The 57,671-nt window shown below is 36.3% G+C and carries 36 protein-coding genes, 1 tRNA gene and 1 riboswitch; of the genes, 15 read left to right on the forward strand and 22 right to left on the reverse strand.

Features of this window, described 5'->3' with window-relative positions; genetic code table 11:
- Nucleotides 1-160: 160 nt before the first annotated feature.
- A complete protein-coding gene (locus FP432_RS05670; protein WP_265488352.1) occupies nt 161-1,573 on the forward strand; it encodes a C39 family peptidase in 1,413 nt (470 codons plus the stop codon).
- A gap of 370 nt (nt 1,574-1,943) precedes the next feature.
- Nucleotides 1,944-2,831, forward strand: coding sequence for an SEC10/PgrA surface exclusion domain-containing protein (locus FP432_RS05675; protein ID WP_265488353.1), 888 nt, complete (start codon nt 1,944-1,946; stop codon nt 2,829-2,831).
- A gap of 83 nt (nt 2,832-2,914) precedes the next feature.
- Here the strand turns inward: FP432_RS05675 and FP432_RS05680 are convergent, their stop codons facing one another.
- Nucleotides 2,915-3,856, reverse strand: a complete 942-nt coding sequence (locus FP432_RS05680) for a helix-turn-helix domain-containing protein (RefSeq protein WP_265488354.1) — start codon at nt 3,854-3,856, stop codon at nt 2,915-2,917.
- A 151-nt stretch (nt 3,857-4,007) separates the two neighbouring features.
- Nucleotides 4,008-4,096, forward strand: a riboswitch (TPP riboswitch).
- A 60-nt stretch (nt 4,097-4,156) separates the two neighbouring features.
- On the opposite strand from FP432_RS05680, the gene FP432_RS05685 reads away from it, so the two are divergent.
- From FP432_RS05685 to FP432_RS05695, 3 genes are read left to right on the forward strand one after another with little or no spacing between them, the layout of a single operon-like run.
- On the forward strand, nt 4,157-4,714 hold the full coding sequence (locus FP432_RS05685) for an ECF transporter S component (protein WP_265488355.1): 558 nt from the start codon (nt 4,157-4,159) through the stop codon (nt 4,712-4,714).
- A complete protein-coding gene (locus FP432_RS05690) occupies nt 4,695-6,068 on the forward strand; it encodes an ATP-binding cassette domain-containing protein (protein ID WP_265488356.1) in 1,374 nt (457 codons plus the stop codon). Before FP432_RS05685 ends, FP432_RS05690 begins: the two co-directional genes overlap by 20 nt.
- Nucleotides 6,058-6,708 carry an energy-coupling factor transporter transmembrane component T family protein gene (locus tag FP432_RS05695; protein WP_265488357.1) on the forward strand — a complete coding sequence of 217 codons (651 nt, stop codon included), beginning with the start codon at nt 6,058-6,060 and terminating at the stop codon, nt 6,706-6,708. The genes FP432_RS05690 and FP432_RS05695 overlap by 11 nt, the downstream gene beginning before the upstream one ends.
- Nucleotides 6,709-6,719: 11 nt before the next feature.
- Here FP432_RS05695 and rlmH read toward each other — a convergent pair whose 3' ends face one another.
- From rlmH to yycF, 7 genes are all read right to left on the reverse strand, one after another.
- The gene (gene rlmH / locus FP432_RS05700; RefSeq protein ID WP_265488358.1) at nt 6,720-7,199 is read right to left on the reverse strand and encodes a 23S rRNA (pseudouridine(1915)-N(3))-methyltransferase RlmH; all 480 of its coding nucleotides are present in this window, start codon (nt 7,197-7,199) and stop codon (nt 6,720-6,722) included.
- 528 nt (nt 7,200-7,727) lie between these two features.
- A complete protein-coding gene (locus FP432_RS05705) occupies nt 7,728-8,960 on the reverse strand; it encodes a S1C family serine protease (RefSeq protein WP_265488359.1) in 1,233 nt (410 codons plus the stop codon).
- Between the two features lie 77 nt (nt 8,961-9,037).
- The gene (locus tag FP432_RS05710; protein WP_265488360.1) at nt 9,038-9,835 is read right to left on the reverse strand and encodes an MBL fold metallo-hydrolase; all 798 of its coding nucleotides are present in this window, start codon (nt 9,833-9,835) and stop codon (nt 9,038-9,040) included.
- 13 nt (nt 9,836-9,848) lie between these two features.
- A complete protein-coding gene (locus FP432_RS05715) occupies nt 9,849-10,679 on the reverse strand; it encodes a two-component system regulatory protein YycI (protein ID WP_265488361.1) in 831 nt (276 codons plus the stop codon).
- Nucleotides 10,669-12,006: a two-component system activity regulator YycH gene (gene yycH / locus FP432_RS05720; RefSeq protein WP_265488362.1), complete on the reverse strand. Its 1,338-nt coding sequence runs from the start codon at nt 12,004-12,006 to the stop codon at nt 10,669-10,671. The genes FP432_RS05715 and yycH overlap by 11 nt, the downstream gene beginning before the upstream one ends.
- A complete protein-coding gene (walK, locus tag FP432_RS05725; protein WP_265488363.1) occupies nt 11,996-13,855 on the reverse strand; it encodes a cell wall metabolism sensor histidine kinase WalK in 1,860 nt (619 codons plus the stop codon). The genes yycH and walK overlap by 11 nt, the downstream gene beginning before the upstream one ends.
- Nucleotides 13,856-13,898: 43 nt before the next feature.
- Nucleotides 13,899-14,606: a response regulator YycF gene (gene yycF / locus FP432_RS05730; RefSeq protein WP_265488364.1), complete on the reverse strand. Its 708-nt coding sequence runs from the start codon at nt 14,604-14,606 to the stop codon at nt 13,899-13,901.
- A gap of 140 nt (nt 14,607-14,746) precedes the next feature.
- Here yycF and FP432_RS05735 point away from each other — a divergent pair.
- The 7 genes from FP432_RS05735 to FP432_RS05765 all read left to right on the forward strand — a co-directional run bounded on the left by FP432_RS05735 (nt 14,747) and on the right by FP432_RS05765 (nt 20,010).
- Nucleotides 14,747-14,819: transfer RNA gene (locus FP432_RS05735), tRNA-Lys, on the forward strand.
- 67 nt (nt 14,820-14,886) lie between these two features.
- On the forward strand, nt 14,887-15,651 hold the full coding sequence (locus tag FP432_RS05740) for a lysophospholipid acyltransferase family protein (protein ID WP_265488365.1): 765 nt from the start codon (nt 14,887-14,889) through the stop codon (nt 15,649-15,651).
- Between the two features lie 5 nt (nt 15,652-15,656).
- Nucleotides 15,657-16,493 (forward strand): glycosyltransferase, encoded by an 837-nt coding sequence (locus FP432_RS05745; RefSeq protein WP_265488366.1) that lies wholly within the window; start codon nt 15,657-15,659, stop codon nt 16,491-16,493.
- Nucleotides 16,494-16,676: 183 nt separating this feature from the next.
- Nucleotides 16,677-17,696, forward strand: a complete 1,020-nt coding sequence (locus tag FP432_RS05750; RefSeq protein ID WP_265488367.1) for an Abi family protein — start codon at nt 16,677-16,679, stop codon at nt 17,694-17,696.
- A gap of 131 nt (nt 17,697-17,827) precedes the next feature.
- Nucleotides 17,828-18,793 carry a glycosyltransferase family 8 protein gene (locus FP432_RS05755; RefSeq protein WP_265488368.1) on the forward strand — a complete coding sequence of 322 codons (966 nt, stop codon included), beginning with the start codon at nt 17,828-17,830 and terminating at the stop codon, nt 18,791-18,793.
- On the forward strand, nt 18,790-19,653 hold the full coding sequence (locus tag FP432_RS05760; protein ID WP_265488369.1) for a lysophospholipid acyltransferase family protein: 864 nt from the start codon (nt 18,790-18,792) through the stop codon (nt 19,651-19,653). Before FP432_RS05755 ends, FP432_RS05760 begins: the two co-directional genes overlap by 4 nt.
- 21 nt (nt 19,654-19,674) lie before the next feature.
- Nucleotides 19,675-20,010, forward strand: a complete 336-nt coding sequence (locus FP432_RS05765; protein WP_265488370.1) for a hypothetical protein — start codon at nt 19,675-19,677, stop codon at nt 20,008-20,010.
- Between the two features lie 120 nt (nt 20,011-20,130).
- On the opposite strand, the gene FP432_RS05770 is transcribed toward FP432_RS05765, so the two are convergent.
- Nucleotides 20,131-20,694: a PepSY domain-containing protein gene (locus FP432_RS05770; RefSeq protein WP_265488371.1), complete on the reverse strand. Its 564-nt coding sequence runs from the start codon at nt 20,692-20,694 to the stop codon at nt 20,131-20,133.
- A 138-nt stretch (nt 20,695-20,832) separates the two neighbouring features.
- Here FP432_RS05770 and FP432_RS05775 point away from each other — a divergent pair, with 138 nt between their 5' ends.
- Complete coding sequence (locus FP432_RS05775) at nt 20,833-21,165, forward strand: hypothetical protein (RefSeq protein WP_265488372.1); 333 nt, start codon at nt 20,833-20,835, stop codon at nt 21,163-21,165.
- A 324-nt stretch (nt 21,166-21,489) separates the two neighbouring features.
- On the opposite strand, the gene FP432_RS05780 is transcribed toward FP432_RS05775, so the two are convergent.
- From FP432_RS05780 to FP432_RS05840, 13 genes are all read right to left on the reverse strand, one after another.
- Nucleotides 21,490-22,404: a prolyl aminopeptidase gene (locus FP432_RS05780; RefSeq protein WP_265488373.1), complete on the reverse strand. Its 915-nt coding sequence runs from the start codon at nt 22,402-22,404 to the stop codon at nt 21,490-21,492.
- 29 nt (nt 22,405-22,433) lie between these two features.
- Nucleotides 22,434-23,147 (reverse strand): bifunctional demethylmenaquinone methyltransferase/2-methoxy-6-polyprenyl-1,4-benzoquinol methylase UbiE, encoded by a 714-nt coding sequence (gene ubiE / locus FP432_RS05785; protein WP_265488374.1) that lies wholly within the window; start codon nt 23,145-23,147, stop codon nt 22,434-22,436.
- A 229-nt stretch (nt 23,148-23,376) separates the two neighbouring features.
- Entirely contained in the window at nt 23,377-24,738 is a 1,362-nt protein-coding gene (brnQ, locus tag FP432_RS05790; protein ID WP_265488375.1) for a branched-chain amino acid transport system II carrier protein, read from the reverse strand.
- 146 nt (nt 24,739-24,884) lie between these two features.
- Nucleotides 24,885-27,872 (reverse strand): YSIRK-type signal peptide-containing protein, encoded by a 2,988-nt coding sequence (locus tag FP432_RS05795; RefSeq protein ID WP_265488376.1) that lies wholly within the window; start codon nt 27,870-27,872, stop codon nt 24,885-24,887.
- Nucleotides 27,873-28,355: 483 nt separating this feature from the next.
- Nucleotides 28,356-30,113, reverse strand: coding sequence for a YSIRK-type signal peptide-containing protein (locus FP432_RS05800; protein WP_265488377.1), 1,758 nt, complete (start codon nt 30,111-30,113; stop codon nt 28,356-28,358).
- 341 nt (nt 30,114-30,454) lie between these two features.
- Entirely contained in the window at nt 30,455-32,323 is a 1,869-nt protein-coding gene (locus tag FP432_RS05805; RefSeq protein ID WP_265488378.1) for a Rib/alpha-like domain-containing protein, read from the reverse strand.
- Entirely contained in the window at nt 32,304-42,731 is a 10,428-nt protein-coding gene (locus tag FP432_RS05810; RefSeq protein ID WP_265488379.1) for a mucin-binding protein, read from the reverse strand. Before FP432_RS05810 ends, FP432_RS05805 begins: the two co-directional genes overlap by 20 nt.
- A 187-nt stretch (nt 42,732-42,918) precedes the next feature.
- On the reverse strand, nt 42,919-45,558 hold the full coding sequence (locus FP432_RS05815; protein ID WP_265488381.1) for a Rib/alpha-like domain-containing protein: 2,640 nt from the start codon (nt 45,556-45,558) through the stop codon (nt 42,919-42,921).
- Nucleotides 45,559-45,924: 366 nt separating this feature from the next.
- Nucleotides 45,925-52,026, reverse strand: a complete 6,102-nt coding sequence (locus FP432_RS05820; RefSeq protein WP_265488382.1) for a Rib/alpha-like domain-containing protein — start codon at nt 52,024-52,026, stop codon at nt 45,925-45,927.
- A 1,105-nt stretch (nt 52,027-53,131) separates the two neighbouring features.
- Nucleotides 53,132-53,236: a type I toxin-antitoxin system Fst family toxin gene (locus FP432_RS05825; RefSeq protein ID WP_265488383.1), complete on the reverse strand. Its 105-nt coding sequence runs from the start codon at nt 53,234-53,236 to the stop codon at nt 53,132-53,134.
- A gap of 278 nt (nt 53,237-53,514) precedes the next feature.
- Complete coding sequence (locus FP432_RS05830; protein ID WP_265488384.1) at nt 53,515-53,607, reverse strand: type I toxin-antitoxin system Fst family toxin; 93 nt, start codon at nt 53,605-53,607, stop codon at nt 53,515-53,517.
- 391 nt (nt 53,608-53,998) lie between these two features.
- A complete protein-coding gene (locus tag FP432_RS05835) occupies nt 53,999-54,085 on the reverse strand; it encodes a type I toxin-antitoxin system Fst family toxin (protein ID WP_265489612.1) in 87 nt (28 codons plus the stop codon).
- Nucleotides 54,086-54,134: 49 nt separating this feature from the next.
- The gene (locus tag FP432_RS05840; RefSeq protein ID WP_265488385.1) at nt 54,135-55,580 is read right to left on the reverse strand and encodes an amino acid permease; all 1,446 of its coding nucleotides are present in this window, start codon (nt 55,578-55,580) and stop codon (nt 54,135-54,137) included.
- A gap of 221 nt (nt 55,581-55,801) precedes the next feature.
- Between FP432_RS05840 and FP432_RS05845 the strand changes: the two genes are divergently transcribed.
- Together FP432_RS05845 and FP432_RS05850 are read left to right on the forward strand one after the other, a co-directional pair.
- Nucleotides 55,802-56,809, forward strand: coding sequence for a D-2-hydroxyacid dehydrogenase (locus FP432_RS05845; RefSeq protein ID WP_265488386.1), 1,008 nt, complete (start codon nt 55,802-55,804; stop codon nt 56,807-56,809).
- Nucleotides 56,810-57,154: 345 nt separating this feature from the next.
- Nucleotides 57,155-57,292: a hypothetical protein gene (locus FP432_RS05850; protein ID WP_265488387.1), complete on the forward strand. Its 138-nt coding sequence runs from the start codon at nt 57,155-57,157 to the stop codon at nt 57,290-57,292.
- Nucleotides 57,293-57,671: the final 379 nt, after the last annotated feature.

Genomic DNA, 57,671 nt, shown 5'->3' on the forward strand with positions numbered 1-57,671 from the left:
ATACCCGTTTTAAAGCATAATTTGTATATCAATTAAGAAGTTTTATTTACTTAGCTAGTTACTTCTCAATCCTACTTTAGTTATTATTTTAAAATTATCTTTAATTTTTATAAATTTATGATATAGTTGCTTTTGAAATATATTTTTAGAGGAGAAAACAATGAAAACAAGATCTGCAATGTTAATGTCAGCCTTGTTTGCAGCTGGTGTTTTGGGCGTAAGTTCAGGCAATGCTCATGCTGATACAATTGATAATTCAACAGCTCAATCAACCACTGCAACCACTACTGCAAACCAAAATAGTAGTAATACAAGCACAGTTAATAGTACTTCAGCTACTAATCAAACCGCTCAAGCTACTACAAATACTCAACCATCTACTAATACTAGTAATTCTGCCAATACTGCTAATCAAAATAAAGCAGTAGCAACAGTCAATACTACTGTTCCCGCAGTAAAACAAGAATTTACCGGTAAAATTAATTATGCACCTGGTTACGGTGTTAACCTTTGGAAACTTAATGAAGACAAATCTGTAAGTTGGATTGCTCCCCGCCGTTTAAGCAGTGGCTCAACTTGGAAGGTATACGGTTATACTGATGTCAATAATGATCGCCTCTATAATTTAGGTGGCAATCAATGGGTTTTCAGCAAGTACATAGTTAATGTAAATTCAAAACCTACCCCATCTAATACTAATAATAGTAATATGACCCCACTAGCAAAGAATTCTTTTGTTGTGGTAGCTTATACACCTCATTATGGTATTGCTGTTTGGGCTCAAAATGGAAATAGCCTCAAGTTAGCCGGCAAGACTTTACCAAATGGGTCAGCTTGGAATGCTTTTGGCAAAAAGAATTTTAACAATAAAACTTTTTACAACCTTGGCGGTAACCAATGGGTAGATAGTTCATATGTAATTGAAGGAACTGCTACTAGTAGATATGCTGTATTGAAAAATAATGCTAGTTCACAAGAATTTTATACTAGCCAATATAATCCAGTCTTTGCTCCATGGGGTTGTGCTTCATCAGCATTATCAATGCTGATGAAATATGATGGTAACTGGAAGAATGTTCCAGGTACTACTGAAGCACAAAAATTAAAATATATGCAAGATCACTTACCTCAAAACAACCATGGTGGTCAAATCGGTAATCCTTACACTGGTGCTGGTTTTAAGAGTGTCATCAACTCCAAAGCTTTAGCCGATTATGCTCACGCTTTAGGTGACGCAAAGATTAAAGACATTTCAGGTGCTAACTTAAACACTATTGCCAAACTAATCGAAGCTGGTCACCCAGTTCTTTACTATGGCTGGTCATCTTATGATGGTGGTGGTAATAAAGCAAGAAATCACTGTAAAGTAATCTTCGGTTATAACCCTGCTAATAATACTTTCTTAGTTCACGACCCACTTTACCAATACAAACACTTCTACAAAGGTGGCGGGGGACAACGTGAAGGTGTCTACAATGGCTATGACCTTGGTCCTATTTCATGGGTAAGCTATAGTTCATTAAGTCGTGAATTTGCTTACCGTAATGGTAACAACGCTTTAACCATTCAATAATTTAATAATTAATAATAAAAAAACGCATCAACGATTGATGCGTTTTTTTGTATCTATTTTTGCCTAAAAGCCCTGTAAAATCAGTATCTTATTTTATAACACTTGTAATTCCATTCCTTTTTTATATATTTTGGATTTTTTGAAAATTTTTTTGAAATTATTTATTTCTCACTTTTTAAAATAACACCTATTACCTAATGAGTAATCTCTTTGCCTTCAAAAATAACAGGTGTAATTGTTATTTATAACATATTGTTATTTAACACTATACACGCCTAGACATGCTCTAAAAACCTGGTACTATAAGGATGTTGAGAGAAAAAGAGAAAAACATGTTACTAACTATTTTAGAAAGTTGAGAAGAATATCTATGAAGAACGTTAAATTGTTATCTAAAATTTCTATTGCCGCTTTATTAACTGTTGGTGGAGTTACTACTATTAACCAAGTAAATAATTCTGTTAAGACTGAAACTGTTCACGCTGCTACTACTGAACAAACCAGAATTACTTTACCAGCTGGTTACACTGCAAGAAGAATTTTAAACGTAAACAACAACCGCATTTCTAGCGCTGACAAGAGAGCTTTAGTTCAAGCTTCTCAACAAGGTATGAAGCAAAACAACTTCTACGACAACAATGCTAAAGATAAAACTACTATGGTTAACACTACTAACATGACTTGGAGTCAAAAAGTTGAAATTAACCGTTACGCTTTAAGCTTAATTAACTCAGCTCGTAGCCAAATGGGTAAGAAGGCTTGGGTTCTTAACACTTCAGCTATGGCATTTGCCGATAGAGTTGCTAAAGAATACACTAACAACGGTAAGAGCGATTGGGATGCTGATCACTACGTTGCTGGTATTACTCGTGCAGCTGTTGCTTCTGGTTTAAAGAATGCTGGTCAAGTTTACGAAGATGAATCAGGTCTTCCAATTACTTCACAATTTAACGGTTCTGTTCGTAGCATGTACGCCTTAAAGGAACAAATTTACTTTAACGTTAAACAAATGTTATTCGGTGGTTTCTATGGTTCAATGACCAACTTCAATGATGCTTCACATTACACTGAATGGGAACACGCTGGTGACTTATTAGGTCTTAGAAGTTTAAAGGGTGCTGATGCTCCTACTAAGTACTTTGGTCTTAGTTTCTCAGGCTTAAAGAACAACAAGTCAAGAATTTCTGTTCACTTCATGGGTGTTGCAGACAGATACATTGCCAACCGCCGTGTATTTAACACTAAGGCAAACATCTAATTGTTTTTCCTAAATATACATGTCTTTATCGATTAAATAATAAGCATATAAAAACCGAGATATTAATATCTCGGTTTTTTATTTTAAAAATTATGAAAATCATTATCTTTGATAAGCTTTTTTCTCATTTCCGTTGGTGTCATTCCAAAATAATTATTGAATTTCTTATAAAAGAAGGATTTACTGGAGTATCCTAGGTGTTTAATTATTTCTTTTAGCGAGATATCAGGATCACTCAAAAGAGTTATTGCCTCTTTCATCCGACGTTCATCCACCTGCTCCATAAAACTTTGTCCCGTTTTTTCTTTTACTAGGCTTGAAAAGTAATTTTTATTAAAACCAAAGTAATTTGCGGCATCTTCTAGGCTAATATCAGCAAAATTAGTATCAATATACTGAGTGAGCACTTCCGGGTTAAAACCACCCGTTTTAGCCGTTGGTAAAGTAACAAAGAATTGTTCACGAAAGGAAAAGAAGACAAGCAAGCGTAAGTAAGCTAAATCTATTGGCGTAACATACATTCTTCCCTGAATATATTCTTCAATCGCTCGGTTAAGTACTTGATTACTTAACATGATATTATTATTCTCTAATTTGATAAAACCATTATCCTTATACTTCTCTGTAAAAGATTTTTTTACCGCTTCTTCTTCAGTAGTAGGATGACCCATTTCACTGAATATTCGATCCCATGAAAAGTAAGAAGATGTTTTAAGTTTTACAAAAATAGTTTCTTCAGTCTTAATTTTTACTTGATAAGTCATTTGTGGTTTAAATAAGATCATATTACCACTATGAAGCTTAAACCTATGTTTCAAAGTTTGAATCTCAACTTCTCCTGTTAAGCAAAATAATAAAGTTGGAGTAGAAGTTACATATTCTTTCCAATCTAAATGACGCTTTTCTACAAAAAGCTTATACCAAATAAAATTACTATTCTTTGAATCAATTTTAATTTCTGATTTTTTACTATTATCCTTCTTTAATGTAGTATCTAGATAATGACCAATTGAGAATGTGGTCATTAGTATTCCGGCCTCCCTTCCCTTTTAATTTACTCTGACTATAAATTAAGGTATTATAATAACAGTACACGCGTACTTATTGTACTTTAAAAAATTACAAATTAAGGGTAAGTCTAACTTTTCCTGAAATTAAACTACTAACATCTGAATAAAAAACATTTTGGGGTGCCATTGTGCTGAGATTATACCCATTGAACCTGTTTGATTAATATCAACGTAGGAAAAATGATTTAATTTTTGACTAACAAAAGTCCACCTCTTTAGGGGTGGACTTTTTCTTTACTCATAGATTGGAGTATTATGAGCAAAATTCATCTAAACGATATCGTCTTAATTACTTTAATTGCAATAATTTTTGGTTTTATTTACATTGCAAGTGATACACTTTATAACATTTTAACCTTACTCTTAACTCCTCTGGGCTATGGACCATTAGCAAATGACCTAACAATTGGAATTTGGTGTATGGGTGGTCCACTTGCAAGTTTCTTAATAAAAAAACCTGGAGCAGCCTTTTTAGGCGAATTTCTTAGTTCCTGTGTTGAGACTTTTATTATGGCAGAATGGGGAATTGCTAATTTAATTTCTGGTTTTATGCAAGGTTTGGGTAATGAATTAGGTTTTATCCTTACTGGTTATCGCCTCTATAACACTTTTACCCTTTTTTTATCAGCAACAACAACGACTATCGTTACCTACTTATATGATTTTTTTAAAAATGGTTACAATTATTTTTCTACCTTCAATATTTGCCTTTATTTTCTAGTTCGTTGGTGTTCAATGCTCATTTTTAGTTGCTTTTTTGTTAAATTAATCATTAATCTTTTGGAGAAAGCTCATGTCATCAATCAAAATTAAAAACTTAAGTTTTGGTTTTAAACCTAATTCTTTACTATTCAATAATCTTTCTCTTACTATTCCTCTATCCACCTTTTCGTTACTCGGAGGACCTAGTGGAAGCGGAAAATCTACTTTTTTAAAATTACTCGCAAAACTCTATCCAACTTTTGGTGGTCAGATCTATCAAGGTGAAATTACCAATCAACCTGCTAAATGGAGTATGATCTTTCAAAACCCTGATGAGCAATTCACTATGACCACACCAGCCCAAGAATTTACTTTTACTTTAGAGAATCTTAAGCTCACAAAAGCCCAAGCACAAAAGCGGATTAAGCAAGCAGTGCAGCAAACTAAAATTCAGCATCTGCTTGAGCGCCCTTTTACTGTTTTATCTGGCGGCGAAAAGCAGCGAGTTGCCTTTGCCATCGCCATGGCAATGCAGCCAAAATTACTTCTTTTAGATGAACCCTTTGCAAGTTGCGATCCTAGCAATCGGGTCTTCTTGCTTAAGCAATTAGCCCTTTTAAAAGAAACTGATACAACTATCATAATTAGTGATCATGATTTTTCTCACTATGACCACTTAGTAGACCAAATTTATTGGTGTGATAATCACCAAATAAACCTTTTGCCTTCCAAAAGTATTCCTACAAGCAATTCCAAAGCAATTAATTATCTTGTACCTAGTAAATCTACTCCTATTTTGGAGTTACAGAATTTTTCTATGAGTAATCAAAAACAAACCTTAATTAAGCAAGAGAATTTAACCCTATATTCTGGTGCCACTCTTTTAACTGGAGCAAATGGGAGTGGTAAAACTTCATTCTTTAAGTCACTTACAAAAATGCATCCCTACCAAGGTCAAATATTTCTACATGGAACAGATATTCAAAGGATTAAAAACAGCCAATACTTCCAACAAGTTGGGCATATCTTTCAAAATCCAAATGATCAATTCTTAATGGTCACAGTAAGAGAAGAATTACAATTCAGTTTATCGCACTGTAATAACCCTACTTTAAAAAATGCGACTATTGATGAGTTACTAGCTTTAATTAACTTAAATAATCATGATCAACAAGTAATCTATTCTTTATCAGGTGGTCAAAAAAAGAAATTACAGCTTTTAATCATGTTATTAGCTAACCCTACCTTCTTATTATTAGATGAACCCTTTGCGGGCCTTGATCAAAAAAGTAAAAGCCTGCTAATCCATTTACTGAAAACCTACTTTTTAGGACAAAAGGATTCTAACAAAGGATTAATCTTAATCAGTCACCAAATAGATAATTTAGCTAACTTGTTTAATTATCATTTGACGCTCAAAGCCGGTAAACTCACTTATCTAACGGAGGCTATTAATGAATCCTAGCTTAAAACTAATTTTAATTCTAATAATTTCTCTTGAAATTTCATTTAAACCTACACTTTGGGCTAATTTAATTTTGATTGTCGGAGCATTAATTTTTCTTCTCCTTCATCACTTATCCTTGAAAGAATTCTTGCTTATTCTTTTCTTTCCTTTATTAGGAGCAATCGCCATCTTTTCAGCCCTTTACTTCTTTGCGCCCGATCACAATCTTTTCTATGCTTGGACTTTATTTACAAGACTCTATGTATTTGTATTTTTAGGGGCATGCTTAACGCTTACCACCAGTCCTAGTCAATTATCCCGATCACTTGAACAAAATCTCCATTTGCCCAGTAAATTTGCCTATGGAACCTTAGCTGCTTTTAACGTTATCCCAAAAATGAAAGAAGAAGTTACTAAGATACATTATGCGGCACAAATGCGTGGCACAAATTTATCATTTTGGTCTCCACGCTTGTATTTTAAAGCTATCCTCGTAGCTTTGGCTTGGGCACAAGGATTAAGTCAAGGGATGCTCGCTCATGGCTATCGCGAAAACCAGTCTCGAAGCAACCTCCAACCAATTTTAATAACAAAAAAAGATTGGTTATTTTTTCTGGGTATCTTAATCCTCGTTCAACCAATCATTTTTTTCTTCTAAGTTAGCTCTAATTATTTATGATAGGGACTACCATTATTAATCATAAAAGCACGATAAATTTGTTCGCTCAAGACTAACCGCATTAATTGATGCGGCATTGTAAACTTACCAAAACTAATCAAGTCATCAGCACGCTTATTGACTGCATCACTCGTACCTAAACTGCCTCCAATTACGAACGTAATATCTGAATGACCGTAAGTGGCCAAGTCTTGAATTTCTTTGGCAAATTCTTCACTTGTACGTTCTTTTCCCTTAATTGCAGTGACATAGACGTATTCTTTATCTTTTATTTTACTTAGAATCCTTTCACCCTCGATTTGTTTAACCTGTTCCATTTCAGCCGGACTAAGCTTTTCGGGGGCTTTTTCGTCAGAAACTTGCACGATTTTCATCTTCGCATACCGATCCATCCGTTTAAGATATTCAGCAATACCATCCTTAAAGTATTTTTCTTTTAGTTTACCAACACATACAATCTTAATATTCATAGGGACTCCTTTTTTCTCAGCTTATCTATTTTATCCTCATATTGACATTCCGTCCACACCTTTTATCCCCAGACTGTGGATTTCTAAAATCTATATTTTGTGTTTATCCTGCCTTACCTACCATAAATTGTATGTTTAAAATTCAAAAATAAAAAATTTAAGATTTATTTATAAGTTTTATTCCACATTTTTCTTCATCTAAAAATTTTTACAAACAATATCCTTTAAACCCAGCTATATCACTGTGAACACCTGTTTATTAGAATGTAATTAAGTTAGTTATTTACACACAATTCACAGGTTATCCACAAATAAAAAGACTATTTTGGCACTTTTATACACAATCCACAGAGTTTTCCACATTTACCCACAACTTGACAATATCTCATTTCTTATTATTATCTATAAAACACGAATATTATGGTATTATATTTTTTTATAGTACGTAAAAAGCCACAGCTTTGCACTTGTATTAGACAAAACTATGGCTTTTACCCTTAAAATTAAAAACATTAATGCAATTTCGCTTTAGCTAAGTTTTACACTTATTTCTTTAGTGCCACCATTGCGAACAACTTCTAAATTAACCGTATCGCCAACCTTATGACTGTATAAAATAGTATGTAATTCGGCAACATCACTGACACTCTTCCCATCAACTTTGGTAATAATATCTTTGGCTTTGAGACCTGCTCTTGCAGCGTTACTATTCTTGGTTACAGAATCTACATAGATACCAGATTTTATACTATCTGGTAATTTTAATTGGCGCCGACCATAATCAGTCAGTTCACTAACAGCTGCCACCTTAATGCCCAAAGTAGGACGTTCTACTTTTCCGTTCTTTACTATCTCATTAATAATTGAAACAACTTCATCACTTGGAATCGCAAAACCCATTCCTTCAACTGCTGTTCCATCAGTTGATTGTGCTAACTTCATCGAATTTATTCCAATTACTTGTCCCGCCATATTTACTAAAGGACCACCTGAGTTACCCGGGTTAATAGCTGCATCAGTCTGAATGACCGTTGCTTGACTGGTAGCATTACCATCAGAATCAGTCATATCAACTGTTCGATTATTAGCTGAAATAATACCTTGAGTTACACTTGTCGCATATTCACTGCCTAATGGTGAACCGACCGCAATTACTTCTTCACCTGGTTGTAAATTCTTAGAAGAGCCAAATTGAGCTGTTTGAGTAACATATTTGCTATCGATTGTTAGCACTGCCAAATCAGTTGCTGCATCCGAACCAACTTTCTTAGCAGTAACCTTTTTACCATCACTCAAAATTACTTGTAAGGCATCACTACCCTCAACTACATGATTATTAGTTACGATATAGCCTTTCCCGTCAGACTTCATATAAATTACTCCAGAACCTTCACTATAAGTTTCTAAACTAGAAGATTTTGAAGAACTAGAGCTATTTCCTCGATCAAAGAGTCCGAAAACATCACTACTGTTTGAGGAGCCTTTTTTTTGCAAATTTTCAACTGAAACAACTGCATTTTTTACATTATCAAAAGCTACAGTAGCTTGACTAGTATTCTTACTACTTTTGGTAGTTTTTGCGGGTTGAACTACTGCAGTTTGAGAACTATTTGAATTATTGGAATTAGCTTGAGACAAGCCGGCATAGGCTACTCCACCACCAAGTAAGCCGGCAACAACACCAATGACTCCCGTTTTAAGAAAGGTATTTTTATTTGAATTATTTGGTTTATTTGATCTATTTTGGGTGTCTTCGTTCATAATTTTTCTCCTCTTCTTTTATCAACTAGAGTAATTTTATTCTTTGAACAAAGTGTGAACACTTTTTAGGGAATAGTTTAAATCTTAAGAAATTCACTAGGTTTATCAGGCTCAGTATCAATAATTTTTACATCAGCAGGAAGATTTGCATCTCCCTCTTCTAAATACTCTTGTGCTGTTTTATGCGCTAAACTTTCTGTATTATTGTGTTGACTACGATGTGCCAAGAAAATTTTTTTAGTATTTCGATCTACTACATCAAGTAAAGTATCTGCAGCTTGTTCATTAGATAAGTGTCCCACATCAGACATAATACGTTGCTTCAAAGACCAAGAGTACGGACCATTGCGTAGCATCATATCATCATAATTAAATTCCATTAAATAGGCATCAGCAGCTACAATTTCTCCTTTAACAGTGCTAGAAACATAGCCGGTATCAGTTAAGCAAGCAAATCTTTTGCCATCACTTTTAAAGACATAATATTGTGGTTCTGCAGCATCATGGCTAGTAGCAAAGCTGGTTACTTCTAAATCACCAAAAGTTTTCGTTAGACCTGGTTCAAAAGTATTAATTTGTTCAACTGGCAACTTACCAATTTTATTTGTATCAATTAAGTACTGCCAAGTTCCTGAATTTGCAAAAGCATTTAGCTGTGGATAACGGCGCATTAAGACACCTAACCCACCGGAGTGGTCTGTATGATCATGGCTTAAAAAGACCATATCAATTTCATTGATATCAACTCCAACCTTAGCAAGTGCCTCTTTAGTTTTTTTACCAGAAATTCCTGCATCCATTAAAATCTTGTGCTGCTTAGTTTCGATTAAAGTTGTATTACCTGTTGAGCCACTTGCAAGTACACTAACTCGCATGATTTTTTCCTTCCTAAGCTACATCTTTATTGTCAGTCTCATTACTATTATCTTGAACTAATTTACCAGTAAAGGCATTAACTTGTTTAATAGTAACCACCTTAGTATTATTACTTTCTATTGCTACAGTCCACACAGGAATATAAACTATACTACCTCGTACATCAATTAACTTACTGTAACCAAATTTTGCCCATAAGACTTTAGAGTTATTTGGTAATTCACTGTATGTATAAAGTGCATCAATTGCACCCTTAGCACTAAGGGTTGTTTGTCTTTCTCTTACTGGCGACAAATTCTGAATATAAGTTTGAGTATAAGAAACTATTTGGTCATTCTTAACTTGAATTCGCAGCCGAGCACCTTCTGAATAAGTTAAACCATAATTACTTTCTTGATCAAAGGTATATTCTGATCCATTACTTAATTCAGCTACATATTGATATTTTTTACCTTGATAAACATTCTTCGCGTTATTAACAAAGCGTTTGATCTTTGCTAGCTTTTCTTTCTTATTATGACTTACTTTTACTGGATCAGTTAATGAAACGCTCAAGGTATTATCCTCAAACGAACTAGCCAAACTTGAATCAAGCTCTGCACTAGCTTCTTTATTCCAAGTATTGTCTGTTTTAGCGGCAAGATAATAACCATCTTTTTGTTCGGTACTTAACTTAGGTAACTTTATATTATCTGCCTTTATTTCTGTATTTAAATCAGCCGTAGCTCCACTTGAAGTTGTTGGAGAAAGCAAGGTTGGTGTTTGAAAAATCTCCACACCTAAGAAAATATTTATACCAATAAAAACTATCAGGAAGATCCATTCAATTCTTTTAAAATCCATTTGTCTCCTCCTTTAATCCCATTCCTTTTCTACTCTTGGTACTAAGACTTGTCCACTCTTTTAAAGAACGCCACTTATTATTAATTTTGACATAGTAGGTCGGATGTAATTCGACTAATTCTCTCGACTCAGTTTGCGGTGTTTGCTGTGAGATTTGATAGCCAATAATAATTCGATTAATATCCTTTTTGGTATATCCTGCTTCATATAGTTCATCGAGAGCATCATCTGTAGATTCAACCGTTACTTTTGGATCATCAGTTGGGACTGGAATTTGAAAGTCGAGACTATTGAAGTTTATAGACATTCCATTTTTAGCAAAATTAACCTTTGCCCGGGAAATATTATTACCTGGCAAAAAAATAGGATACTCTTCCACAAAGTTTTGATAAATAAAAGTCTTATTATCTGCATCAAAGAACCGTAGATCTGGTTCAGAAAGTCCAGTTTTTCTTACATAATATAAACTATCAATTAAGCGAGTCGTCATTAACTTTGGAATTTTATTTTCTTGATAATCAACAAATTCATAATGATGTGTTTTATTAGTTACAATTAAGCGTTGATATGCACCATTTGAGTATACTGTATTATCACCAGTTGTTTTTTGTGAAGAAGCCCCTGAACCTAATAGATTATTTACATAGTATGAACTTGATTCTTCATTGGTTAAGTAATTATAAACCTGTAGTTTAGTAGCTTTTTCATAAACAACTGAATAACCATCTCTTAAATGAATCAGAGACACTGGAATTTTACTCGAAGCATGAGTCACTTGATGCACAAACTTATCAAAAGCAATATCACTGATTTTTATCTGATAAAGGTGGTGGTTAGCGTCATTGCCCAAATATAGGTAATCACGCTTTTTAGTTGAAACAAAAATTCGGTTAAACTCTCGTCCGTCTTTTTTGTTTATCCCCCTGATAAATAAGGGCATCGTGATCTGATCAGGATAAGTTAATTGTAGATAGTTATGGTTATGGAGCATTTTTTTATAGCTATCATTATCCTTACGAAAGTTTTTAATACTACGTTTATCTAATTTTTCAGTTAAACGGTTAAACTCTAAAGGCAGGTTTTTATTACCATCATAAACTTGATATAGTTGATCATCCTGATAATAAAATAGTTGGGTAGGAACAAAAATATCTCGTAACGACTTTTCCCCTAATTCTTTATCGGCCGACTTACTCGTTGTTTGTTCTACGCCTGAAAAGTGAGCATCAGTTCCAAAAATATATCCAGTGAGGCCAATGGAAAGCAAAACCATAAAAATCAAACTAATTCTTAAAATAATTCTTTTAGTATGTTCATTAAAGTTCATCCCAGTTATCTCCTTCCTCACTCATTGGTTCATATGGCAAAGAGATATAGAATGTTGAACCTTTGCCTTCAGCACTATCTGCCCAGATCTTACCATTATGTGCTTCAACAATTTCTTTCGAAATTGCTAAACCTAATCCCGTACCACCTTGTTTACGTGAACGAGCCTTGTCTACGCGGTAGAAGCGATCAAAAATCTTATTTAGGTCTTTGCGTGGGATACCTAATCCTTGATCAGAAATACTTAAAATAATGTGGTTATTGGATTGTAACAAACGCACTGTAATTACACCACCATCGGGTGAATACTTGATTGCATTATTCATAATATTATCAATCACTTGCATCATTTTATCCGTATCAATTTCTACCCAAAGAGCTTGGTTAGTAAACTCACGTTTTATGGTATATTTCTTGGTTCTACTATCGCCTTTTTCAGCATCAGTTTTAACAATCATGTCAAAACGATTCAGAATATGGTTAACAAAGTCATTGAAATTAACCCATTCTAAATCCATTTTGGCTACCCCACGGTCCATTCGTGATAAACTAAGCAAATCATTAATCATTCTGATCATTCGCTCAGTTTCATCTTGAATAACATGTAAAAATTGGGGAGCAATATTTTCGTCTTTCCAAGCACCATCATTCAAAGCTTCGACATAAGCACGCAAAGACGTAAGCGGTGTGCGCAATTCATGAGACACATTTGAAACAAACTGTTGCTGCTCACGCTCATTTTTTTGTTGTTCGGTAATATCATGAAGCACACAGACAAGCCCTGAAACAAATCCAGTTACTCTTTGAATTAATGAAAAGTTAGCATGTAAAATCATTTCATTAGGCGTATTTTCATTTACCGTAATTACTAGTTCTCGCTGAGTACTCATTAAGTCTTGAATTGAAATATCTTTTAAGCCTAAAACCTTAGTAATTGGTTCACCAGTAACTTCTTTTTCAGTCTTATCTAAAAAGTCCAATGCGGTTTCGTTAATAATCGTAATATTACCATGACGGTCAGTGGCAATAACTCCATCTGTCATTTGCGTCAACACATTATCAAGACGACGCCGTTCACTTTCAGACGCTTCCTGGGTTCGTTCAATGCGAACCGAAAGCGTATTAAAAGCCCTTGCTAGTTGTCCTAATTCATCATCAGCATAGACCTTTACTTGACCTGAATAATCTCCTTCGGCAATTCGGTTAGCTTGTACCCTCATCTCTTCAATAGGACGCGTAATTGCTCGGGAAATAATCAAAGCTACAACAGCTCCTAAGAAAGCAGCAACCAGAGAAGCAGTTAAAAACACTAGCGACACATTTCTGATAGTATCGTACATATTATGCATGCTTGCTCTTACCAGAACAGCACCAATAATCGTATTAGTTCCATTACTTGCAGTAATCGGAGTTATTTGTTGTAAATAATTGCTATTACTATTCTCTACCCGTGAAACTTGTTTTCCCCTAGTTACTACATCTTTAATTGCACTATTGGTAGCACGCTGTCCGACACGAGTTTGCTCATTAACACCTGAATCAGCCCGGATAATTCCTTTACTGTCAACAATCATTATTTCACTAATTGCTTCATTACTATTGTAATTAGCAATAATTTTGCTTAATTGTTGATTAGCCTTTTGGGTATTGGAACGCCCAAGCTGGACTGCTATTTGATTAGTAATCGTATTAGGAATCTGTAAAGATGTTTCAAATGAGGAAATCGATGTTTGCTCTAATTGACGTGTAAAATAGGCCCCAACAATTTCTAGCGTTGCTAGCAAGAGGAGCATAAAAATCATTCCGATTTTAAAATTAATTGAGGTAATTACTTTTCTTATCTTTTTCATTTTTTCACACAAAAAAGGCCACTACAATGAGTGGCTTGTTAATCTATTCATCGCTTGGATCTTTGACATAATAACCTACGCCACGACGTGTAACTAAAATATTTGGTGAAGATGGCGTATCTTCTATTTTTTCTCTTAGACGTCGGACTGTCACATCTACAGTTCTTACATCACCGAAATAATCATAGCCCCAAACAGTTTGTAATAAGTGCTCACGCGTCATCACTTGTCCCATGTGTTGAGCTAAATAATGAAGTAATTCAAATTCACGATGAGTTAATTCTATTTTTTCGCCATTTTTTTCGACCATATATGCATCAGGCATAATTACCAAATTACCAATCGTAATATTTTTATTTTCTTCATCCTCACTAGCTTTTTGAGTTAAATCTCTTCTTCTTAAATTGGCCTTAACTCGAGCTACAAGTTCACGATTAGAAAAGGGTTTAGTTACATAGTCATCTGCACCCATTTCCAGACCTAAAACTTTATCAATCTCACTATCTTTAGCCGTCACCATAATAATAGGCATATCATGAGTTTGACGTACCTCACGTGCTACTTCTAGGCCATCTTTTTTGGGAAGCATTAAGTCTAAAATCATTAAGTCAGGATTATATTCCTCAACTTTTTTAACAGCTTCTTCACCATCATAAGCAGTATCGACATCAAAGCCTTCTTTGGTCAAATTAAATTTGATAATGTCAGAAATTGGTTTTTCATCATCAACTACTAAAACTTTCTTTGGCATTTGTGAAGCCTCCTATCTTATATCTATATTATACTGTTTTTTACTATTTTTAGAAATCTAAAAATTTTTTTGATTTTTTATAAAAAATTCTTGCATTCTATATTCCTAACTGGCATAATAATATTTGTCGGTTATGACATGGGTGGTTAGCTCAGCTGGCAGAGCAACGGACTCTTAATCCGTGGGTCTGGGGTTCGATCCCCCAACCACCCATTCAGTTGCACTACAACGAGGTTGTAGTGCTTTTTTTGTACCTAAATTTGCTATATAATAAACCATTATGACTATGAAAAATCCCCCTAAAAAGACGATTTATTATCAAGACTTTACTGATGATATCGTTAAAAATAAAAATCAAGATTACAAGCTTCCCGATAACTATCAAATTTTAAATAATAAGTGGACCAATAAGCCTGTGCGTTACTTAGGTTGGGGAATGGCAAAATTACTGACTACCTTTTTACCTATTAAATATATTGGTCGTGAAAAATTAAAACCATTCAAAGACAAGGGGTATTTTGTCTTTGCTAATCACACACAGCCGGTATTTGATCCAATCTTACCAATTACATTACTTGGTAAGAACCAATACTATGCTATTGCCAGTCAAGCCAATTGGGGTGTCCCAGTAATCGGCCAACTTGCTCTGCCGGCAGCAGGGTTACCTGTTGGGGAGGATTTAAGTCAAACAGCTAAATTAATTCGCGTAATCAAAAAATTAATTAAGCAAAAGAAGCACATTTTAATTTTTCCAGAAGCTCATCTTTGGCCTTATTACACGAAGATTCGACCATTTCCTACTACGAGCATGAACTTTCCCATTATTACACATACTCCTAGCTTTGTGATGACGACTACTTATCAAAAAAGAAAACACGGTCGCCATCCCAAAATCACAATTTATCTTGACGGACCTTTTTATCCTGATCCTTCTTTAACAAAAAAAGAACAACGCCAAAAATTACATGACCAAATAATTCAAACGATGAAAAACCGTGCCAAGAAAAGTACCTATAATTTCTATGATTACGAGAGAAAACAATAAGAACTATGAATATTTTATTTTGTGGCGATGCCAACGCCGAAGATGGCGTACTCATCACTACCCTATCGCTCTTACAACATGTAGATGAATTGCATCTCTACATTCTAACAATGAAAACTAAAAATGCCGATAAGCAATTCTATCCTTTTAGTCAGCATGCAGTTGCTTTAATTGAACGCTTAATTAAGGCAAAAAATCCTAAGAGTACTGTTCAATTAATTGATATTACTCAGCTTTATCAAAAAGACGCTCCCAAGCCAAATCAAAATACGCGTTTTACCCCATATGCGATGATTCGTCTTTTTGCGGATGAAATTCCAGCTTTACCTGATCGTATTCTTTATTTAGATAATGACATTATTATCCGCAAAGATATTGATGAATTTTATAATCAAGACCTTCATGGTATTGAATTTGTAGGCGTATTAGACTTCTTTGGTCGCTGGTTCTTTCATAATCAATGGAAATTTTTTGACTATATTAATTCTGGAGTTTTGCTCCTTAATCTTAAATACATTAAAGAAACTGGTCTTTTTGCGCGTGTCCGCAACTTAATGCGAACTAAAAAAATGTTCTTTCCTGATCAAACTGCCTTGAACAAGTTAGCAAAACATAAAAAAATTGCCCCACAGCGTTTTAATGAACAAAGAAAATTGCACAAGAATACTGTGATTCAGCACTTCACTACTAGTTTTCGCTTTATTCCTTATTTCCATATGCTTACTGTTAAGCCATGGGATGTAGAGCGAGTTCATAGTGTCCTGCATTTGCATGAATATGATGATCTTTTAAATGAATATTTGAAGTTAAAACCTCAACTTCATGCTAAGAGAAAAGATTAACTAAATAATCTTCTTTTATCTATATTTAATAATCATAATTTGCTATCATGATTATTAAATATAAATCAATATTACCTTTATCAATAATATTGACTTCAACATTATTGTCCTTTATAGTGATTATAGAAAGATCAATCCCCTCGCTCTAATGGATACGTCCTATCGCGAGGGTTTTTTTGTTTTATGAAGACTTATAAATCTTTAAGATATATTGACCAACTTGCTTTATTTAAATTAAGAGGAATACAAGGCATCTCCCTTAAAGTTCATCATAGTAGTACCAGAGAATTAATCGAATTAAACAAACAACTTAATACAATTAGTACTTTAGGATATTATAATCTAAAAAATTATGCTGAACCTTATCTAAATAATTCAACTAAAAATTATGAGAATCTTTATTTTAATGATTTAATAGCACGTTATTATAGAGATAAGCATTTAAAGCAAGCAGTTTTGCACGCTATTGAAGATATAGAAACTACTCTCAATACAAAAATTGCCCATGTCTTAGGTGAATATTCTCCTTACGGATATTTAGACTTTAGAGTTTGGTGCCAAAGGGATTCTAAGAATAAATTTTTAAAAAATAAAATGATGGATAAATTTACCATTGAATCTGAACAAGCTAATTTTTTAAAAGAAATTATCTTCAAAATTAAAAAATCATATTCTAAAGATATGCAGTTTTTTACACACTCTACTGATAAAGTATATCCACCTATCTGGTTATTGATGAATGAACTCACCTTAGGATCAACTATTCACATTTATAAATTAATGAGTAAGCAAAATAAAAGAAAAATCTCAAACTATTTTGGCTGCAAAAGCGATGAATTAGTTAGTTGGTTAGAAAATATAAATTTAATACGCAATATTTGCTGTCATAATGGTACATTATGTGACTTCAAATTAAAAACTAAGGCTAAAGTACCTACTGAAGTTAAGGAGAAAAAAATTTTAGTTAAAACAAATAGTACTTATACCAATCGTCTCGCCTTTCAATTATGCATCATTATAAAATTAATGAGTAAAATTAATCCTAAGTACTCTTATAACGATATGAAGAAGGCTCTTTATTCGTTAATTAATAATAAGACAACTCCAGAATACTATGGCTTCATTGATAAATCTGCAATTGATAAATTATTTAAAATCAATCCTAACGATATAGCTTTGAATAATAATCTTATTGAATATTAAGCCTTTTAATCAAACACTCTTTAATAAGAGTGTTTTTTCTTTATAATCTCTTTGATTCTTTTATTTCTATTTCCTGATAAGATATAATTAACACATTAACTATTATTCATTCTATAGGTGGAGGAGATAAAATGACAAAATCAAATACTATTCCTGTTTTTTATACCATTACTGACAATTACGCTCCTTATGTTGGAGTTTCAATCCAATCTTTAATTGATCACAGCGATTCAAATAAAGACTACACTATTACCGTAATGGTCCAAGATATTACTGATGAGCATAAAAAACAATTGGAAGATTTGGCAACAGATAATGTTCATATCAATATTTTCCACATTGATGATAAATTGCTTGAGCCAATTACTAACATCAAAGAGAACTACCTTCGTGGTCAATTCTTTACCCTTTCGATTTTTTACCGTCTTTTTATCCCTGAATTATTCCCTCAATACGATAAGGCAGTTTATTTAGACGCTGATACAATTATCAATACTGATATTGCAGATTTATACAATATTAATCTTGGTGATAATATGTTTGCCAGTGCTCCTGACTTATCAATTCGCTTTATGCCACCTCTTCAAAGATATATTTCTGAATGTCAGGGAATTTTGCCAACTGATAAATATATCAACAATGGCGTTATCCTCTTTGATACTAAAAAGTTTAGAGACAAGAAGTTTATTGATAGATTTATCCACTTGTTGACAACTTATCAAGTCTTCACAATTGACCCAGACCAATCTTACATGAATGAAATTTGTGAAGACCAAATTTATTTCTTAGACAAAGAATGGGACTCTATGCCTAACGAAAACATGGCTGAATTTGAAAATCCTAAGATCGTTCACTATAACCTCTTCTTCAAACCATGGCATTATGAAGACGTTCAATATGGTAAGTACTTCTGGGATGTCGCAAAAGAAACTCCATTTTATTCTGAACTTAAAGAACAATTAGCTAATTACACCGATGAAGATCGTAAGCAAGATCGTGCCGATTTAGATAAAATGGTAGAAATGTTCGAAGAAATTAAAAAAGCCGATAATAATTGGGCAAATATTAAGGCAAAAGGCGCACAAGTTAAATTATGATATTTGGTAATAATCGTCCTCAAGTATTTAAAAATATAAAAAAGGCTGTCAAAGCAAAACAATTTAATATTCCTGTTGAACTTGACGATCCTGTTTTAACGCTTAAGCAAAGCAAGGAAACGGTTGAAAAGTACTGGCAACATACTAAAACATTTTTTTATAGGTTCACCAATAATGTGATGGACACCCTTTATGGTGCATTATCTAATTTATCAATGTCTAAATCACAAATTATTGGGCAAGAAAATATTAAAGATATTGGTCCAGCTATTATTACTACTAATCACTTTAAACATACTGATAGCCTTCCAATTAGAAAATTAGCTTCTTTAAACCATAAGAAGCTCTATATTGTAATCGAAGACATTAATTTACTGCTTCCTGGTCTTTTTGGCATCATTATGAACAATGGCAATATGGTACCTTTAAGCAAAAGTCCTAGTTACTTGGGACGCGAATTTCCTAAGCATATCAAAGACGTATTTAAAAAGAAGGCTTGGCTTTTAGTTTATCCCGAACAAGAAATGTGGTACGAATACCGTAAACCACGCCCTTTAAAAAATGGTGCTTATTATTATGCCTCAAAAAATAAAGTGCCGATTATTTCTTGTTTTGTAGAAATCCAAGATCTGCCAAAACCTGAAAAAAATGCGCCTCAATTCAATAAAACAAAAACAATTTTGCATATTCTTCCTCCTATTTATCCGGATCCCCATTTGTCAATTAGGGCAAACGCAAGAAAGATGTGCGAAATTGATTATAAGCAAAAGCAGGCAGCTTATGAAAAAGCCTATGGTAAAAAGTTAGATTATACATTTACCAATAGTGATATTGCAGGCTATAGCGGCCCAATAGATTAACTGAGGAAGATCCCAATTAAAATGAAACCTAATGATATATTTATGATTCATGATTTTATTAGACGCTTTATTTACGTATTTATTTTCTTTGCTATTGTTTCATGTGGAACTTTTTACCTAAATGATATTTTGGAAAAACATAATAGAATTAACGCGCTAAAAATCGTTAATGTTGTCATTGCTGCCCTAGATTTTATCTGCATTATTGCCTTAAGTGTTGAGCTTTGGAGTAATTTTACTCTCCTATTCAATTATTGGGATCATAATTACTGGAGTATCATTCCTTATCCTGTCATGCTCATTGTCTTACTGGTTTTAGCAGTTAGATTAATTCGTAAGAATAAAAAATATCAATAAGTTAAACAACCGCGAAGCCGTTATATGTGTAATTTCCAGTCAAATCAGCTAATATAAGAGATAGATGTTAATGCTAAAAGGCACTCCTCAAAAAGGAGTGCCTTTTAAATTTGTATTTAATTAATCATCTTTTTCAACAGAAATTACTTTCTTAGTTTCAGCATTAATTGTTACTTCATGCTTCTTATTACCCTTGGTAACTTCTACTTCCCAAACGGTCTTTTTATTGTCATGAGTAAGATCCCAAGCAGTAGCTGTTCCCTTTACTTTCTTTTCAGCAATCTTAGTTGCTTGATTTCGACTGATTAATTTATCAACATCTAGGGCTTGTTCATTTAATTGATCTAAGTTTGATTTTTCAGATTTATGAGAAAGAATTTTACCAGTATTAGCATCGATCTTTACTTCATATTCATGTGTTCGATCAAAGCCCTCAATTTCATAGACATACTTATTCTTTTCAGGTTTTAGATTAATTTCTTTGACATCTTTACCACTATATTGTTTATGAAATTTACTAATTGCATCAGCCTGGCTTAATTTGATAGTTGCTACCTTAGCCTTTTTTGTTACCTCAGCAGTTTTTGGCTCAGTCTTTTCATTATTAGAACATGCAGTGGCTGTTAATAAAAGTGCACCAGCCATTGTTACGCCTGCAGCAAGTTTGGTCCATTTTTTAGTCATTGTTGTTCTCCTTTAATTAATAAAATGATAACTTTTTAATTATATTTATATTATACCGGGCCGAGACTTCTATCAGCAACTTTAATGCTCACTTTTGTTACAATAAAAAACGAAAAGAATAATGAAAGAGGTTTTTGTATGTCTAATAATCAACAAAGAGCTTGGCTTTGGATTACACTTACTATTTTAATTGTTATTAGTATCTTTATCCCCAACAACTCATCATGGTACTTTCCTGCCAATTTTGTAATTTTAATCTTAATTTATCTATTTTACTGGCGGTTAATGGCACTTAAACATTATGGTGCGGCTATTTTAGAAGCAGGTATTGCTGCGATTTGGTTTGATAATTACTTTAAAGCACCCTTTGGCAATTCTTATAGCATTTCTATTTGCTTTACCATTATCGGTGTCATTTTAATGATTATTGCAATTATTTGTGACATTCGAGCTCATCATGATGAACAATAAAAATTTTATAAAGCCGCATTGTTGGAATTTTATCAAATAAAAGGGTTTATACATATTAAGTTAATTACCATTAATAAATGATAAAATATACCATATTGTAATATATGTAAATATTTAAGAGACAAATTTTCATTAGTTCAAATCAAAGAGGCTTACCAGTACCATTGGTAAGTCTTTTTTTGTCATTCTTTTTGCTTGTGCTTATTCTTTTTCTGATGGTGGAAGATAGACCAAGACCTAACCAACTCGCTAAATGCTGTATTGATTATAGCCACAAGTAAAAGCCCCAAAATTCTGATTGAATTTTGAGGCTTCTTTTATTATTTATTCACCTTTAAAACTGCCATCTTCCACACTACGGATAAAATCAGCTAAATGCTTGTAGTAAACATCTGGATTATCAACCATGTGGTGGTGACCACCATCAGGAGTAGTTACTAAGCGAGAATTTGGAATTTCTTTTTGCATAGTTTTGGCAGTTTCAATTGGCATTGTTTCATTTTCACCAAAAGTAAGTAAAGTTGGAACTTTAATATTCTTTAATTGGTCACGGAAATGCCAGTCCTTTAATTTACCAGTAATGACGAATTCATTGTCACCTTGGAAAGCATTATAAACAGCACTACCACCAAGATCTTTTAAGTGGTAAAGCTTAGAAGGCTGCTTACGATCAACAAAGTTAATATTTAAAATTTGCACATCATCTTGGTAACGTTGGTTGTCGTAATCGCCCTTTTCTTCACATTCATGCATGAAGTCAATTTCAGTTTGTGGAAGTACTTCTTGACGTCTGCGGTTAACAGCATCTACATACTCGTCAATTTCATCAACCATTGAAGAAATAATTGCACCCTTTAAGTGTTGACCATATTTAACGGCATATTCTTGAACTAAGAGTCCACCCCAACTTTGACCGATTAAGTAAAAGTTGTCGATGCCTAACTTTTCACGGACTTCATCAACTTCATCTAAAAAGTATTCGTAAGTTAAATACTTCTTAGCAATTTCTGGATCAGAGTAATCTGGTTGGTCAGAATATAATGAACCAAGTTGATCATACATGGTTACTTGTACATTCAAACCTTGCTTCTTTAATTGTTCTGCAGTGTCTTCCCAATATTCATGATTACCACCAGGGCCACCGTGAAGAGCAAGAAGATGAATATCACCTTCACCTTGAGTATTAGTCCATAAATGGTAACCGTTATCTAAGGTAATAATTTTTGTGCCTGTTTGCATATGAGACCTCTCTTTCCAATTATTATCTATTATAACTTAGTTCCAATATGAATAGCGCCCGCACCGAGATTTAATTTAGTAACTTGCACATCTTTAAATCCCGCAGTTTCAAACATTTCTTTTAATTTTTGTGCAGAGACAAATTTTTTACTAGTGGTAGCTAAATAATTATATTCCTTTGAACTAGCATAAAAAATACGGGCAAATTGTGGAAAAATTTTAAAATAAGTTTTCCACCCAATTTTAACAATTGGATTAGTAGGTTGAGACATATCTATTGAGCCAAATTTTCCACCTGGCTTTAAAACGCGATAAGCCTCTTTAATTACTTTGCTTGCATCTGGTACATTACGTAAGCCAAAACCAATAGTTACTTGATCAAAACTATTATCAGGAAATGGTAAGTCCATTGCATCCCCTTGGTGGAGTTGCACTTCTTTTTCCACGTCATTGGCGCGGATCTTCTTTTCTGCAAAAGACATCATTTTTTCGTTAAAATCTAGTCCCTTAACATTACCACTTGGCCCAGTTGCCTTAGCGTCCGCAATCGCCATATCACCAGTACCGGTGCAAAGATCTAAAATAAAATCTCCCGGCTTAATTGCGAATTCTTGATAAAATTTTTTACGCCATAATCTTTGTGTTCCTAAACTCACAATGTCATTCATTTGATCATAATGATCTGCAATTCGATCAAACATATCGTGTACTTCTTGTTCTGGTACTTTATTTGTCAAAGTCATTTTTCTTCCACTTTTCTATAAAAAAAGACACGATTCAAAATGAACCATGCCCTTATCGATTAAGCACCTAGAAAGTTAACTATTCAAGAAAGATAGTTAAACAATCTCCCCTTGCGACTCCGTAATAATAAGCAATAAGAACGGGGCCGCAAGGTGTGCCTATTTATGACTAATTATTATACATCTATTATAACTTAATTATCATTCTTAGTAAAACTTTTTTTATAATTTAGATAAGTTTTTTCTTTCTACGATAAAGATGAACAATAATTCCAAGGCCAATTCCAATGAGAGCTGGTATTAACCATGCTAATCCAATATTGGCTAAAGGTAAAATCTGAAGTCTTAATTTGATAACTTCTTTAACAAAACCTGCATTAGCTAATGGCTCAGGTAAATTACTGATCAAATCAAAAATAGCGGGAATTAAGGTCAAGATCATAGCAATTTTAAATACGATATGATCATTTTTAAATAATGGTGAACACACTGATAAGATAATTAATACAATTGCCAAAGGGTATAAAAACATTAAGACTGGAAGTGACCAACTAATGATTTTTTCTAAGCCCAGGTTAGCTAAGATCGCAGCACCTAAACAAGCAAAAGTTAACCAACCATGGTAAGACAAAACTGGAAAATGATTATGAAAGTCTTCTGCAAAAGCTGCTACCAAACCAACAGACGTCGTTAAACAAGTAAGAATAATTAGAACTGCTAAAACAGTTTGCCCAAAAATGCCCCCATAGTAATTAACAATTTGAGTAAAAGCCACACCGCCATCAGAAGAAACCTTTAACTTACCTAATGACATTGCTCCTAAGACAATTAAGCAGCAGTAGATAACTCCAATCCCAATCATTGCTAAAAGGCCGGATTTAGTCATAATAGCAGAAACTTGATCGGTATTTTTGGTCATTGTCTTAATTGCAGTAACAATAGCAATCCCAAAAACCAGTCCTGCCAAAGCATCAAGCGTATTGTAACCTTCTAAAAAACCATTAATAAAACTACCATGCAAATAAGCAGCTGTAGGCTTCATTGCGGCTGCTTTGCCCATCGGATGCAAAAATCCCACCAAAAAGATTAAAAATAATAATACTAAAAAAATTGGATTTAAAACTTTACCTAACTTAGATAAAATATCGCTCTGATTATAACTAACCCAAAAAACTAACAGGAAAAATACAACGGAAAAAATTAAAAGTCCTACTTGTTCAAACTTAGCGGGCAATAACGGAGCAATCCCAATTGTATAAGGAACAGTAGCAGTTCTTGGCGTTGCAAACAATGGCCCAATGGTTAATTGAACTACCACCATCAAAATCAAAGCGCACACACGTCCTAAAGGCTTACCTAGCCCGTAAATTCCCGAACTATGGGTAATTGATACAGCTAGCAAAGACAATAAGGGTAATAAAACTCCCGTCACCAAAAATCCTGCTGCTGCAATTGGCCAATTATTCCCAGCTAATTGGCCTAAATGTAGTGGAAAAATTAAGTTACCTGCTCCAAAAAACAGAGCAAAGATCATGGAAGCCATCACGAGATACTGTTTCCAAGTAAATTTCTTTGCTGATGTCTTTTTCATTATTTCTTCCTCCATCTTAATAATGTTCATATTTTATCAAAAAAAAATACAGAGGTATAGATGTTTCAACATCGCAACGCTCTTATTTAAGGCCAAAAGAAAAAGAGACAAGATCTAAATCTCATCTCTTTCGGTTATACTAAATCTTAGTTTTTACGTTTCTTATCGACTGCTAAACCTAAGACAGCGGCAACACCAACCATCATTAAACCAAGTACACCAGCAGCAGTTGCTTTGGCACCTGTTTGAGGTAAAGTATTTTCACGTTTAGCTTCTTGCTTAGTATCAACGTTAGCTTCAGTCTTAGGAGCTACGGTATTATCTCCTTGAGCAACAAGTTGATCTTCATTTTCTGAAACCACATTACTATGTACTGGAGCAGTAGTATCTTCTTCAACAACATTATTATCAACAACTTCAGTTTCTGCGGTATCAGTAGCATGAGGTGCAACAGTAGCTGCAGCATCAGCAGTTTCTTCCGGCATAACAACTGGTTCATTATCTGAAGCAGAACTTTGATCATCAAGGTTAGCTTCAGGAAGTACTGGAGTAGTTACAGCATCACCACTAGTTGAAAGATCACCAGTGTATGCTGGTAAAGCTTCTTCTACTAATGGAGTACCAGCAATGCCTACTTGCGCTTCTGGTAAAGCTTCTTCAGTTAATGGAGTACCGGCAATACCTACTTGTGCTTCTGGTAAAGCTTCTTGAGTCAATGGTTCACCAGCAATGCCTACTTGTGCTTCTGGTAAAGCTTCTTCAGTCAATGGTTCACCAGCAATGCCTACTTGCGCTTCTGGTAAAGCTTCTTCAGTTAATGGTTCACCGACAATACCTACTTGTGCTTCTGGTAAAGCTTCTTGAGTCAATGGTTCACCAGCAATGCCTACTTGTGCTTCTGGTAAAGCTTCTTGAGTCAATGGTTCACCAGCAACGCCTACTCGCGCTTCTGGTAAAGCTTCTTCAGTCAATGGTTCACCAGCAATGCCTACTTGCGCTTCTGGTAAAGCTTCTTCAGTTAATGGTTCACCGACAATACCTACTTGTGCTTCTGGTAAAGCTTCTTCAGTCAATGGTTCACCAGCAATGCCTACTTGCGCTTCTGGTAAAGCTTCTTCAGTTAATGGTTCACCGACAATACCTACTTGTGCTTCTGGTAAAGCTTCTTGAGTCAATGGCATACCTGCTACTCCACCTTCAAATGGTTTGTCAGCTGGACGAGTTTCTGGAATACCAGTTACGTCACCCTGGTATTCTGGAAGTGCTGGTGTAGTTACAACTTCACCAACATCAGAAACTTTTTCATAATCAACATAGAAGTAAATATTAATTGGTGTAGTAGTTGTGTATGCTGGAATTTCATATGGATTTGCATCAATCTTATCAAATAATTCATCCATCAAAGCATCTACTTCTGCTTCATTATCATTGTCCATTGGGCTTGCTGAATTTGCAGTTAATCCAGAAATATATGCACGGTAACCTGGAATACTTGGTAAAGTATTATGCCATGAACCATTTTCTGCATAAACAAAATCTGGTTTTGATAATGCATCGTTTAAATCTAAGGCAGCATGTTCTACTGGTTTCCATGTGTAAGTACCATCTTCTGATTTCTCACCTGACATGTCGTTAGCATCAGTGTTAATTCCACCATAGTAGTAATCTTCGTCTGGATCTGTTGAAGTTGGTAAAGTTACATCTAATCTTTCTCTTGTTTCAACTTTTACTGGAGTAGTTGGAATCTTTTCATATTCAACATTAAATGATACATCGTATGGCAAAGTAGTTGTATATGCTGGAATTTCATATGGATTTGCATCAATCTTGCCTTGTAACTCTTCATACAAAGCTTCATTAGTTTCGTCATCATCAGTTAGACTACCATCAGCTATATCCGGTCCTGTAATACTTGTAATCTTAGCACGGTATCCAGGAATAACTGGTAATGAATGATGACCAGTTCCATCATCTGCATAAGTAAAATCTGATTTTGATAAAGCTTCATCTAAGCTCATTGCAGCATGTTCTACTGGTTGCCAAGTATAACTACCATCTTCTGATTTACTACCAGCCATATCATTTTGATCAGTATTGATTGCAATATAGTAATATTCATTATCTGGATCTGTTGCTGTTGGTAGAGTTACATTTAATTTTTCTCTTGTTTCTACTTTTACAGATTTATCATAACCAACATGGAAAGTAACAGCTAATGGACTTGAAATAGTGTATGCTGGAATCTCATATGGATTCTTTGCAATATCATCATTTAATTGATCTGTTAACTTTTTAGCTTCATCACGTTGTTCTTGGGTAAAAATTCCGTCTGGACCGCCGAGTACGTCTACACTTACTCTAGCAATTTTTGCTGTGTAACCTGGTTCTGCAGGTAAAGTATGATTCCATGTACCATCATCAGCTAAAGTCCAATTGTTTCCCTTTAAAGCATCAGTTAATGACATTGCATCATAGCTCTTAGAACCCCATAAAGTTGGATATTCTTTACCATCGATAGTAACTCTTGTTTGGGGCATATCGTCCATATTTAAATCACCGTAGTAATAACCCTTATCAAGGAAATCATCATTAGGATCTACTCCTGGTTCATAAACATCAGCGCTCCGAAGTACAGTTCTATTAGTTTTCTTTACTTCTACCTTTGGAGCATCTGCTTTAGGATCTTTATTTAAGTTAGCAACAGCATCTTTAACTAATTTATCTGTAGCTTTATCAAGATCAGTTTGCTGTGTTTGAGCTGGCTTGTTGTCTGATGTAGTTGAAGCCGCAGGTTGTTGAGCATCCTTATTTGTAGTAGTTTGGTTCTTATCACCAAATTGTTTATTATAGTTATTTAAAAGATCGCCAAGGCCTAAGTCATCGCCTAAGTCAACATTTGCAACAAGAGGGTTATTTACGTTATCTTTAGGTGCTTGTTCTAAAGTATTAACATTTACAGTAGTAGTTTCTGCTTTATCATCAGCTGCGTGAACAGTTTGAGTTCCACTTACACCCATGAAGAATGCACCGATTAAAACGGAAGCAGTTCCAACTGTAAATTTTCTAATTGAAAAACGGCTATTCTTTTCTTCTAATCTTCTGTTTTTTTCTTGCTTATTATTTTTTGATAACATCTATATTCTCTTTTCTATCAATAGCTCTAATCGATTTACATATTTAATAATATGCGTTATTTAAAAATAGTAAAATATTATTTTAGAATAATTATTTAGTTATACTTGCTAATTGCCATTATTATGGCCTTTTACTTCTTGAAAAAAATTTAAAAAATTTTTTCACCTATTGTTTTTTATTTTTTTGAAAGCTAATTTTTTTAAAGTAAAAAGATGAAATTTTTTAAGCGTTATTTTTATCCCCCTTTATATAACACTTGCTTTTAATATAGCTAACTTAGATTTGAATAAAAAGTCTTTTCCATGGTACAATTTTATGTAGAAAGTCTTAGTAAAATCATTTATCAAAAAAGCCATACCGGTGCCGCGGTATGGCTTTTTGCTTGAACTTTTACCTAAACTCAAACAAAAACACACTCTGATTTTGATATCAAAGTGTGTTTCTTTATATACCCTAATATTTATCTAAATACTTAAACTCAATTAATTTCTACGCTTCTTACCGACAGCTAAGCCTAGGATTGCCCCTACACTAGCAATTGCTAAGCCGATTACTGCACCAGAACTGGTCTTGGCACCAGTTTGTGGCAAAGTACTTTCTTGTTTATTGTCAGTAGTTGCTTTAGGCTGTGCAGTCACTTCTTCATGAGTATCTCTTTCAACTGAAGCATGAACTGGAGCTACTTCTTCTTTATTAGCTGAAACCACCTTATCACCATTATTGTTATCTGCATCTGGAGTTGTAGTTGGATGAGGTGCAACTGTTTCATCAGTAGTTGTAGTTGGTTCACCTGGAGTTGAATCATTAGTATCAGTTGGAGTTTCTGGTTCTTCTGGAAGTGGAGCAACTGGATTTTCTGGTTGCACTAATGGTGTACCTGTTGCTTCAGTTGCTGCTGGATTATCCGGTTGTACTAGTGGAGTACCCGTAGTTGAATTTGCTTCATAATTAACCAAGAAGGTAACTTCAAATGGATAATTAGTAGTAAAGGCTGGAATTTCATATGGATTTGCATTAACTTTGGCTTGAAGTTCACTTAATAATTTATCTGCTGCATCACTATATTCGCTACCTGCTGTTACATTAGCAGCATAAATCTTTGCAGTATAACCAGGAACAGTTGGTAAACTCACAGGCTTCTTAGCAGTTGCATCATAAGTAAAATCATTGCTGTTTATTGCATTAGTTAATGATTCTGAAGCAAATGAAACTGAAGCCCAGGTAGTTGTCTTACCTTGCTTTTCACCAGTAATCTCTTTTTTAGCCAATTCACGGTAGTAATAATCTGGCGTGCCCGCTACTGCATCTGGCATGCGAACATTTAGATATTCACTTGCAGTACTAGTTACCTTTTCAACAGGTGCAGGAGTTACACGAACTGGAATAATAACAGGTTGTTGATCTCCAGGTTTTCCACTTGCAAAAGTAACTTCAGCTTTCCCCATAGTTACACCAACTACAGAAGTATCTGGCAAAATAGTCCATTTAGCTGATTGAGGATTCCAAGCATCACCTGATGGAACAAGATCAGCTATAGCATTCTTAATATCAAGACTGCTTGGATCGCTATCTTGCACTGTAGTGATAGTATTAACAACACTTCCAGTTACACCCAAAAAGTCACCAGTTACTGTAGTAGAGCTACCATCAGGAAAAGTAACTAAAATAGAAACTTTGTGTTGACCTGGTTCCATCAGCATCTTAGCTAATTCACTTTGACTTGTTTTCCAAGTATATTTTGTCCCTTTTGGCATATCATCTGCATTTGAAATATAAGCCTTGGGATCGCTATAAGCTTGATCAAGAGGAAGGTAAGTTTGACCATCCTTTTCAGCTTGAGCCTGAGCCTGATTTGGATCAGTAGTATGACTAGAATTATATACATTAGCCATCTCTGCTAACTCAGCATCACTAGCATTATTTAAAGCAGTATTTTTTGCACTTGCTGGCTTACCAGGATTTTGCGCAGCTTGATCGAATTCACTTTGAAGACTTTGAGTAGGCGCCTTATTATCTGATGAAGTTGCTACTGGAGCCACAGGCTTAGTTGTATCAGCTGCTGCGGGTTTAGCTGCATTAACCTTTTCTGTAGCTACAGTATCAGTTTCAGCTGCATGAGCAGTTTGTGTTTCACTTATACCAATAAAGAATGCACCAATAAGTACTGAAGCAGCACCGACTGTAAATTTTCTGATTGAAAAACGATTTTTCTTTTCTCTATTTTGCTCATTAAATAACATAATCATCCTCTTCTTTCTATACCTTCTTTACAAATATGCAGATATTATAATATCTGTTGTTTTTTATTTTTTCAAATATATTTTATTTAAATTCATTTTCATTATTAAATATAGTTCATTAAAGCTTAGAGCTAGTTGGGTTAAGCAATTATAAAAAAAATGCTTTTTTTAATATGCAAAATGTTGTTTTTTTATTTTTATTTAGCCTAATTTATTTCAATATTTTTAATCGCTAAATTTTTGTTATTTTTATTTTTTGTAAAACAAAAAAGGCATACCCTCTAGGTATGCCTCTTTTCAAGCTCAAAACTAATGATTAGGTGAGAAAAGAATGCTATTTTTTAGTTTTTACGCTTCTTGTTGACAGCTAAGCCTAAGATTGCACCTACACTAGCAATCACTAAGCCAAGTACGCCAGCCGTATTATTTTCTTGTGCACCAGTTTGTGGTAAAGTCTTAGCCTTCTTACCATCTTGGTAGAAGCTTGAGTGAACGCGAGCATTAGCACCGAATCTAGTTGCATGAATACCTGCATTTTCATCATTGTTAAGACTGTGAGTACCTGCTTCATCATCAAAGTCAGCACCTGATGCGTGTGGAGCAACAGTAATTTCTACTGGTACTTCGGTTGTTTCACCATTTGGATAAGTTACAATTACAGTTCCTGTAATCTTACCTGGTTTAGAAGTATCTGGAGTGTCTTTCCAAGTAAACTTAGTGCCTGATGGGAAGTCACCCTTATTCTTAATTCCTTGTTCTGCAGTTGGAACCTTGCCTGAAGGAACAACTACCGGTTTAGGAACAGGTGTAATAGTTGTCTTATCAGATGGAGTCTTGTCATGAGTCTTTTCCGGTTGTGATACTACAACTGTAGTAGTTACAGTATCAGTTGTTCCATCTGGGTAGTGAACTGTAATTTCAACACTCTTAGTTCCTGGAGTGGTTACATCTGGAGCACCGTTGGTCCAAGTGTAAGTTGTACCACTTGGTAAGTTTGGAATATTTCCAATTCCATCTTCTGGACTTGGAGTTACACCTACTTGAGTGTTGATTTGTTTTGGTTCTGGTGTGTAAATATCAGAATCTGTAGGTGTTGGTTGAGGAGTTGGATTAGTTGGTTCTTCAACTACAACCTTAGTAGTTACAGTATCAGTTGTTCCATCTGGGTAGTGAACTGTAATTTCAACACTCTTTGTTCCTGGGGTTGTTACATCTGGAGCGCCGTTGGTCCAAGTGTAAGTTGTACCACTTGGTAAGTTTGGAATGTTAGCAATTCCTTGTTCTGGAGTTGGTTCCTTACCTACTTGCGTCTTGATGTCCTTTGGTTCTGGAGTGTACTTATCTGCATCACTTGGGTTCTTAGTTGGTTCTTCAACAATTACCTTAGTAGTTACAGTATCAGTTGTACCATCTGGGTAGTGAACTGTAATTTCAACACTCTTAGTTCCTGGGGTTGTTACATCTGGAGCGCCGTTGGTCCAAGTGTAAGTTGTACCACTTGGTAAGTTTGGAATGTTGCCAATTCCTTGTTCTGGAGTTGGTTCCTTACCTACTTGTGTCTTGATGTCCTTTGGTTCTGGAGTGTACTTATCTGCATCTGTTGGGTTCTTAGTTGGTTCTTCAACAATTACCTTAGTAGTTACAGTATCAGTTGTGCCATCTGGGTAGTGAACTGTGATTTCAGTACTCTTAGTTCCTGGGGTTGTTACATCTGGGGCACCGTTGGTCCAAGTATAAGTTGTACCACTTGGTAAGTTTGGAATGTTGCCAATTCCTTGTTCTGGAGTTGGTTCCTTACCTACTTGTGTCTTGATGTCCTTTGGTTCTGGGGTGTACTTATCTGCATCGGTTGGGTTTACGTTCTTTTCAACGTGAACAGTAATTGGTGCAGGATCATTTGAACCAAATGTAATTGGACCTGGAACTGTCTTATCAGTAATGTGGTAGCCTTCTGGAACATGAGCATTAACTTCTGGGTTTACTGTTTCACCAGTAGTACCAGTTTCAGTGTAACTATCAACCTTCTTACCGTTATTATCAACATAAGTAATAGTTACTGAATGTTCATTAGCCTTGTAAATGAAGGTTACAGTTGAACTCTTAGTATCACTAGTTATATCCATTGCTGGAGCAGCATCTGGGTTAGTTACTGTGTAACCTGGTTCTGCTGGAGCAGCTACAGCATCAAACTTAGAAGTTTCCCCATGCACCGTAAGTTACCTTATTAGTTACTAAGTCCTTAGTTGCTGGTCTGTGGAGAGTTACGGTTTGCTTAGTGTATTCACTAGTCTTACCTGCAACATCAACATCAACAGTTCTAGTAATAGTCTTGTTTACATTGTCCTTTTCATTTGGATCATTGGTTACGTCTTCAGTCTTATGTTCAACGTACACAATAGTGTCCTTAATTGGAGTTGAACCAAATGTGAATTCACTTGGGATTTGTTGTCCACCAACTACTTGCCAGTTTGCTGGTACTTCAAGTTTTACTGGGACTGTTTGACCAGTCTTACCACCAACTACTTGGGTACTTACAACGTCGTTGTGATCAGCATTGTTTACAAACTTAATTGTAGCTGTTTGATCTGAGTAAACGTAGTTTACAGTTACATTGATGTTGTTTACTGGTGTACCATCACTCAAACCACTTACTGAGGCTACATAATCCTTACCATCCTTGGTAGTGATTGTGCCGCCAGTAATTGTTCTAGTGTAACCTGCTGCACTTGGAATTTCTACTGGTGCAAAGCTAGTTGACCCATCAGTCATGTTTGAAGTCCAGTCAGTGTAAGTTACTTTACCAGTTGCTTCGTTAGTTGACTTGATTCTGTAGAAGTCAAGAGTTTGAGTTACAACTTGTGGTTTTTGACCTTCAATGTTTACAGTAACTGTTTCAGTTACTTGACGGTAAACATCACTGTTACCCTTGTCATTACGTCCATCATCAGTATCAACCTTAGCTTGAACCTTAACAGTAATGTCAGGGTTATCAGTTGCGTTAAAGCCAACGCTTGATGGTACTTGAGTATTTGGTACGATTTCGTAGCCGGTTGGTACTTCTAATGGAGTTTCACCACTACCATTACCAATAGTTACGCTGGTACCTGTCTTACCAGTTAAAGTTTGGGTACCAACAGTCTTACCAGATGGATCTACGAAGTTGATCTTTCTAGTTTGGTTATTAGCACTGTAAGTAATGTTAAAGACTAAGTCTTTATCACCCGGTTTAACTGTTTGAGCAGGAACACTTGCTTGACTTGGTGTGTATCCAGCAATTTCCTTCACATTGTAGCTTGGGAATGTGTAACTACCATTATCTGACCATTCACCATAAGTTACCTTATTGGTTACTAAGTCCTTAGTAGCTGTTCTAGTAAATGTCTTAGATGCATCTACTGCCTTAGTAGTCTTGCCATCTGGAGTGGTTACATTAACAGTTTCAGTTACCGTCCACGCCGTAGCAGTTTCTACGTTCTTATCATGTTCGTAGTCAGGAGTTACATCCTTAGTACCATGTTCAACGTAAACAATAGTGTCCTTAAGTGGAGTTGAACCAAAGGTGAATTCACTTGGAACTTGTTGATTTGGAACAAGCTTCCAATTTGTTGGAACTTCAAGGTTTACCTTTACAGTTTCACCAATTTCTCCTGGTACTTCTTGAGTACCAACTACATGATTATGATCATTGTTATCTACATATTGGATTGTAGCTGTTTGTTCTGCCTTAGTGTAGTTTACAGTTACGTTGATGTTGTTTACTGGAGTTCCATCATTCAAACCACTTACTGAAGCAACGTAATCCTTACCATCTTTGGTAGTGATTGTTCCACCAGTAATTGTTCTAGTGTAACCACCAGCAGTTGGAATTTCAAAGTCTGGGAAACTAGTTGAACCATCTGTCATGTTTGAAGTCCAGTCAGTGTAAGTTACTTTACCAGTTGCTTCGTTAGTTGACTTGATTCTGTAGAAGTCAAGTGTTTGAGTTCTAACTTGAGGTTCTTGACCTTCAATGTTTACGGTAATAGTTCTAGTTACTTGACGGTAAACATCGCTATTACTCTTGTCGTTACGTCCATCTACAGTATCAACCTTAGCTTGAACCTTAACAGTGATATCTGGATTATCCTTACTATCTGCATTAAATGGAACCTTGGTTGGTACTTCAGTATTTGGAACAATTTCGTAGCCTGTTGGAATGTTCAACGGAGTTTGACCTTCACCATTACCAATAGTTACGCTGGTTCCTGTCTTACCAGTTAAGGTTTGAGTTGAAACGGTCTTACCATCTGGATCAACGAAGTTAATCTTTCTAGTTTGACTGTTTGCATCGTAGTTAAAGGTTACAGTTGAGTCTGCTGTATCACCTGTTACTGCTACTTCTGGAGCTGCGTCTGGGTTAGTTACTGTGTAACCTGCTTCTGCTGGGGCAGTTACAGCGTCGAACTTAGCACCTTCTGTATTCCATGGGCCGTAAGTTACTTCCTTAGTTACTAAATCTTCTGTAGCTGTTCTGTGGAGAGTTACTGATTGAGTGGTGTATTCACTAGTCTTACCTGCAACATCAACATCAATTGTTCTAGTAACAGTCTTGTTTACCTTGTCTGCTTGATCTGGATCACTAGTTACATCCTTAGTTCCATGTTCAATAGTTACATTGATTGGGGCTGGAGTGTTTGATCCAAATGTGATTTGACCTGGAACTGTCTTATCAGTAATTACCCAACCTTCTGGTACATTAGTTTGGATGTTGGTATCTACTGTTGCTCCCGTGGTTCCTGTTACATCATAGGTCTTAATAATCTTACCACTCTTATCAACGTAGTTGATTACTTGGCTGTGGGTATCTGCACCATAGATAAAGGTTACTGTTGAATCTGCTGTGTCACCAGTTACAGCTACTTCTGGTGCGGCATCTGGGTTTGATACTGTGTAACCTGCTTCTGCTGGAGCTGTTACAGCGTCAAACTTAGCACCTTCTGTATTCCATGGGCCGTAAGTTACTTCCTTAGTTACTAAATCTTCTGTAGCAGTTCTATGAAGAGTTACTGATTGAGTAGTGTAAGTTGAAGTCTTGCCTGCAACATCAACATCAATTGTTCTAGTAACTGTTTTGTTTACCTTATCTGCTTGATCTGGATCGTTAGTTACATCTTTAGTACCATGCTTGATGTTCACGTTAATTGGTGCTGGATCATCTGTTCCGAAGGTAATTTGACTTGTTACCTTAGGATCAGTGATTACCCAACCTGCTGGTAAGTTACTTTGAATGTTAGTATCAACAGTTTCGCCTGTCTTACCTGTTACATCGTAAGTCTTAACTACTGTGCCATCTGGACCCACATAGTTAATTACTTGAGTATGACTATTTGCATCGTAGTTGAAGGTTACTGTTGAATCTGCTGTGTCACCTGTTACGGCTACTTCTGGAGCTGCGTCTGGGTTTTGAACTGTGTAACCTGCTTCTGCTGGAGCTGTTACGGCATCAAACTTAGCTCCTTCAGTATTCCATGGGCCGTAAGTTACTTCCTTAGTTACTAAGTCTTCGGTTGCAGTTCTGTGAAGAGTTACTGATTGGGTAGTGTAAGTTGACGTCTTGCCTGCAATATTAAGATCAATTGTTCTAGTAACAGTCTTCTTTACCTTGTCTGCTTGACTTGGATCGTCAGTTACATCCTTAGTACCATGCTTGATGTTTACAGTAATTGGAGTTGGATCATCTGTACCAAATTTAATTTGACCTGGTACTTCCTTATCTGTGATTACCCAACCTTCTGGTAAGTTAGTTTGAATGTTAGTATCTACAGTTTCACCTGTCTTACCTGTGACATCGTAAGTCTTAACAGTGGTGCCATCTGGACCAACGTAGTTAATTACTTGAGTGTGACTATTTGCATCATAGTTGAAGGTTACTTTTGAATCTGCTGTATCACCAGTTACAGCTACTTCTGGAGCTGCGTCTGGGTTTTGAACTGTGTAACCTGCTTCTGCTGGAGCAGTTACTGCTTCAAACTTAGCTCCTTCAGTGTTCCATGGACCATAAGTTACTTCCTTAGTTACTAAGTCTTCAGTTGCAGTTCTGTGGAGAGTTACTGATTGGGTAGTGTATTCACTAGTCTTACCGGCTACATCAACATCAATCGTTCTAGTAACTGTCTTGTTTACCTTGTCTGCTTGACTTGGATCATCAGTTACATCCTTTGTACCATGCTTGATGTTCACGTTAATTGGAGCTGGATCATCTGTTCCGAAGGTAATTTGACTTGTTACCTTAGGATCTGTGATTACCCAACCATCTGGTAAGTTAGTTTGAATGTTAGTATCAACAGTTTCACCAGTCTTACCGGTTACATCGTAGGTCTTAACAACTGTACCATCTGGGCCAACGTAGTTGATTACTTGGTTATGACTATCTGCATCGTAGTTAAAGGTTACAGTTGAGTCACCTGTATCACCAGTTACAGCTACTTCTGGTGCGGCATCTGGGTTTTGAACTGTGTAACCTGCTTCTGCTGGGGCAGTTACTGCTTCAAACTTAGCTCCTTCAGTGTTCCATGGACCATAACTTACTTGCTTAGTTACTAAGTCTTCAGTTGCAGTTCTGTGAAGAGTTACTGATTGGGTAGTGTAAGTTGAAGTCTTGCCAGCAATATTAAGATCAATTGTTCTAGTAACAGTCTTCTTTACCTTATCTGCTTGACTTGGATCATCAGTTACATCCTTTGTACCATGCTTGATGTTCACGTTAATTGGAGCTGGATCATCTGTTCCGAAGGTAATTTGACTTGTTACCTTAGGATCTGTGATTACCCAACCATCTGGTAAGTTAGTTTGAATGTTAGTATCAACAGTTTCACCAGTCTTACCGGTTACATCGTAGGTCTTAACAACTGTACCATCTGGGCCAACGTAGTTGATTACTTGGTTATGACTATCTGCATCGTAGTTAAAGGTTACAGTTGAGTCACCTGTATCACCAGTTACAGCTACTTCTGGTGCGGCATCTGGGTTTTGAACTGTGTAACCTGCTTCTGCTGGGGCAGTTACTGCTTCAAACTTAGCTCCTTCAGTGTTCCATGGACCATAACTTACTTGCTTAGTTACTAAGTCTTCAGTTGCAGTTCTGTGAAGAGTTACTGATTGGGTAGTGTAAGTTGAAGTCTTGCCAGCAATATTAAGATCAATTGTTCTAGTAACAGTCTTCTTTACCTTATCTGCTTGACTTGGATCATCAGTTACATCCTTTGTAGCATGTTCAATCTTCACAGTAACAGTTGGGATACCACTATCAGTAGCAGTTACTGAAGTTGGAATATCTTGTCCTGGGACAATCTTCCAGTTCTCTGGAGCTACAGGATTAATAGCTACAGGTTCATCAGTCTTACCAGTAAGTGGAGTTGAAGTAATTTCTGTACCCGCGCTATCCACATAAGAAATCTTACCAGTCTGAGTATTTGCAGTATAAGTTATTTCTTGGTAAACCTCAGTAGGAACCTCTGCAGTTATATTTTCACCACCAATATTTAGCGTTGGCACCATTTGTGGATTGGCAGTATATCCCTTAAAGTATGGTGCTGGCATATTAATAATTGTGCCAGTACCCCAAGTTGAATTTGAGTTGTAAATTGGCTCTGCCTGACCTAAATTATTGTACTCATATCTACCTGGTGCCAAAGTAATATTTTTTGCTTGAGAAGGTGGAACAGTATCTACTTTTTGTCCCTTATTTGGTCCCGATGGAATTGTGTATACCAGATGTCTTTGCACTCTTAATTGGTTTGACTTTACAGTCACATTAATTGAAACATCAGTACTGCTGCCATCTGGATAATTTACTGTTACTACTGCTGGAACTACTGTTGAGCCGCCAATTTGCAAGCCTGCTGGATTAGTAGTATCTGGTGCTGTCTTCCAAGTGTAAGTAGTACCATCTGGTAGCTCACTTGCGTTTGCAATACCTTCAGCAGCACCTGGTACTGCAGTTTGGTATACAGTAAAGTCTTGTCCCTTTGGTGTATAAATTTGGGCATCATTAGTTACAGTTACTGGCACAGTAGCAGTAGTAGTGTTGCCATCTGGATAAGTTACTGTAACAGTGTAATCAGTAGTACCTGGCTTAGTTGGATCGATTACTGGAGTAGTAGTCCATTCAACCTTTGAAGGGTAGCCTGCTTTACCAGTTGGATCGTAGTTCTTGATACCAGTTGTAGCATCTGGAACCTTACCATCACTTACAGTAATTGGTTGTACCTCTGGAACAGCATCAACAGTTACACTAGCAGTTGGGGTATCAGTGTTGCCATCTGGGTAAGTTACTGTAACCGGAATGTTGTAAGCACCTGGAGCAGTACCTGCTGGAACAGTAATAGTACCAGTAGTTGAATCAATAGTTACACCAGTTGGAACTTCATCAGGGTTAGTAAAGGTATAAGTAGTACCAGTTGGAACACTTGCAGTGTTACCCTTGTCGTCCTTAACTTCTGGAGTGATAGTTTGTGGCTTATCATTTAAGCCCGTCGTATCTGGATATGAAGGTACATAAGTATCTGCATCGTTATCAGTTACCTTAATTGGCACAGCAACATCAAGGTGAGTACCATCAGTAAAGTTAATTCTTACAGTACCGGTAGTATCGCCAACCTTAGAGATATCAGGTTTAGTTTGCCATTCAGTTGATGACACAGCCGCATTGTGAGCTGCAGTTAATTGTGATTCATCTACTGCGCTAGTTGCAGCAGGAATTGAAGCATCTTCATTGTGAATAGCAGTTAAACCAGTAACTGGAGTTGCTGCATAGAAGTTAATGAATTGGTTGTGCCAAGTAGTAGCAACTGAAGCAGGAATCAATAACTTAGTTAAGGCATCCCCACTAAGAGTACTATTTGCACGATATCTTGAGTTACCTACTAAGTAACCAGTAGTAGTACGTTCAATTGGATCGTTAGCTAAAGTATCGCCAACAACTACTTGACCATCAGCATTTTTGAATTGGTCAACATTAGTGTTAGGAGTGTAGTCTGGAAGCCATGCATAGCTAATAGTGTCAGCAGCAAAAGTATCACTTGGATCATCTGCGTTGACATAAGTTGTACCATCACTACTCAAGTTGTAGGTCTTAGACTTACCGTAAACACCAGTATCATAGTTGTAGTCGCTTTGAACAACAATTGAATTAAATTTACTTGGAGTTACAGTGGCAGAACCATCAGTGGTCTTGTGAGTATTAGCGGGATCACCATTGAAAGTAGTCATACTCATTGGACCGTAAACAGTAGTATGGTCGCCGTCTTCTTTGGCACCAACTACAGTTACAGGAATCTTAGTAGTAGTGGTAGTGCCATCTGGGTAAGTTACAGTTGCGTCATAAGCAGTAGTACCTGGGTTAGCTGGATCAATACTTGGAGTAGTAGTCCATTCAACCTTTGAAGGGTAGCCTGCCTTACCATCAGCATCGTAGTTCTTGATACCAGTTGAAGCATCTGGAACCTTACCATCAGTAACAGCGATTGGTTGTACTTCTGGAACACCATCAACAGTTACGCTAGCAGTAGTCTTATCAGTACTCTTGTCTGGATAAGTTACAGTAACTGGAATATTGTATGCACCTGGAGTAGTTCCTGCTGGAACAGTAATTGTACCAGTGGTTGAATCAATAGTTACACCAGTTGGTACATCATCAGGGTTAGTGAAGGCATAAGTAGTATCTGCTGGAGCAGTAGTTGCGTTACCATCAGCATCCTTAAATGTTGGAGTAGTAGTTTGATCCTTGTCATTTAAGCCAGCTGCATCTGGATATGAAGGGACATATTGATCAGCTTGAGGGGCAGTAATATTCAATGGAATATCAACAAAATCAACTGAGCCATCCTTGTAAGTTAACTTAGCCCATGCTGATTTATCAGTGGTCTTTAACTTACCAGTTGGGTTAGTTGGTTGAGCTTCAGCTGCACCATTATTATCAAGCATATTGGCATTCCAGTCAGCAGCATCAGTACTTGCATTGTACCAATCAACGCTACCAATCAAATCATTTGCTTCAGCATCAGAAATTGGTGTACCAGCTAAAGTAGTAATACCACCCTTTTCAACTAAATCAGCCTTCAAAAGACCCTTAATACCATCGCGTGCATTTAAGTCAGCTAAAGTTTGGTCAGTAGTACCGTCGATAGTTTGAACTTCTGGCTCATACAAATCACTGTCTTTTGACTTGATTGGAGAATCCTTAGCTACTAACTCAGTACCCATTGCTAAACGTTGAGGGGTTGCGTAACTAAAGTTGTTCAATAATGAATTCAAGTGAACATTGTTGTTAATAACTGTACCTTGGTTGGTAGAACTATTAGCAACTTGCGTACCGTTATATTGGCCACCACCTTGGTTAGAACTCATTACAACAGTAGCATTTGAAGTTAAAAGTGTTGGCACACCTTTCCCACTTTGAGTTGTAGTCTTACCTGCAGGGGTAAATCCAGTACCAGCATTGGTTCCCCAGTTATTCATGGTATCTAACTTGTCAACCATCCAAGTGAAACTTGGGCTATTAGTCATATTACCAGCTTGCCATTCAGCAATTGGCGCATTAGTAATAAATTCTTGTGGGTTACCTTCAAGGTAAACTAATTGACCACCAACTGATGGAAGTGGATTGTTTAATCTTTGTAAGTTAACGTAACCTGGGTTAGTAACGTTGAATGAGGACTTAGTACCAGCACCTGATACATAAATCATCCCTAAATCGTATTGGTTAGCACCATCTTGTAAGTCAAGCTTTGCACCATTATTAACATTAACTCTGAAGTCACCATCATGTAATGATGAACCTGAACCCAAAGCAATAAGTGGCGTTAAAGTCTTCTTAGTAGAATTACGAACAACCTTAAGTGAACCATTATCATTAATGGCGTTCATGGCTGCGGCATTAACAGTAGTTGCTGGGTTACCTTGACCAATTGAAATAACACCATATTGGCCACCTTTAAAACTGTTAAGGTCTTTCCAACCATCAGAAGCTTGTTGGGTAGTAATGTCAACAGAACCAGTCTTACCGATATTTAAGTTACCACCAAAAATAGCTAATGAGCGACCGGTACCCATGTTCATGTTTACAGTACCATCAATGTTAACTGAACCGTGTTGACCATCAGCTTCAAAAATACCTTTAGCATAGCCAGTGCCAGTAATATTTACAGTAGCACCTTGCTTAACATCAACACTGTATTTAGTAACATTGCCGTCGTTATCACTAACATCAAATTGTGAACTACGGATAGCATCAGCACCATAGTTATTCATGGCGTCCCATGTAGAACCTACATTAATAGTGGTAGTGCCATCTTCAACACTTACATAACCAGCATCTAAAGCTGAACCACTTACTCCAAGCGTATCACCAGCTGTATGGTCATTGAACGATGCAGTAATGTTGTTATTACCACTTAATTTTAAAGTGTAGTATTCATTTGAGTGATTATCTTTAGAAGCACCTTCAACGATTGGACGACTGGTAGTAGTAGCAGTTACATCATGTAAAGTAACAGTATTCTTCTTTTGATTAGTGCCACTAACGTCTTCAAATGAAAGGAGACCGTAGAGAGTTGGCGCAGCAAAAGCAGTTTCACCACTACCATCTTTTTCAACACCTTTAAGAGTAAGGTTATCAAGAGTAATATCCCAACCGTTACCATTCTTTTGGTTACTGTTTTGGAACATTAAGCTGTAGTGACCAAAGTCAATTGTGCTGTTATCAGCACTGGTAATAGTAACTTTACGAGCATTATTAGTAGTAGGTAAAGTTAAACAACCATTGTAACCTACAGCTTGTCCACCTAAGTTAGCAGTTTTACCAGTTACAGTAATGTCCTTAGTAACGTTAATCACACCAACATTAGCATCATTTAATGCGCCAATAAAACTAGCCCAGTCAGAAACATCTGATGAGTTTAAAGTTGGGTCAGTTGGGGTGGTGTTGTCGAGCATTGCATAAGTGCCCTTTTCATCCTTACCAACTACAGCACCTTGAGCAACTAATGACTTAAGGTTATTAGCCATGTCAGCAGTCTTTAAGCTGTTAAGTGCTTGTGAGTTAAGTTCTTTAGCGCCAGCTTGGTTGCTCAAAGCAGCAGTTGAAAGGGTAGTAGTTGCAGCAGTCTTAGTTACTTGAGCAGCACTTTTGACTGGAGTAGCTACTGAAGCTGAACTAGCAGTTTGCTTTTCTGCAGCAACAGACTTAACTGCTGCCTTTGAAGCTACACTAGCAGTACTCTTCTTAGCAGCACTTGATTGTGCGCTTGAAGCTACTGAAGCAGTACTTGAGCTTGCTGAAGAAGCTACTGAACTGGTTGCACTTGAACTTGCAGCACTAGTAGCACTACTTGCAGCTAAGCTTTGACTAGCATCAACTTTAATATTTAATTTGGATTGTTCATCCACGCTTGCTTCAGTCTTGTTGTTGTCAACTTTATCTTTAGGAGTTGCAGCTTGTGTTGTTTCTGCATTAAATCCTAAAAAAGAAAGACCAATCAATACTGAGGCAGCACCAATTGAAAGTTTACGGATAGAGAAACGTTCATTCTTTTGTTCCATCTTGCGTAAACGTTCTTGATAATTGCGTCTTGATAGCATTCTTTTCTCCCGAGATTCTCTCTTATATTAATTATTAGACTACAAGTATATAATAACGATTGTTTTTTGTTTTTTCAATAATATTATATTTAACTTAAGCTTTGATGTTTTATAGCTTATAGGTACAAAAAATGAATGCATAAAAAAACACATCCCATCAAGGAATGTATTTCTTTACTTATTAAAATTAGTTTTTGCGCTTCTTAGTTACAGCTAAACCTAAAATTGCGCCAATGCTTACAAACATTAAACCAAGAATACCTGCAGTTGTCTTGGCACCAGTTTGTGGTAAAGCAGCTTGCTTGTTGTGCTTATGAAGAGCATTTACACGAGCAGTTGTTGCTACATTACTTGCATGAACTGGAGCAGTTTCTACCTTATTAGCTACAACTTCGGTTGGCTCTACCGTAGTATCATCGTCTGGAGCTTTAGTTGCATGTGGTGCTACTGTTTCATCAGTAGTTGTAGTCGGTACATCTGGTGTATCAGTTGGATGTGGCATTGGAATTGCTGGATCTGTTGGAACTTCAGTTGGAGTACCAGTAGTTGATTGACCACCATTATCTGGATTTTCTGGTTGAGGATTTGGTGCGTCAACTACAACAGTTACTGGGACATCAACTTTATCGCCATTAGGGAAAGTTACAACAACTACTGCCGGCTTAGTGCCTGGAGTTGTAATTTCTGGAATATCTTTCCATTCGTACTTAGTACCATTTGGCATTTCTGGAATATTGCTAATTGCCTTTGATGGATCTGGAACTTTACCTTGTGGAGTGTGGATATCTTGACCTTGTGGTACTGGGTTTTCTACTGTCACCTTAACTGGGACGTCAACTTTGTCGCCGTTAGGGAAAGTTACGACTACTACTGCTGGCTTAGTTCCTGGTGTATGTACTTCTGGAACGTCTTTCCATTCGTACTTAGTGCCGCTTGGCATTTCGGGAGCGTTGCCAATTGCTGTTTGGGCATCTGGAACCTTACCTGTTGGCGTAGTAATGTCCTTGCCTGTTGGAGTTGGATCTTCAACATTTACAAGTACAATTACATTTTCTTTTTTACCATTTGGGAAAGTTACAGTAATAACCGACATTTGAGATCCTGGCACATAGACATTTGGAGCATCTTTCCAAGTATATGTAGTACCTATTGGTAGTTCAGGGATATTGCCAATTCCTTCTCTAGCTGCAGGCATCTTCCCATAAGGAGTAGTTATATCCTTATCATGTGGATCATAAGTAGTAACTCCATTGTCTTTATAAGTTACATAAACCTCAACATCTGCTGAATCTACATTAACAGTTAAACTAGGAATTGTAGTAGCTGGCTTGTCGTCTACTAATGAAGTATATCCATCATATTGATCTACTGTAACAGCTGGCATAGTTGCTTGGGTTTGTGAAGTTAAAGTTTGAGTAGCAGAATCATAAACACCGTAGTTACCATAAGTTACCACTTCTTTATCATTTACAGCTGAAACAGTTTTAGTTCTACCAAAGACAGCTCTTTGAAGTTCAGAATAGTAACCTTCTGGGGATTCAAAATTAATGTGACGGTATATTACTTTAAACATATCACTATATCTATTGTCAGTTGGATTTGTAATACCAGGGTCTCCTGGTTTGTCAGTACCAGTAACAATAATAGTAGTTGGAACCACTTGAGGGTTTTGACCAGGTTGCTTAACTGTTATACGAACTGGGTTACTACCAATAGTATTTACATCTGGTGCACCGTCAGTCCAAGAATAAGTAGTGCCTGGAATTAATTCTGAAGGATTAGCAATACCATCAATTGGGTTAACTGGGGTTCCTTTAGGAGTAACAATCACTTTGCTATCTGCTAGAGTAACATATTGGATACCAGTATTGTCCTTTTCATATATGATGTAATAGACGTCATTATGTTGAACATCACTTGGCGTAACAGTCTTTTCACTTAATTCATTAGGATCGTAAGATGCTTGATACCCTTCAAATTCTGGTACCTTTACTGCTGGAAATACTGCAGTTGCTGGTTCCCATCCACCATACTCTATTTTTCCAGTAGTTGGATAATAAGTCTCGCTACGTTTAAAATCTACCTTTTGATCTGCTAAAGTAACTTCTTTATTAGTAAGAGGATTAATATACTTGATAGTTCTGCTTACTGTTGAAGTGTGAGTATTAGTTACGGGTGGAGTATCTGGTGCAACCATTCCACCATACTGAGTATTTGAAAGCTTATAGTATTGAATCACATAACTATCTGCACGAGATACACCTGGAAAAACAGTCTTTTCACTTAATTCATTCGGATCATAAGATGCTTGATACCCTTCAAATTCTGGTACCTTTACTGCTGGGAATACTTTGCTGGCCGGTTCCCATGCACCATACTCTATTTTTCCAGTAGTTGGATAATAAGTCTCACTACGCTTAAACTCTATCTTTTGATCAGCCAAAGTCTCTTCTTTATTAGTAAGTGGGTTGATATACTTGATAGTTCTGCTTACTGTTGAAGTTTCAGTATTTACTGTAGGTTTGGCCTCTGGCTGAGTTTCTGTGGTACGTTTTTCCTGTGGAGCTGCAGTATTAGTACTATAAGTAGTAGTCGTTGGAGCTACAGGCGCTTGAACAGGGGTAACCTTATTCTCTGGTGCAGTAGCTGTAGTAACTTTAGTTTCTTGTACAGTATCCGCATGTACAGTAGTTTGTGAACCTACACCCATAAAGAAAAGCCCAATCACTACTGAGGCAGCACCGACAGTCAACTTACGAATTGAGAAACGTTCTGTCTTTTGTTCCATCTTGCGTAATTTTTCTTTGTAGTTATTTTTTGAAAACATACTTCACTCTTCCTTTTCCTAAATACTTGCAATGATAAATAATAGTCGTTATTTTTACTCGTTTCAAATATTTTTATAAGATATTAATTATCTAATTTGTTAAATTATATATAAATCAAGATTATATCACTGCTCGAAAAATTATAGTTTTTCATAATTAAGAAACAACATACACCAGATTTAAAGGCTTGTTTTTTTATTTTTGAATCAAACATTAATTATGATGTTATTATTTAATAAATAACATCATAATTAAATAAATCAAAAAAATAGATAACAAAAAAGCGTTCCCGCGAGGGAACGCTTTTTTAAGCATAAAACTAATTAAATTAGATTAGAGGATTGAATGATTAGATGTTATCAAAATTAGTTTTTACGCTTCTTGTCAGCTGCAAGACCTAAGATTGCACCAACGCTAGCAATCATTAAGCCAAGTAAGCCAGCCATGTTAGCTTCTGCACCAGTTTGTGGTAAAGTCTTAGCTCTGCCATTACCGTTGCCGTCGTTGTCATCGCCGTAGAAGCTTGAGTGTACGCGGTTAGCGTAGTCATCACCGTAAAGGCCGTTACCGTGAACACGAGCACTTTCGTCATCGTTTAAGCCGTTACCGTGAACACCAGTAGTATCAGTGTAATCACCGTTACCCTTGTTACTGTTATCAGTTGCGTGTGGTTCAACAGTAATAGTAGTTTCAATAGTACCAGTAGTACCATCTGGGTAAATAACCTTAATAGTTACTGGGTGAGTACCAATAGTAGTAACATCTGGAGTACCATCTGCCCATTCATACTTAGTGCCTGCTGGCATCTTGTCAGGGTTCTTGATACCTTGTGATGGATCTGGAACAACACCTTGTGGAGTGTTAATTGGTTTTGGTTCTGGAGTTGGTACGTTAACATCAACAGTTACAGTATCAGTTGAGCCATCTGGGTAAGTTACAACGATAACTTCTGGGTGAGTACCAGGTTTCTTAACATCGTCAGCAACCTTACCTGGATCTTGCCAAGTGTAAGTAGTACCGCCTGGTAATTGATCCTTGTTTGAAATACCATCTGCTGGGTTTGGAACTACACCTTCTGGAGTATCAATTGGTTGACCTTCTGGAGTGTAAGTATCAGCATCTGTTGGAGTTACAACTGGAGTAGAAGGTTCAGTAACAACTACAGTTACAGGAACTTCTTCAGTCTTACCATCTGGGTAAGTTACTACAACTACTGCTGGGTGGTTACCAATAGTATTTACGTCTGGAGTATCTTTCCATTCGTACTTAGTACCAGTTGGCATATCACCCTTGTTCTTAATACCATCTGCTGGATCTGGAACTACACCTTGTGGAGTATTAACGTTTTGACCTTCTGGAGCTGGAACAATTACAGTTACAGGAACTTCATCTTGTGAACCATCTGGGTAAGTTACTACAACTACTGCTGGGTGGCTACCTGAAGTAGTTACATCTGGAGTAGTCTTCCAAGTGTACTTAGTACCAGTTGGTAAATCACCCTTGTTCTTGATACCTTCTGAAGCATCTGGAACTACACCTTGCTTAGTGTTTACAGGTTGACCTTCTGGAGTGTACTTAGCAGCATCTGAACCAGCCTTAACGTAAGTAATAGTTACAGTTGAGTTTGGAGTTTCAGCAGTAACACCAGTTACTTCTGGAACTTCTTTAGATTCAACACCGTTAACTTGTGATACGTAACCATCGTGTTGAGGTACAACAACCTTAGTAAAGGTACCAGTCTTATCATTAGTTAACTTGTTAGTAGTAGTGTCGTAAATAGTGTAACCACTGTAAGTAGTGTTACCTTGGTTATCAACAGTCTTAGATCTACCGAATACTACCTTTTGTACACTTGTAGCTTCAGTCTTAGAACCATCTGAATTTGTGGTTTCAGTGACGATAGTTCTAGTTACAGTGTGGAATAAGTCTTTGTACTTAGAATCATCTGGGTTAGTGATACCTGGGTCACCTGGTTTTTCAGTACCAGTAACGATAACCTTAGTAGGCACATCTTGAGTATTGCCATCTGGGTAAGTTACTGTAATAACTACTGGTTTAACACCAATTGTAGTAACATCTGGTGCTTTATTATCTTTCCAACTGTACTTAGTATCAGGATCTAAATCACCCTTGTTACCAATACCTTGTGATGGGTTTGGCATTACACCCTTAGGAGTAACAATTGGAGTACCAGTTGCGTTTTCTGAGTAAGGCTTACCTGGTTGATCAACGATAACCTTAACTGGAACTTCATCCTTAGAACCATCTGGGTAAGTTACAACAACAGTTGCTGGCTTAGTTCCTGGAGTCTTGGTATCTGGTTCACCATCTTTCCAAGTGTACTTAGTACCTGTTGGAAGTGATGGGATGTTTGCAATACCTTGTGATGCTTCTGGGTGTCCACCAACATTAGTGTGAACATCTTGGCCTTCTGGAGTGTACTTGTCAGCATCAGTCTTAGGATTTACAACGTTAAGTGAACCTGCTGGTAATTCAACGTCTAAGTAAGTTGGTTGACCATTCTTATCCTTGTCTTGGAAAGTGATACGTACAGTACCCTTAGTATCGCCAGCCTTAAGGTCGTTTGCCCAAGTGTATGATACAGGCTTGTTAGCAGTTAACTTGTCTAAGTTAGTAGTATTAATTAATGCTAATTCAGCATCAGTTAATTTGTCACCTGCTTTAGCTGGGTTAACTTCAGTCTTCTTAGAAGCAGCATCTGCTACTGGAGCAGCACCTTGCATTTCGATAGCTGGGCCATACCAACCACCTGATAAAGTTAATGAGTGTTCAGGAGTTGCGAATAAGTTAGTACCTGTTTCCTTAATCAATTCACTATTTTGACCAAATGTAAGCTTAATTGATGGGTTCTTAGATGCATCAGCACTTAATTCAGTAACACCTGGAAGTGGAGCTTCCATAGAAGCCTTGTCTACATTAGTGTTGATTGGAATAATCCATTCTGCCTTGATGTCGTTGTAGTTAGTAATCTTGTGACCAGCTACATCTTTACCCTTACGTACATCAGCATTGTTCCACCAAGTAATGCTATCAACAGTTGACATTGGATCTGGGTACATGCTGTTAGCAGTGGTTTCGTGAAGGTTCTTCAATGTTTCTTTTACAACTACACTGTAATCAGTACCGATGAAGGTGTTAGGACCTACAGCGATTGGTGCATCAACAGTTTCGCTTGAACCATCTGGGTAAGTTACTGTTACTGGTACAAATACAGGACCTTCTGGAGTGTTTGAACTAGTAGTTACAGTTACGTTACCAGTGTTTGGATCTACCTTAGCAGTTACGCCTTCTGGTAATTTAGTTCCTTCTGGAATCTTGTAAGTAGTTCCTTCTGGAGCCTTAGCAGTCTTACCATCTGCGTCAGTGTAAGTTGGTACACCAGTTTCAACGCTTTCACCTTGTTTTACATTTACAGGCTTGTATGATGGTTGGTATTCGTTAGCATCAGTTGGAATAACGTTTACCTTAGCAGTAGTACCGTTTGCAGAACCATCTGGGTAGTTTACAACAACTGGAATTTCTAAGTCGATAGGTTTTGCATCAGGAGTAGTTGAAACAGAAATAGTACCGTTATCAGGGTTAATTTCAACTGTAACACCAGCTGGAACATCGTTTAAGTAAGTTTGGTCAATAGCGTATTGAGTTCCTTCTGGAGCAGCAGTTGCTGGTTCACCATTCTTAGTAATAGTTACAGGAACTTCAACCTTCTTACCAATAGTTACAGTAGTATCCTTGTAGCTTGGCTTGTAAACGTTACCGTAAGCATCAGTAATATTTAATGGAATGTCAACAAAGTCAACAGAACCATCTTTGTAGGTAACTTTTGCCCAAGCTGATTTATCAGTCTTCTTCAATTGACCAGTTGGGTTTTGAGGTTGTGCTTCTGGCTTACCTTCAGCATCAACCATTTCCTTGTCCCATTCTGCAGCATCTTTAGCTGAGTCGTACCAAGTTACGCTTGAAACAAGGTCTTGCCAGTTAGCAACTGGAGTTGAACCCATTACTTGCTTACCGTTTTCATCAGTAGTTACCTTAGCTTCTAAAAGATCTTTGATACCCTTATTAGGATCTAAGTTCTTCAAGCTTTGTTGGGTAGTACCATCAATAGTTTGAACTTCTGGATCGTATAAGTCTTTGTCTGATGACTTAATTGGAGAATCCTTTTCAAGAAGCTTGCTACCCATTGCGATACGTTGTGGAGTCCACCAGCTAAAGTTGTTTAAGAAGCTGTTTAAGTATTGGCTGTTAGCACCAGCAGTAATAGTACCTTGGTTAGTGTTTTCGTTAGCCTTTTGTGAACCGTTGTATTGACCAGCACCTTGAGTTGCACCCATCACAACTGAACCGTTTGAAGTTAAGTATGATGAAGCAGCCTTTTGAATTGGAGCAAGTGCTTGTGGGTTAAAGCCGATTGGAGCAAATCCGTCAGCACTCATTGATACACGACCACGTGATTGTGAGTTGGTAATCATCCAAGTGTAGTCAGGGTTGTCACTTAAGTTAGCTCTGTTCCATTGAGCAACTGGAGTGTTAGTAATAGTATCTTGTTGTTTTTGACGTTGGTTGAAGATGAATGAACCACCAATTTCTGGAAGAGTTGGGTTCAAACGTTGTAAGTTTACGTATTCTGGGTTGTTGAAGTTTACGTAGCCTGCTAAGTTTTCACCAGCTGGTCCACCAACCCAACCTGGCATAAAGATCATACCAAGAGCAGTTTGTTGTTCATGATCTTGTAAGTCTAAAGTAGCACCTTCGTTAACATCAATTCTTAAAGTAGTGTTACCAGATGAAGCACCAGTACCCATAGTAATCATTGGGTTAGCACCCTTATCAGTGGTGTTACGTACAATCTTAATTGAACCGTTGTCTTCAATACGGTTATCACTAGTAATTATGGCTGCAGCACCTGGAATACCAGTACCGATTGAAAGAACACCAAATTGGGTACCATTTAAGTTAGCCATTGCTAAATGTCCAAGACCGCCTTCGTAAGCACTCATCTTAGTAGTGATGTCTAACTTACCAGTCTTACCAGTTACTAAGTTACCTGAGTAAACAGCAATTGAGTGACCGTCAGCTAAATCCATGTTAACGTTACCGTCAATGTTAACACTACCACCAACTAATTGAGCACCAGTACCTAAAGCAACGATACCTTTAACATCCTTACCACCTTTGATGTTTAAAGTTGCGCCTTCTTTAACGTCTAATGGAGATTTAGTAAATTGACCAGTAGCCTTATCTTTTACGTAGTCACCGTTAGCACGAACTGCAGCACCACCGTATTGTAAGTTGTAGCTTTTGGTGCTCTTCATATCAATAGTAGTAGTACCATTGTTAACTACAATGTAACCTGCTGAAATAGCATCACCATCATCACCAGGGGTTAAACCTTTATCCCATGGAGTGTTAGTTAAGTTGTTAGTACCTTCTAATACTAAAGTGTACTTTTCGTAACCAGTGTTTGCAGCACCAGCTGAGTTAGTAAGCATACCAGTAATAATTGAACGACCATTAACTTCAGCAGTTACGTTTCTGAAAGTAATAGTATCAAGAGCTTGCTTGTCTGCACTAACCTTAGTAAGTGAAATTGGTGAGTAAGAACCAATATCAGTTTGAGCACTTGAAGCCTTTAATGGAGCAGCTTTAATAGTTACATCTTCAAAAGTCATATCCCAAGCTGCGTGGTTATCACCTTGGTTAGCATCAGTAAGGTCTAAGTTTTGGTTAGTAAAGTCGATAGTGTTGTTGTTACCACTAATAGTAACTTTACGTGCAACATCCTTAGCATCAAGCTTTTGACGACCACCGTATAATACAGGTTGAGTTACGCTAGTACCGTTTACCTTACCAGTAACAGTAATATCTTTAGTAATGTTGATGTGATCAACGTTTGCGTCGCTCAATGCGCTGATGAAGCCAGCCCAGTCTTGAACATCTTGTGAGTTCTTGTAAACTGTTGCTTCTGGATCAGTAGCTTGAGTGGCATCTAACATTGCGTAAGTACCTTGTGCGTTCTTACCAATTACAGCACCCTTAGCAGCTAATGACTTAAGTTCTTCACTTTCAGCTGCTGATGAACTTGCGTTTGAAGTTGCTACTTTAGCATCAGATTTTACTGCAGCACTTGATGCTGGAGCTTCTGACTTAACTGCTGCTGAGCTAGTTGCGTCAGCTTTTTCAGTTGCAGGTTGTGCTGCTGATGAAGCAACATTAATATTTTTAGCTTGGCTATCTACTGAAGCAACTTTAGCATCAGTAGTTGCCTTTGCATCATTATTAGTATTCTCAGTAGTTGCAGCTTGAGCACTGTGTGCGTTGAATCCTAAGAATGATAATCCGATTAATACTGAAGCAGCACCAACGGATAATTTACGAATTGAGAAACGTTCGGTCTTTTGTTCCATCTTTCGTAAACGTTCTTGATAATTTCGTTTTGATAACATCCTATCTTTCTCCTTTTTGTTTCTTATTATTTCAATCAACAATATCTACTGTACGTGTTGTTTTTTATTAATGCAAGCACTTATTATAATATTATTTCTTTATTATAGTTAATAAGTCGTTGAAGCCCTTGTAACGCAAGGATTGACCAGTTGAAAATACAAAAAATTTAGAAACACCTGTTATAAAAACGGTGATTTTTTCTAATTTTCGTTAATTTTCTTTTCGATTCGTAATTTATGTTATTTATTTATTTAACTTAAATATTAATATTTAACGCCCTACATTATCCCTTGATATTAAAGGATATTGTATATGTCAAATAGAGCAAAAAATAGGGATATTTTTCGTTGTTTAATATTTTTCTATATCTAAGGAATAGTTATATATTATTGTATTTAATTAAGTTGCTTTTTAGTTTGTTTAATTATTAATAAATAACGAATTTGCCTTAAAAACAGCTTAATTTAGCCATTTTTCTCTTATTTAAATAAAAAATAAGAAACAGCGTTAGTTCGATAAAATGATTAAACAATGGTGCTCTATTCAAATCGGCTATTTTTTAACTAATCATTTTTCTTCTATAATAAGAAAGAATTAATTACACTAATTTTTTCTACTATTGTATGAATCTGCCTTAAGTACAGATCCGTGTTTTTCATTCTCTCCTAGCAACTTAGTTTTAAATATTTAGCTTTCCCTTTCATTTATTCAAGTAACCTACTACAATTTTTAAGCGCCACTCTACTTTGTTAAGCATTTCAACAATGTGTTTTAATGATTAGGAATAAGTTTATATGTCATTATCGCTTCAAAAAAAGACTTACCGTTGCAGCGGTAAGTCTTTTTGCTTGGTTCATTTTCCAAGCACTCTTATTAAACCATGCGACTACTTTTTGTTGGCCCGATGGTTTAACCAGTAGTCAAATAATTTTAACTTTTACTGGGACTAATATGTCTTTTAAAAATTTAATGTTAATCCCAAATCAATGTGCTATAATTAACCTGCAATGTTTAAATATCATAACTTCCAAAAAAACCTTACCGATGCAACGGTAAGGTTTTTTGCTTGGTTTATTTTCCAAGCATTCTTATTAAACCTTACGACTACTTTTTATTGCCCCGATAGTTTAACCAATAGTCAAATAATTGAATAATTAGTCCAACTATTATGGGAGCAATTATTTGTTTAAATACCATAAACTTCCTCATCTCCTTTCGGGAGGTAATAGTCGCAAAGTCTATTTTATCTTATTTCTTCTGATCAGTCTGGCTACCCTGTACCGGTAATTTGGATCAACTTTCGGTACTTGTTTCAACATCATTAAGTAGCTCAAGTCTATTTTTCAAAACTCTTCAACCAACATCTCAATGTGTTATAATAGTTACTGAAAAATTTAAATATCATCATTTTTCAAAAAAGACTTACCGCGGCTACGGTAAGTCTTTTTGCTTATCCAATTAAATAAGCACTAGGTTAAATCTGACGACTATCGTTTGTTGCTCCGATGATTTAACCAGTAGTCAAATAATTTTAGAATTATCCCGACTATTATGGGAGCAATTACAAATCTAAATATCATCACTTTTCCACCTCCTTTCAGGAGGTAATAGTCGCAAGTTTTATTTTATCTTATTTACTCTAATCAGTCTGGCTACTCTGTACCGGTTTTTAGGGCAATTCTCCGTACTTGTTTCACCTTTCACAGGTTACGGACTGTTTTTCTTTAAATCACTTCTTCTTAGAAATCAATGTGGTATAATTTATCTGCAACGTATTTTAAAAATAGCATACATTTCAAAAAAAGACTTACCGGTTCCAGCGGTAAGTCTTTTTGCTTATCTAATTAAATAAGCAAGAGATTAAATCAGACGACTATCATTACTCTTTAACTAATGTTTTAATGTGTTACAATAAACGCGTAAAAGTATAAATATTATTACTTTTTCAAGCAGTCTTGTTAAACCATACGACTACTTTTTATTGTCCCGATGGTTTAACCAGTAATCGAATAACTTTAACATTATCCCTACTATTATTGGAGCAATAATATATTTTATTTCAAAAAAGACTTACCGCGGGGCACGGTAAGTCTTTTTTAGTTAATGATTATTTTTTATTCTTAAAACCATCATGATAGTGATAGATCACTAATGGCAAGATTACGGTACATAAACACATACCAATCATTGTTCCCACATATAAACCATGTAAGTGACTTGGTGTACCTTCTGCTGGAATAAAGCTAATGAAGAAAGCAACAATTGTAATAATTAAAGCAATAATAGCAACGATAATACTCCAAATCTTGCTCTTGGACATATAATATGTACGTTTTAGATTTTCATGATTTAGCTTAAGGGCAATGTAAGCAACAAGCATCACAATATAAACAATCAAGTATTGAGCAGTAGTTGCTGCTAAGGAAACATTAAAGGCAAAGTCAGAGTTTTCACCACTAGAGAATGTCACCACAATTGCAGAAATAGTTACAATCAATGCTTGCAAAGCAATTAAACGAATTGGTACATCACGCTTAGTTGATTGAGCAAAGTATTTTGGCATGTAACCTTCTTTAGCAGCTTCAAACATCCCTTGACTAGGACCAGCCAACCAGTTACCGAGTTCACCAACAACCCCACAAGCTAATAAGACACCAATGATTTTAGCTAAAATACTGCCTGGTAAGCCAATTGAGTTAAGTAAAGTTTCAAAGGCATACACAAAACCAGTAGAGTTTTGGATGCTGCCCTTTGGTACAGTCATTCCGATTGCTAAACTTCCTAATAAGTCAAAGCAGATAGCAGTAGCTGCTAAGGCAAGCATAACTTTAGAATATTGGCTTGGCTTTTTAAGGTACTTAACGTTTGGGGCTGAGGCTTCCCCACCACAAAAGGCTAACATAAATGGTACAAAGGCTACTAAGGTGGTACCAGTTAATTCATGTGGGATCATATTACTCCAGTTAAGAGTGAATTGTACAGGACGACCCTGAATTAAATAGACAAAGAAACAAATAATCAATAAGACAACAGGCAATGCAATACCCAAAGCAAATAACCATTCGGCTACGCGTCCTACTTTTTTGATTCCGACTAGTTCAAATAGCACAATTCCCCACAGAATCACCATCATTAAGCCAAACCTAACTGCTGGCGTAGTATTGAACCATGGTGTACCAAAGGTAATCGATAAGGCGCCGATGATCACATACATCATCGTATTCATGCCGACGGTGATATGGATCCACTGCATAAACATCGCGGTCCAACCGGTCTTCTCACCTAAGGTTCCCTTAACCCAAGTAAAAATACCACCTTTATCCCAGCCATCAACCGAGGCCATTTCACCAGAAATCTTAGTAATTGGAATAAACCAGATAATTCCTGCTAGTAAAAGATAGAACAAGGCAGTTGGACCAGTTTTACCAAATGGTGCTAGTTCATTAACGGAAATAACCATTGAACTAGTCATCGCAAACAACTTAAAGGCAGTTAAACGATTGTATTTTTTGTCCTCTGCACGAGTTTGGGGTGTATCATTTATTTCTTCCACAAGTTTCACTCCTAAGTTAAAATCTTTCTTAATTATACCAGTTTTTATTTTTCACGCTACAAGTTTCAGCAAAATTATATGGTTAAAAGCATTTAAGGCCTTTCATTAATCTAGACCAATTTTTATTTTTGTTAATTCTCGTTGAAATTGTGTTTTATTTAACAATGTAAAGAGTATAATTAGCTATGGTAAAAATATTATTTTACGGAGGTTGAATTTTTATGACTAAGATTTTTGCTTACGCAATCCGTGACGACGAAAAGCCTTTCTTAGAAGAATGGAAGAACGCTCACAAAGATATTGACGTTGACTACACTGAAGAACTTTTAACTCCAGAAACTGCTAAGTTAGCTAAGGGTGCTGATGGTGTTGTTGTTTACCAACAATTAGACTACACCCCAGAAACTCTTCAAGCATTAGCTGATGCTGGTGTTACTAAGATGTCATTACGTAACGTTGGTGTTGATAACATTGATATGGACAAGGCTAAGGAATTAGGCTTCGAAATTACTAATGTTCCTGTTTACTCACCAGATGCTATTGCTGAACACGCAGCAATCCAAGCAGCTCGTATCTTACGTCAAGACAAGCGTATGGACGAAAAGATGGCTAAACGTGACTTACGTTGGGCTCCTACTATTGGTCGTGAAGTTCGTGACCAAGTTGTTGGTGTTATCGGTACTGGTCACATTGGTCAAGTATTTATGCAAATTATGGAAGGTTTCGGCGCAAAGGTTATTGCTTACGATATCTTCAAGAACCCAGAACTTGAAAAGAAGGGTTACTACGTAGACAGCCTTGATGACTTATACAAGCAAGCTGACGTAATTTCACTTCACGTTCCTGACGTTCCAGCTAACGTTCACATGATTAACGATGACTCAATCAGCAAGATGAAGGATGACGTAGTTATCATCAACGTATCACGTGGTCCACTTGTTGACATCGACGCAGTTATCCGTGGCTTAGACTCAGGTAAGATCTTTGGTTACGTTATGGATACTTACGAAGGTGAAGTTGGTATCTTCAACGAAGATTGGGAAGGTAAAGAATTCCCAGACAAGAAGTTAGCTGACTTAATCGATCGTCCAAACGTTTTAGTAACTCCACACACTGCTTTCTACACTACTCACGCAGTTAGAAACATGGTTACTAAGGCCTTTGATAACAACTTAGCTATGGTTGAAGGTAAAGAACCTGAATCACCAGTTAAGTTAGACAAAGACTAATTCAACCTACGAATCAATTCAAAAAGCGTTACTCAGTGATGAGTAGCGCTTTTTTTGTGGTTAATTTTATAAAAAAAAGATGGTCTAATTGACCGCCCCTGCAAAGCCCTGCATATCCTAAGCACAACCAAAGGATATCTTGCACGCCTTGCTTAATTTACTATAGTTTAATTATTAGCATTAAACTTGCAAGACCTAGTATTAAAAATGTTTACTACTAGTCTTTTATGATACTGGTATAATATTTTCTAGGTATAGATGGTTGCAAACATCTATATTTAGCAGTTTTAGCATGGCTACCACCCCTCATCATTTTAAACTACGGAGGTGTAAGCCTATGCATAAATGGATAAACTGGAGGTTGAGCTTGCCATGATTGCTTGGGCTATTGCACTAAGCATCATTTTGGGTGCTTTAGGTGATTTGGCTATTAACTTAGCTATCGCTTATGCAATAACAAAAAAAGCTAATCACAAGGACTAGCTAAATCTACAGTTATCTAAAACTACGATTGAAGTCAACGACCGGAACTCGTTGACTTCTTTTCATATACAGATTTTAACATGAGATTTTATAATTTAAAAGCTTCAATTAAAAACTAGCAGTATTCTTTGATTAAAGCTTAAATTTTATACTGCACCTATTAGCTTTTTATTGATATTTGTAGGTTGTACCTACAAAAAAGTTCCGTGCCATCAACACGGAACAAATATAAAAGAAAGAGGCGAAAGCTATGACTATAACAATAGCTTTTAACCCTCAAATTACACTTTCAATTATAATAATTATTGTTATTGGTTGTAAAGCGAAAGTAAAGAGGGCTAGAGGCAAGTTGTAGAGCTTGCCTCTTTCTTATTATTAG

This window comes from Lactobacillus sp. PV034, from assembly GCF_014522305.1.
In the GTDB taxonomy this organism is placed as follows: domain Bacteria; phylum Bacillota; class Bacilli; order Lactobacillales; family Lactobacillaceae; genus Lactobacillus.

Coding starts and splice junctions, on each gene's coding strand:
- FP432_RS05670 (WP_265488352.1), top strand. CDS start 161: ATGAAAACAAGATCTGCAATGTTAATGTCAGCCTTGTTTGCAGCTGGT.
- FP432_RS05675 (WP_265488353.1), top strand. CDS start 1,944: ATGAAGAACGTTAAATTGTTATCTAAAATTTCTATTGCCGCTTTATTA.
- FP432_RS05680 (WP_265488354.1), bottom strand. CDS start 3,856: ATGACCACATTCTCAATTGGTCATTATCTAGATACTACATTAAAGAAG.
- FP432_RS05685 (WP_265488355.1), top strand. CDS start 4,157: ATGAGCAAAATTCATCTAAACGATATCGTCTTAATTACTTTAATTGCA.
- FP432_RS05690 (WP_265488356.1), top strand. CDS start 4,695: ATGTCATCAATCAAAATTAAAAACTTAAGTTTTGGTTTTAAACCTAAT.
- FP432_RS05695 (WP_265488357.1), top strand. CDS start 6,058: ATGAATCCTAGCTTAAAACTAATTTTAATTCTAATAATTTCTCTTGAA.
- rlmH (WP_265488358.1), bottom strand. CDS start 7,199: ATGAATATTAAGATTGTATGTGTTGGTAAACTAAAAGAAAAATACTTT.
- FP432_RS05705 (WP_265488359.1), bottom strand. CDS start 8,960: ATGAACGAAGACACCCAAAATAGATCAAATAAACCAAATAATTCAAAT.
- FP432_RS05710 (WP_265488360.1), bottom strand. CDS start 9,835: ATGCGAGTTAGTGTACTTGCAAGTGGCTCAACAGGTAATACAACTTTA.
- FP432_RS05715 (WP_265488361.1), bottom strand. CDS start 10,679: ATGGATTTTAAAAGAATTGAATGGATCTTCCTGATAGTTTTTATTGGT.
- yycH (WP_265488362.1), bottom strand. CDS start 12,006: ATGAACTTTAATGAACATACTAAAAGAATTATTTTAAGAATTAGTTTG.
- walK (WP_265488363.1), bottom strand. CDS start 13,855: ATGAAAAAGATAAGAAAAGTAATTACCTCAATTAATTTTAAAATCGGA.
- yycF (WP_265488364.1), bottom strand. CDS start 14,606: ATGCCAAAGAAAGTTTTAGTAGTTGATGATGAAAAACCAATTTCTGAC.
- FP432_RS05740 (WP_265488365.1), top strand. CDS start 14,887: ATGACTATGAAAAATCCCCCTAAAAAGACGATTTATTATCAAGACTTT.
- FP432_RS05745 (WP_265488366.1), top strand. CDS start 15,657: ATGAATATTTTATTTTGTGGCGATGCCAACGCCGAAGATGGCGTACTC.
- FP432_RS05750 (WP_265488367.1), top strand. CDS start 16,677: ATGAAGACTTATAAATCTTTAAGATATATTGACCAACTTGCTTTATTT.
- FP432_RS05755 (WP_265488368.1), top strand. CDS start 17,828: ATGACAAAATCAAATACTATTCCTGTTTTTTATACCATTACTGACAAT.
- FP432_RS05760 (WP_265488369.1), top strand. CDS start 18,790: ATGATATTTGGTAATAATCGTCCTCAAGTATTTAAAAATATAAAAAAG.
- FP432_RS05765 (WP_265488370.1), top strand. CDS start 19,675: ATGAAACCTAATGATATATTTATGATTCATGATTTTATTAGACGCTTT.
- FP432_RS05770 (WP_265488371.1), bottom strand. CDS start 20,694: ATGACTAAAAAATGGACCAAACTTGCTGCAGGCGTAACAATGGCTGGT.
- FP432_RS05775 (WP_265488372.1), top strand. CDS start 20,833: ATGTCTAATAATCAACAAAGAGCTTGGCTTTGGATTACACTTACTATT.
- FP432_RS05780 (WP_265488373.1), bottom strand. CDS start 22,404: ATGCAAACAGGCACAAAAATTATTACCTTAGATAACGGTTACCATTTA.
- ubiE (WP_265488374.1), bottom strand. CDS start 23,147: ATGACTTTGACAAATAAAGTACCAGAACAAGAAGTACACGATATGTTT.
- brnQ (WP_265488375.1), bottom strand. CDS start 24,738: ATGAAAAAGACATCAGCAAAGAAATTTACTTGGAAACAGTATCTCGTG.
- FP432_RS05795 (WP_265488376.1), bottom strand. CDS start 27,872: ATGTTATCAAAAAATAATAAGCAAGAAAAAAACAGAAGATTAGAAGAA.
- FP432_RS05800 (WP_265488377.1), bottom strand. CDS start 30,113: ATGTTATTTAATGAGCAAAATAGAGAAAAGAAAAATCGTTTTTCAATC.
- FP432_RS05810 (WP_265488379.1), bottom strand. CDS start 42,731: ATGCTATCAAGACGCAATTATCAAGAACGTTTACGCAAGATGGAACAA.
- FP432_RS05815 (WP_265488381.1), bottom strand. CDS start 45,558: ATGTTTTCAAAAAATAACTACAAAGAAAAATTACGCAAGATGGAACAA.
- FP432_RS05820 (WP_265488382.1), bottom strand. CDS start 52,026: ATGTTATCAAAACGAAATTATCAAGAACGTTTACGAAAGATGGAACAA.
- FP432_RS05825 (WP_265488383.1), bottom strand. CDS start 53,236: ATGAGGAAGTTTATGGTATTTAAACAAATAATTGCTCCCATAATAGTT.
- FP432_RS05830 (WP_265488384.1), bottom strand. CDS start 53,607: ATGATATTTAGATTTGTAATTGCTCCCATAATAGTCGGGATAATTCTA.
- FP432_RS05845 (WP_265488386.1), top strand. CDS start 55,802: ATGACTAAGATTTTTGCTTACGCAATCCGTGACGACGAAAAGCCTTTC.
- FP432_RS05850 (WP_265488387.1), top strand. CDS start 57,155: ATGGATAAACTGGAGGTTGAGCTTGCCATGATTGCTTGGGCTATTGCA.